The sequence below is a fragment of the Pantoea sp. PSNIH1 genome (assembly GCF_007680655.1).
Classification (GTDB): Bacteria; Pseudomonadota; Gammaproteobacteria; order Enterobacterales; family Enterobacteriaceae; genus Pantoea; species Pantoea eucrina.
Genome location: NZ_VEIP01000003.1, coordinates 343,465 through 401,135, shown reverse-complemented (window position 1 = coordinate 401,135; position 57,671 = coordinate 343,465). Strand labels below are relative to the sequence as shown.

At 57.0% G+C, this 57,671-nt stretch carries 50 protein-coding genes (2 of these 50 only partly in view); 6 read left to right on the top strand and 44 right to left on the bottom strand.

From position 1 onward, the window contains the following. From alaS to FS690_RS11315, 11 genes are all read right to left on the bottom strand, one after another. A protein-coding gene (alaS, locus tag FS690_RS11365) for an alanine--tRNA ligase (protein ID WP_108569615.1) crosses the window boundary here: on the bottom strand, window positions 1-2,515 show its 5' portion. The gene continues 113 nt to the left of window position 1, outside the view; only the first 2,515 of its 2,628 coding nucleotides appear in the window; its start codon is at window positions 2,513-2,515; its stop codon lies off the left edge, out of view. 135 nt (window positions 2,516-2,650) lie between these two features. Next, window positions 2,651-3,166 carry a regulatory protein RecX gene (locus tag FS690_RS11360; protein WP_255471486.1) on the bottom strand — a complete coding sequence of 172 codons (516 nt, stop codon included), beginning with the start codon at window positions 3,164-3,166 and terminating at the stop codon, window positions 2,651-2,653. 111 nt (window positions 3,167-3,277) lie between these two features. Then, on the bottom strand, window positions 3,278-4,348 hold the full coding sequence (gene recA / locus FS690_RS11355; protein WP_039379830.1) for a recombinase RecA: 1,071 nt from the start codon (window positions 4,346-4,348) through the stop codon (window positions 3,278-3,280). A gap of 93 nt (window positions 4,349-4,441) precedes the next feature. Beyond that, window positions 4,442-4,933, bottom strand: coding sequence for a nicotinamide-nucleotide amidase (gene pncC, locus FS690_RS11350; RefSeq protein ID WP_039379832.1), 492 nt, complete (start codon window positions 4,931-4,933; stop codon window positions 4,442-4,444). A gap of 352 nt (window positions 4,934-5,285) precedes the next feature. After that, the gene (locus FS690_RS11345) at window positions 5,286-5,621 is read right to left on the bottom strand and encodes a zinc ribbon domain-containing protein YjdM (RefSeq protein ID WP_039379834.1); all 336 of its coding nucleotides are present in this window, start codon (window positions 5,619-5,621) and stop codon (window positions 5,286-5,288) included. Between the two features lie 84 nt (window positions 5,622-5,705). After that, on the bottom strand, window positions 5,706-6,788 hold the full coding sequence (gene mltB / locus FS690_RS11340; protein WP_108569616.1) for a lytic murein transglycosylase B: 1,083 nt from the start codon (window positions 6,786-6,788) through the stop codon (window positions 5,706-5,708). A gap of 128 nt (window positions 6,789-6,916) precedes the next feature. Beyond that, a complete protein-coding gene (locus FS690_RS11335; RefSeq protein WP_039379838.1) occupies window positions 6,917-8,002 on the bottom strand; it encodes an alcohol dehydrogenase catalytic domain-containing protein in 1,086 nt (361 codons plus the stop codon). 66 nt (window positions 8,003-8,068) lie between these two features. Next, window positions 8,069-9,037 (bottom strand): ABC transporter permease, encoded by a 969-nt coding sequence (locus FS690_RS11330; RefSeq protein WP_255471488.1) that lies wholly within the window; start codon window positions 9,035-9,037, stop codon window positions 8,069-8,071. Between the two features lie 17 nt (window positions 9,038-9,054). Next, the gene (locus FS690_RS11325; protein ID WP_113655786.1) at window positions 9,055-10,539 is read right to left on the bottom strand and encodes a sugar ABC transporter ATP-binding protein; all 1,485 of its coding nucleotides are present in this window, start codon (window positions 10,537-10,539) and stop codon (window positions 9,055-9,057) included. Window positions 10,540-10,560: 21 nt separating this feature from the next. After that, the gene (locus tag FS690_RS11320; RefSeq protein ID WP_369826801.1) at window positions 10,561-11,427 is read right to left on the bottom strand and encodes an ABC transporter substrate-binding protein; all 867 of its coding nucleotides are present in this window, start codon (window positions 11,425-11,427) and stop codon (window positions 10,561-10,563) included. Between the two features lie 357 nt (window positions 11,428-11,784). Beyond that, entirely contained in the window at window positions 11,785-12,774 is a 990-nt protein-coding gene (locus FS690_RS11315) for a LacI family DNA-binding transcriptional regulator (RefSeq protein ID WP_039385624.1), read from the bottom strand. A gap of 352 nt (window positions 12,775-13,126) precedes the next feature. Between FS690_RS11315 and FS690_RS11310 the strand changes: the two genes are divergently transcribed. Beyond that, window positions 13,127-13,744 carry a Fic family protein gene (locus FS690_RS11310; protein WP_145339630.1) on the top strand — a complete coding sequence of 206 codons (618 nt, stop codon included), beginning with the start codon at window positions 13,127-13,129 and terminating at the stop codon, window positions 13,742-13,744. On the opposite strand, the gene FS690_RS18365 is transcribed toward FS690_RS11310, so the two are convergent. Then, window positions 13,741-13,911, bottom strand: a complete 171-nt coding sequence (locus FS690_RS18365; protein ID WP_186368987.1) for a hypothetical protein — start codon at window positions 13,909-13,911, stop codon at window positions 13,741-13,743. The two genes, FS690_RS11310 and FS690_RS18365, sit on opposite strands and share 4 nt — an antisense overlap. Before the next feature lie 522 nt (window positions 13,912-14,433). Here FS690_RS18365 and mutS point away from each other — a divergent pair. Beyond that, on the top strand, window positions 14,434-16,989 hold the full coding sequence (mutS, locus tag FS690_RS11305) for a DNA mismatch repair protein MutS (protein ID WP_145339629.1): 2,556 nt from the start codon (window positions 14,434-14,436) through the stop codon (window positions 16,987-16,989). Window positions 16,990-17,046: 57 nt separating this feature from the next. Here mutS and rpoS read toward each other — a convergent pair whose 3' ends face one another. From rpoS to cysJ, 16 genes are all read right to left on the bottom strand, one after another. Continuing rightward, the gene (gene rpoS / locus FS690_RS11300) at window positions 17,047-18,039 is read right to left on the bottom strand and encodes an RNA polymerase sigma factor RpoS (protein WP_039330767.1); all 993 of its coding nucleotides are present in this window, start codon (window positions 18,037-18,039) and stop codon (window positions 17,047-17,049) included. A 51-nt stretch (window positions 18,040-18,090) separates the two neighbouring features. After that, window positions 18,091-19,230 carry a murein hydrolase activator NlpD gene (gene nlpD, locus FS690_RS11295; protein ID WP_039379844.1) on the bottom strand — a complete coding sequence of 380 codons (1,140 nt, stop codon included), beginning with the start codon at window positions 19,228-19,230 and terminating at the stop codon, window positions 18,091-18,093. Window positions 19,231-19,396: 166 nt separating this feature from the next. After that, complete coding sequence (locus FS690_RS11290) at window positions 19,397-20,023, bottom strand: protein-L-isoaspartate(D-aspartate) O-methyltransferase (RefSeq protein WP_039379847.1); 627 nt, start codon at window positions 20,021-20,023, stop codon at window positions 19,397-19,399. Continuing rightward, on the bottom strand, window positions 20,020-20,778 hold the full coding sequence (gene surE, locus FS690_RS11285) for a 5'/3'-nucleotidase SurE (RefSeq protein ID WP_039385625.1): 759 nt from the start codon (window positions 20,776-20,778) through the stop codon (window positions 20,020-20,022). The genes FS690_RS11290 and surE overlap by 4 nt, the downstream gene beginning before the upstream one ends. Before the next feature lie 222 nt (window positions 20,779-21,000). Beyond that, window positions 21,001-22,044, bottom strand: a complete 1,044-nt coding sequence (gene truD / locus FS690_RS11280; protein WP_071668537.1) for a tRNA pseudouridine(13) synthase TruD — start codon at window positions 22,042-22,044, stop codon at window positions 21,001-21,003. After that, window positions 22,041-22,520, bottom strand: a complete 480-nt coding sequence (gene ispF / locus FS690_RS11275) for a 2-C-methyl-D-erythritol 2,4-cyclodiphosphate synthase (protein WP_039379851.1) — start codon at window positions 22,518-22,520, stop codon at window positions 22,041-22,043. The genes truD and ispF overlap by 4 nt, the downstream gene beginning before the upstream one ends. Continuing rightward, the gene (ispD, locus tag FS690_RS11270; protein ID WP_145339638.1) at window positions 22,520-23,236 is read right to left on the bottom strand and encodes a 2-C-methyl-D-erythritol 4-phosphate cytidylyltransferase; all 717 of its coding nucleotides are present in this window, start codon (window positions 23,234-23,236) and stop codon (window positions 22,520-22,522) included. Before ispD ends, ispF begins: the two co-directional genes overlap by 1 nt. Before the next feature lie 4 nt (window positions 23,237-23,240). Next, the gene (gene ftsB, locus FS690_RS11265) at window positions 23,241-23,558 is read right to left on the bottom strand and encodes a cell division protein FtsB (RefSeq protein ID WP_039379853.1); all 318 of its coding nucleotides are present in this window, start codon (window positions 23,556-23,558) and stop codon (window positions 23,241-23,243) included. Between the two features lie 169 nt (window positions 23,559-23,727). Beyond that, window positions 23,728-24,048 (bottom strand): DUF3561 family protein, encoded by a 321-nt coding sequence (locus FS690_RS11260; protein ID WP_039379856.1) that lies wholly within the window; start codon window positions 24,046-24,048, stop codon window positions 23,728-23,730. A 58-nt stretch (window positions 24,049-24,106) separates the two neighbouring features. After that, window positions 24,107-24,712, bottom strand: a complete 606-nt coding sequence (gene cysC / locus FS690_RS11255; protein WP_145339628.1) for an adenylyl-sulfate kinase — start codon at window positions 24,710-24,712, stop codon at window positions 24,107-24,109. Continuing rightward, complete coding sequence (cysN, locus tag FS690_RS11250) at window positions 24,712-26,139, bottom strand: sulfate adenylyltransferase subunit CysN (RefSeq protein WP_145339627.1); 1,428 nt, start codon at window positions 26,137-26,139, stop codon at window positions 24,712-24,714. Before cysN ends, cysC begins: the two co-directional genes overlap by 1 nt. A gap of 10 nt (window positions 26,140-26,149) precedes the next feature. Further along, window positions 26,150-27,058 (bottom strand): sulfate adenylyltransferase subunit CysD, encoded by a 909-nt coding sequence (gene cysD / locus FS690_RS11245; protein ID WP_039379862.1) that lies wholly within the window; start codon window positions 27,056-27,058, stop codon window positions 26,150-26,152. Window positions 27,059-27,067: 9 nt separating this feature from the next. Beyond that, on the bottom strand, window positions 27,068-28,483 hold the full coding sequence (cysG, locus tag FS690_RS11240; protein WP_108569625.1) for a siroheme synthase CysG: 1,416 nt from the start codon (window positions 28,481-28,483) through the stop codon (window positions 27,068-27,070). Between the two features lie 268 nt (window positions 28,484-28,751). Continuing rightward, window positions 28,752-29,486 (bottom strand): phosphoadenylyl-sulfate reductase, encoded by a 735-nt coding sequence (locus FS690_RS11235; protein WP_039379866.1) that lies wholly within the window; start codon window positions 29,484-29,486, stop codon window positions 28,752-28,754. Beyond that, window positions 29,483-31,207 carry an assimilatory sulfite reductase (NADPH) hemoprotein subunit gene (gene cysI / locus FS690_RS11230; RefSeq protein WP_039379868.1) on the bottom strand — a complete coding sequence of 575 codons (1,725 nt, stop codon included), beginning with the start codon at window positions 31,205-31,207 and terminating at the stop codon, window positions 29,483-29,485. Before cysI ends, FS690_RS11235 begins: the two co-directional genes overlap by 4 nt. Further along, a complete protein-coding gene (cysJ, locus tag FS690_RS11225) occupies window positions 31,207-33,012 on the bottom strand; it encodes an NADPH-dependent assimilatory sulfite reductase flavoprotein subunit (RefSeq protein ID WP_145339626.1) in 1,806 nt (601 codons plus the stop codon). Before cysJ ends, cysI begins: the two co-directional genes overlap by 1 nt. 293 nt (window positions 33,013-33,305) lie before the next feature. Between cysJ and queD the strand changes: the two genes are divergently transcribed. Both queD and FS690_RS11215 read left to right on the top strand, forming a co-directional pair. Next, the gene (gene queD, locus FS690_RS11220) at window positions 33,306-33,668 is read left to right on the top strand and encodes a 6-carboxytetrahydropterin synthase QueD (RefSeq protein WP_104085513.1); all 363 of its coding nucleotides are present in this window, start codon (window positions 33,306-33,308) and stop codon (window positions 33,666-33,668) included. A 249-nt stretch (window positions 33,669-33,917) separates the two neighbouring features. Then, window positions 33,918-34,517, top strand: a complete 600-nt coding sequence (locus FS690_RS11215) for an inorganic diphosphatase (RefSeq protein WP_108569627.1) — start codon at window positions 33,918-33,920, stop codon at window positions 34,515-34,517. 463 nt (window positions 34,518-34,980) lie between these two features. On the opposite strand, the gene queE is transcribed toward FS690_RS11215, so the two are convergent. The 6 genes from queE to rlmD all read right to left on the bottom strand — a co-directional run bounded on the left by queE (window position 34,981) and on the right by rlmD (window position 43,521). Next, window positions 34,981-35,652 carry a 7-carboxy-7-deazaguanine synthase QueE gene (gene queE, locus FS690_RS11210; RefSeq protein WP_039379876.1) on the bottom strand — a complete coding sequence of 224 codons (672 nt, stop codon included), beginning with the start codon at window positions 35,650-35,652 and terminating at the stop codon, window positions 34,981-34,983. Between the two features lie 148 nt (window positions 35,653-35,800). After that, complete coding sequence (eno, locus tag FS690_RS11205; RefSeq protein ID WP_065648317.1) at window positions 35,801-37,099, bottom strand: phosphopyruvate hydratase; 1,299 nt, start codon at window positions 37,097-37,099, stop codon at window positions 35,801-35,803. Window positions 37,100-37,175: 76 nt separating this feature from the next. Then, window positions 37,176-38,813, bottom strand: coding sequence for a glutamine hydrolyzing CTP synthase (gene pyrG / locus FS690_RS11200; protein ID WP_071668542.1), 1,638 nt, complete (start codon window positions 38,811-38,813; stop codon window positions 37,176-37,178). Window positions 38,814-39,064: 251 nt separating this feature from the next. After that, window positions 39,065-39,856 carry a nucleoside triphosphate pyrophosphohydrolase gene (gene mazG / locus FS690_RS11195; protein WP_145339625.1) on the bottom strand — a complete coding sequence of 264 codons (792 nt, stop codon included), beginning with the start codon at window positions 39,854-39,856 and terminating at the stop codon, window positions 39,065-39,067. Between the two features lie 81 nt (window positions 39,857-39,937). Continuing rightward, entirely contained in the window at window positions 39,938-42,172 is a 2,235-nt protein-coding gene (gene relA / locus FS690_RS11190; RefSeq protein ID WP_039379884.1) for a GTP diphosphokinase, read from the bottom strand. A 32-nt stretch (window positions 42,173-42,204) separates the two neighbouring features. Next, window positions 42,205-43,521, bottom strand: a complete 1,317-nt coding sequence (gene rlmD / locus FS690_RS11185) for a 23S rRNA (uracil(1939)-C(5))-methyltransferase RlmD (protein ID WP_039379887.1) — start codon at window positions 43,519-43,521, stop codon at window positions 42,205-42,207. Window positions 43,522-43,603: 82 nt separating this feature from the next. Here rlmD and barA point away from each other — a divergent pair, with 82 nt between their 5' ends. Then, window positions 43,604-46,333 (top strand): two-component sensor histidine kinase BarA, encoded by a 2,730-nt coding sequence (gene barA / locus FS690_RS11180; RefSeq protein WP_108569630.1) that lies wholly within the window; start codon window positions 43,604-43,606, stop codon window positions 46,331-46,333. A gap of 78 nt (window positions 46,334-46,411) precedes the next feature. Here barA and FS690_RS11175 read toward each other — a convergent pair whose 3' ends face one another. The 6 genes from FS690_RS11175 to FS690_RS11150 form a co-directional block, all read right to left on the bottom strand. Beyond that, entirely contained in the window at window positions 46,412-47,551 is a 1,140-nt protein-coding gene (locus FS690_RS11175; RefSeq protein WP_039379892.1) for a glycerate kinase, read from the bottom strand. Window positions 47,552-47,641: 90 nt separating this feature from the next. Then, window positions 47,642-48,526: a 2-hydroxy-3-oxopropionate reductase gene (garR, locus tag FS690_RS11170; RefSeq protein WP_071668545.1), complete on the bottom strand. Its 885-nt coding sequence runs from the start codon at window positions 48,524-48,526 to the stop codon at window positions 47,642-47,644. Window positions 48,527-48,544: 18 nt separating this feature from the next. Beyond that, the gene (garL, locus tag FS690_RS11165) at window positions 48,545-49,312 is read right to left on the bottom strand and encodes a 2-dehydro-3-deoxyglucarate aldolase (RefSeq protein WP_039379896.1); all 768 of its coding nucleotides are present in this window, start codon (window positions 49,310-49,312) and stop codon (window positions 48,545-48,547) included. Between the two features lie 52 nt (window positions 49,313-49,364). Continuing rightward, window positions 49,365-50,696, bottom strand: coding sequence for a glucarate dehydratase (gudD, locus tag FS690_RS11160; RefSeq protein ID WP_039379898.1), 1,332 nt, complete (start codon window positions 50,694-50,696; stop codon window positions 49,365-49,367). A gap of 10 nt (window positions 50,697-50,706) precedes the next feature. After that, window positions 50,707-52,053: an enolase C-terminal domain-like protein gene (locus tag FS690_RS11155; protein WP_039379900.1), complete on the bottom strand. Its 1,347-nt coding sequence runs from the start codon at window positions 52,051-52,053 to the stop codon at window positions 50,707-50,709. Then, window positions 52,050-53,405: an MFS transporter gene (locus FS690_RS11150; protein WP_039379902.1), complete on the bottom strand. Its 1,356-nt coding sequence runs from the start codon at window positions 53,403-53,405 to the stop codon at window positions 52,050-52,052. Before FS690_RS11150 ends, FS690_RS11155 begins: the two co-directional genes overlap by 4 nt. Before the next feature lie 508 nt (window positions 53,406-53,913). On the opposite strand from FS690_RS11150, the gene garD reads away from it, so the two are divergent. Further along, window positions 53,914-55,473: a galactarate dehydratase gene (garD, locus tag FS690_RS11145; protein ID WP_039379905.1), complete on the top strand. Its 1,560-nt coding sequence runs from the start codon at window positions 53,914-53,916 to the stop codon at window positions 55,471-55,473. 51 nt (window positions 55,474-55,524) lie between these two features. Here the strand turns inward: garD and FS690_RS11140 are convergent, their stop codons facing one another. The 4 genes from FS690_RS11140 to syd form a co-directional block, all read right to left on the bottom strand. After that, the gene (locus FS690_RS11140; RefSeq protein ID WP_108569631.1) at window positions 55,525-55,971 is read right to left on the bottom strand and encodes a flavodoxin; all 447 of its coding nucleotides are present in this window, start codon (window positions 55,969-55,971) and stop codon (window positions 55,525-55,527) included. Window positions 55,972-55,983: 12 nt separating this feature from the next. After that, window positions 55,984-56,763 carry a tRNA pseudouridine(65) synthase TruC gene (truC, locus tag FS690_RS11135; RefSeq protein WP_108569632.1) on the bottom strand — a complete coding sequence of 260 codons (780 nt, stop codon included), beginning with the start codon at window positions 56,761-56,763 and terminating at the stop codon, window positions 55,984-55,986. Further along, window positions 56,763-57,089 carry a YqcC family protein gene (locus FS690_RS11130; protein ID WP_039379911.1) on the bottom strand — a complete coding sequence of 109 codons (327 nt, stop codon included), beginning with the start codon at window positions 57,087-57,089 and terminating at the stop codon, window positions 56,763-56,765. The genes truC and FS690_RS11130 overlap by 1 nt, the downstream gene beginning before the upstream one ends. A gap of 578 nt (window positions 57,090-57,667) precedes the next feature. Then, window positions 57,668-57,671 carry the final stretch of a SecY-interacting protein gene (gene syd, locus FS690_RS11125; protein WP_104085491.1) on the bottom strand. It continues 554 nt past the right edge of the window, so the window shows 4 of its 558 coding nt (coding positions 555-558); the start codon falls outside the window, past its right edge; it ends in the stop codon at window positions 57,668-57,670.

Below are 57,671 nucleotides of genomic sequence, written 5' to 3'. Positions count from 1 at the left end.
CCTGAACGGCCAGCGCGCTAATCAGCTCACCTGCTTTCACGCGGTCGGTCAGATCTTTAGTTACGCCTGCAATCAGCGAAACCTTACCTTCTGCTACCGTTGCCAGTACGATCACGGCAGACCCAAGCTGGTTTTTAAGGTCATCCATAATCGTACGCAGCATTTTCGGTTCAGTGTTACTCAGCTCACTTACCAGCAGTTTAGCGCCCCTGATTTCAATGGCGCTGCTGCTCAGCGATGCGCTCTCCTGGGCTGCCTGCTGATCGCGTAGCTGCTGCAGCTCTTTCTCCAGCGCGCGTACGTTATCCACCAGACCGCGCACCTTCTCACTGAGGTTGCTACTGTTGGCCTTCACCACCTGAGCAATGTCAGCCAGCTGATCGCTCTGTGCATGCAGCTGAGCAATTGCCGCTTCACCGGTCAGCGCTTCGATACGACGAATACCGGCAGCCGTGCCCGACTCAGACTGAATGCGGAACAAGCCGATATCACCCGTGCGCGCAGCGTGCGTACCGCCACACAGCTCCACTGAATATTCGCCCATGCTGACCACGCGCACCCGCTGATCGTACTTCTCGCCAAACAGCGCCATCGCCCCACGCGCTTTAGCCTCTTCCAGATCCATGATATCGGTCTGAATCAGCAGGTTGCGGCGGATCTGTGCATTGACGATATCTTCAACTTCACGGATCTGCTGCGGCTTCATCGCTTCAGAATGCGAGAAGTCAAAACGCAGATATTTATCGTTATTCAGCGAGCCTTTCTGCCCGACGTGATCGCCCAGCACTTCACGCAGTGCTTCATGCATCAGGTGCGTTGCTGAGTGATTCAGGCGAATACGTGCCCGACGTGCTTCGTTTACCTGCGCCTGCAGCGCATCACCGATACGCAGCTGACCATGAGTGAGCTTACCGATATGTCCCAGTGCTTTGCCATACTTTTGCGTATCCTGCACGCTAAATTCAGCATTCTGCCCTGTCAGTACGCCAGTATCCCCCACCTGCCCGCCTGATTCACCGTAGAACGGCGTAGCGTTCAGGATCACGACGGCATCCTGTCCAGCGGTGATCTGTTCCACTGACTGACCATCAACAAACAGTGCTTCAATCGTGGCGTTCAGCGCCAGCTCTTCATAACCTTTAAATTCGGTTACGGCATCAACGCGAATAACGCTATTGTAGTCCGCGCCAAAGCCGCTGGCTTCGCGCGCACGCTGGCGCTGCTGCTCCATAGCGGCTTCAAATCCCGCCTCATCAATCTTCAGATTGCGCTCGCGACAAACGTCAGCGGTCAAATCCGCCGGGAAGCCAAAGGTGTCATAAAGACGGAAGACGGTTTCACCATCCAGCGTGTCGCCGCTCACTTTTGCCAGCTCATCATCCAGCAGCGCCAGACCACGCTCCAGCGTTTTAGCAAACTGCTCCTCTTCCGCTTTCAGCGCATTTTCTACCAGTTTCTGCTGACGCTTCAGATCTTCACCCGCAGCGCCCATGACCTCAATCAGCGGTGCCACCAGCTTATAGAAGAATGCTTCTTTCGCGCCCAGCATGTTGCCGTGGCGGACCGCACGACGAATGATGCGACGCAGCACATAGCCACGGTTCTCATTCGATGGCATGACGCCATCGGCAATCAGGAAGGCGCAGGAGCGGATATGATCTGCGATAACGCGCAGCGATTTGTTATTGAGGTCGCTTGCGCCAGTGACCTGAGCAACAGATTTGATCAGCTGCGCAAAGAGATCGATCTCATAGTTGGAGTTCACATGCTGCAGGACTGCCGCGATACGCTCCAGCCCCATGCCGGTATCCACCGACGGCTTAGGCAGCGGTTGCATGGTGCCGTCAGCCTGACGGTTGAACTGCATAAACACGATATTCCAGATCTCAATATAGCGATCGCCATCCTCTTCCGGGCTGCCCGGCGGGCCTCCCCAGATATGGTCGCCATGATCGTAGAAAATTTCAGTACAGGGACCGCACGGACCGGTGTCGCCCATCTGCCAGAAGTTATCAGATGCGTATGCGCTGCCCTTGTTGTCGCCAATACGAATAATGCGTTCGCGCGGCACACCGATCTGGTCAGCCCAGATATCAAAGGCTTCATCATCGGTTTCGTAAACGGTTACCCATAAACGCTCTTTTGGCAGGCTGAACCACTGCTCACCCGTCAGCAGTTCCCAGGCATAAGCAATCGCCTCCTGCTTGAAATAGTCGCCGAAACTGAAGTTGCCCAGCATTTCAAAGAAGGTGTGATGGCGTGCGGTATAACCCACATTTTCCAGATCGTTATGCTTGCCGCCTGCACGCACGCAGCGCTGCGAGGTAGTCGCACGCGTGTAATCACGCTTGTCCTGGCCAAGGAAAACGTCTTTGAACTGCACCATGCCGGCGTTGGTAAACAGCAGCGTTGGATCGTTATTCGGTACGAGGGAGCTGCTGGCTACAACCTGATGTCCCTTGCTATGAAAAAAGTCGAGAAACGCTTGACGGATCTCAGCAGTGCTCTTGCTCATAAAATTCCTGGAATCACGCTAACGAACGTTCCCTTTCGCTGACAAACCCTGTCTATCCGGTCCGTCGCTGACTGAGGAACAAAAAGTGGGAATAAGATAAAATTTCTGCAATAGGAAGTAAAATCACATTGCCTTTCAGTCGCCACTATTTCTGAAAACCGCCTGAATATCTTCCATCATAAAGCCTTTTGTCATCAGAAAACGCTGTACTTTGCTTTTTTCTGCCCAGGTTTGCGGCAGCGGCTCGCCAAACTTACGTCTGGCAAGCTCTGCAGCACACGCTGTCCAGTCTACGTCACTTTCTCCCAGCGCATGATTGATCTCGTCGCGTCCGATGCCTTTTTGCTGCAGCTCCATCCTGACGCGCTGCGGACCATATCCTTTGCGCGCCCGGCTCTGGATAAAACGCTCAGTAAATCGATTATCGTTCAGCCAGCCATTTTCCTGACACCAGTCGAGCACTTTTTCCAGCAGCTCATCCGGAATCGGGATATTTTCCTGCTGCTGCAGATAGGCCGCACGCTGGCCGGAGAGCTGCAGTTTGCGCTTCAGCTCGCTGCGGCTGTGATCGCGCTGTGAAAGCAGGCGCATAGCGCGGTCAAGTAAACGGGAGAAGTCAGGCACCGGTGCCTGTGATGATGTTGATGACATACACATTAGCCTTACTGTTGGTAACGGACAGGGTAAAGCATGGGGGGCAGAGAGCGGAAGGCGTGCAGAGGAGTAAAAAAGAAAACGGGAGCATTGCTGCTCCCGCTGATATTAAAAGTCTTCGTTAGTTTCGCCTGCTTTTTCAAGCTCAGCGTCAGAAGGCTCTTTAGTGTTTGCCTCTGCTGTCGCACCTGTCAGCAGCGCCTCACGCAGTTTGCTGTCAATCTCGTTCGCAATTGCCGGGTTCTCTTTCAGGAAGTTGGTCGCGTTTGCTTTACCCTGACCAATCTTATCGCCGTTGTAGCTGTACCACGCACCGGCTTTTTCCACCAGCTTGTGTTTCACGCCCAGGTCTACCAGCTCACCAAAGGTGTTGATCCCTTCGCCATACATGATCTGGAATTCTGCCTGCTTAAACGGTGCAGCGATTTTGTTCTTCACCACTTTCACGCGCGTTTCGCTACCTACCACTTCGTCGCCCTCTTTGATCGCACCGATACGGCGGATATCAAGACGAACGGAGGCGTAGAACTTCAGCGCGTTACCACCGGTGGTGGTTTCCGGGTTACCAAACATCACACCAATTTTCATACGGATCTGGTTGATGAAGATCAGCAGCGTATTGGACTGTTTCAGGTTACCTGCCAGCTTACGCATCGCCTGGCTCATCATTCGTGCCGCCAGACCCATGTGCGAGTCACCGATCTCACCTTCGATTTCCGCTTTAGGCGTCAGCGCCGCAACGGAGTCAACGATGATGACATCAACGGCACCTGAACGTGCCAGCGCGTCGCAGATTTCCAGCGCCTGCTCACCGGTATCCGGCTGTGAACAGAGCAGATTATCGATATCCACGCCCAGCTTTTTCGCATAGACCGGATCCAGCGCATGCTCAGCATCGATAAAGGCGCAGGTTTTACCTTTACGCTGTGCAGCCGCAATAACCTGCAGCGTCAGCGTGGTTTTACCAGAAGCTTCCGGTCCGTAGATCTCTACGATACGGCCCATCGGCAGACCACCCGCACCCAGTGCGATGTCCAGCGACAGGGAGCCGGTAGAAATAGTTTCTACATCCATCGAGCGGTCTTCACCCAGACGCATGATGGAGCCTTTACCAAATTGTTTTTCAATCTGGCCCAGTGCGGCAGCTAAAGCCTTCTGTTTGTTCTCGTCGATCGCCATTTACACTCCTAATCATGCCGGGTGAGCAAACACTGGCTGTGTCCGCTCGTTCTGTTGCCAATAATTATACTGTATAATCATACAGTATCAAGCCTAATTTATCAGAAATTGATCAAGCAGCGTCTGCAGCGCCCACGCCACCGACTGACGCCGCACCGCCTCGCGATCGCCTGCAAAAACACAGCGTTGCGCAAAGATACCTTCCGGTCCGGCAAGGGCAAACCAGACGGTGCCCACGGGTTTATCTGCGCTGCCGCCGCCGGGTCCTGCAATGCCGCTTACAGCGATCCCATAAGGTGCCTGCGCCGCCTGACACGCGCCTGCCACCATCTCACGTACCGTCTCTTCACTCACTGCGCCATAGCGCGCAAGCGTGCTCGCCTGCACGCCTGCCATCTGCTGCTTGGCACTATTACTATAGGTGACAAATCCGCGCTCAAACCAGGCAGAGCTGCCGCTGATATCTGTGAAAACTTTGGCAATCCAGCCGCCGGTACAGGATTCAGCCGTCGTCACGCTGGCGTGGCGCGCTATGAGCTTTTCGCCAATCTGACGGCTTAACTGCTGCAGCTGTTCATCATTCATCGCTTTCTCCTTTTGCGGCGCAACGTTAGCAGTAAATGGAGCGGCAGACGGCGCTTTTCAACCAGCAGCAGTGAAATTTGCGCCCCTGCTTCCGCTGCCTCCGGTCCGGTTTCATGCCATCCTGACCGGATGCGGGGAAGCGCACAGCAGCGTGCCGTTGCCGCGTGCCGGATCAGCCGGAGTCAGTACCGCTTAATCAAGCATAGTCGCGATCTGTGCCAGGCAGGCGCTGACGTTCAGCAGTGAGTGAGACCGGAGGTGTTCAGTACAGAGGGTGGCGCAGCAGGAACCGAAAGCGGGAGGTGTAAATACCTTCAGGGTAAAAAACAGGACGGCCTGCGCCGTCCGGCCATCAGCTCTTTTTCACAAACTCAGATTTGAGTTTCATCGGGCCAAAGCCCTCGATTTTGCAGTCAATATTGTGATCGCCTTCAACCAGACGAATACTTTTGACCCTGGTACCAATTTTCAGCACCGAAGAGCTGCCTTTTACCTTTAAATCTTTGACCACGGTGACGCTGTCGCCATCTGCCAGCGTATTGCCATTGGCATCGCGTACCAGCAGCGTATCGCTCGCTTCTGCCGCGCTGGCAGACCAGATATGGCCGCACGACGGGCAGTTAAGGTTGTCGCCATCCTGCCAGGTATAATCAGCCTGACACAGCGGACAGGCGGGTAAATGCTCCATAAGTGCTCCTGATAATCTGCATGCGGTGAAATGGCACCGCAAAGAGGGTGCCATATTATATCCTCACACTTTATAAGGACAGCATTAAAGCAGATTGCCCTGCCGCGCTTTGGCGACCTCCTCTCCCAGCTGCCATACGGCCATCGCGTAATGGGTGCTGTGGTTATAACGCGTAATCACATAGAAGTTAGGCAGGCCGTACCAGTACTGATAGCTGGTGCCCAGATCGAGTCGCAGCAGGCTGGCTTCGCTGTTGCCATTCAGTGAGCCCTGCGGGGTCAGACCGCTCGCCGCCAGCGTGGCAACCGGATAACGCGTTTTGAAGCCATTCTCCAGCGCGGGTGCCTGTCCGCTCGCCGGTACGGCGACTGTCTCACCGCTGCGCCAGCCGTGCGCTTTGAAATAGTTTGCGACGCTGCCAATCGCATCAACCGGATCCCAGAGATTGGTATGACCATCTCCGTTGAAATCCACCGCGTACTCTTTATAGGATGAGGGCATAAACTGGCCATAGCCCATTGCCCCGGCAAAGGATCCGCGTAGATCCAGCGGATCGTCCTGTTCGGTGCGCGCCATCAGCAGAAAGGTCTCCAGCTCGCTGCTGAAATAGGCGGCGCGGCGCGGATAGTTAAACGAGAGCGTCGCCAGCGCATCCAGCAGACGGGTTTTGCCCATCACCCGGCCCCAGCGCGTCTCAACGCCGATAATGCCGACGATAATTTCCGGCGGTACGCCATAAACCTGCTGCGCCCGCTGCAGAGCATCTTTATACTGATTCCAGAACGCTACGCCATTCTGTACGTTATCGGGCGTGATAAATTTTTTCCGGTAGCGCAGCCAGGCGCCGTTTGGCCCCGCTGGCGGCGTATAGCTCGGTGCCTGCTGATCCATCAGGCGCAGTACGTAATCAAGCCTCTTTGCCTGGCCGATAACCGCATGCAGCTGATCGCGATCAAAACCATGTTTCGCTACCATCCGATCGATAAATTGTTCTGCTGCCGGGTTGCCGGCAAAGTCACCAAACATCGGCTGAACCGCATGCGACGAATCCAGCAGGAAGCCGCCTTTAGGTGCCGGCACAACATCGCCTTGCTGATGAGGCGCAGGCTTGCTGCTGCAGGCAGCAAGCAGGAAAAACAACGGAATGAGGGCAACCTTAATACGCATTAGATATCCATAAGCGAGCAAAAAACCTGAACGCATATGGTAGTCGTTCAGCGCATTAACGGACAGAGTAATGTCGTAACTTTACGCGGTGTGTGCGCCCCTCAGGACGAGGTGGCGCACGTAACGGTTCAGGGTACCAGCAGCACTTTGATCGATTCGCGACCTGATGCCATCGCAAACCCCTGCTCCCACTCCGCCAGCGGAAAACTGTGCGTAACAATGCCTTCTGCGGTGAACCATTTTTTCTCAAAAAAGCTGATGACCGTTTCATAGCAGTGCGGGCCAAGATGTGAGCCGCGCACATCCAGCTCTTTGCGGTCGCCAATGATCGACCAGTCTACCGTTGCAGGCTTACCAAACACGCTGAACTCGACATAGCGGCCCATGCGCCGGATCATCTGCAGTCCCTGATTAACTGCCAGTGGGTTGCCGGTCGCCTCTATATAGATGTCGCAGCCGTAGCCGTCAGTGAGTTTGCGCACCTCCGCATCCACATCCTGCTCCAGCGGGTTGAAAACCAGATCGGCCCCCAGCTTTTTCGCCAGCGCCAGACGTTCCGGAATGGTATCCAGTACAATAAACAGCTTGGGGTTTTTGAGGCGGATAGCCTGAATCATGCCGGTGCCGAGCGGGCCAGCCCCTGCCAGCACCACCACATCATTGAATTCAATCGCCGCGCGGTTCACCGCGTGGACCGCACAGGCGAAGGGCTCAATCAGCGCGCACTCTTCGTGCGTCAGCGTATCAGGAATTTTATGCACCCGGCTGTTGGCTTTGAACAGCATATATTCGGTCATACCGCCATCAGAGTCCTGCGTCTGAAAGCCGTAGATGTCGTGCTTTTCGCACATCCAGTATTTGCCATCTTTGCAGAAGCGGCACTGATTACAGGGAATAATCTGTTCAGCGATGACGCGGTCGCCAGGCGACACGCCAAAATGCTCCAGCGCGCCCTCGCCATATCCGACGACCGTGCCATAAAACTCATGCCCCACCACTACTGGCGTTTTAACCCAGGCTTTTTCCGGATTACCATCTCCCCAGTACATTGGCGCCCCGTGCCAGCAGTGGACGTCAGACGCGCAGATACCACATGCCCCCACTTTTACCAGCAGCTCGCGTGCTTTTGGCTCAGGCAGCGGTAAGGTCTCCAGGCGATAATCGCGCGGGCCATAGTTCACCAGGCTTTTGATCTGTTGCGGCAGAATATTCATAGCGTATCCTTTTCGATAAATGTTAACGTCAACATTGAATGACAGAGAGATAGCCCGCAGGCTATCTTAACGGTGTGCTTTACGCTTAACGGAACTCAGCCAGATCGCGCCCAAAATGATCCCGCCTTTAATCACAATCTGCACATAGGGTGAAACCCCCATCAGATTCAGGCCATTATTGAGAATGCCGAGCATCATCGCGCCCACCAGCGTCCCAAGAATGGCACCTTTACCGCCAGCTATTGCCGCCCCGCCCAGCACGACAGCAGCGATCGCATCCAGCTCAAATCCGTTACCGGCGTTGGGCTGTCCGCTCATCAGACGCGAACTGAGCACAATACCGGCCACCGCCGCTGTGAGTCCGCTAATGATATATACCCAGAGCTTGGTGCGTGAAACACGGATACCGCTCAGGCGCGCGGCCTCTTCATTGCCGCCCAGAGCGTAGACGTGACGACCAAAAGGCTTCTGGTGCAGCAGGATCCACGCCAGCAAATAGACCACCATCATGATTAAAATGGGCACCTGAATACCCAGCAGGCTGGCACGGCCAAACATCATGAAGCTTTCCGGCAGGCCGGAGATGGGATATCCCCCGGTATACATCAGCGCCAGTCCCCGTGCGATCCCCATGCTGGCGAGCGTAACGATGATGGGCGGCATCCGCAGCCAGGCGATACAGCCGCCGTTCAGGGCACCAAAGCCCATACCGATCAGCAATCCGGCCAGCACCGCCAGCGGCATCGGAATTCCCGCTACCATCAGACCGGCGGCCACGGTGCCGGAGAGCGCCATCACCGATCCCACCGACAGGTCGATCCCGCCAGTTAAGATGGCACAGGTCATTCCCACGGCAATAATGGCGTTGATAGAGACCTGACGCGCCACGTTGCTGAGGTTGTTCGCGGTCAGAAAGCTATCGTTGAGAAAAATCATCACAATAAACAGCAGCACAAAACCGACAAACGGCAGGAAGGCGGGATGGTGCAGACAGCGGTCAAGCCGGCCACGCCTGCGCGACGTTTGTGACAGCATGGAATTAGAGAGAATACTCATGATGCGTTCCCCGTAGCGTGTAGCATGATGGTTTCAGCGTTGATTGCCGTATCGTGTAGCTCCTGCGCAATATGTCCGTTGCGAAACACCAGCACCCGGTGGCAGAGGCCAATAATCTCCGGCAGCTCAGAAGAGATGACGATGATGGCGATGCCCTTACGGGTCAGCTGCTGCATCAGCTGATAAATTTCCATTTTTGCGCCTACATCGATACCGCGTGTGGGTTCGTCAAAGATCAGCACTTTGCAGTCATTATTCAGCCAGCGCGCAATGACCACCTTTTGCTGATTGCCGCCGCTAAGCGTATTCACCTCCTGCTCCGCTGACGGCGTTTTCACGCCAACCCTGCGGATAAGATCGCTGACCACTTCACGCTCGCGCACATGGTGCAGAAATCCGCCGTGGGTGATTTGCCGGTTCAGCGTGATGTTATGCGCCACGCTAAACGGCAGTACCAGCCCTTCGGTTTTGCGGTTTTCCGGCAGCAGTCCGATCCCCTGCTCTAAGGCATCGGCGGGCGTACGCAGCCGCAGCGGCTCGCCATTCAGGCGCACCTCCTTTTGCCAGCACGCCTGTGCACCCAGCATCGCGCAGGCGGTTTCGGTGCGGCCCGATCCCACCAGCCCGGCAAAGCCGAGAATTTCTCCGGGCCAGAGCTGAAAAGCGTCTGCGGGTCCCTGGCGCTGGCGCTGCAGATTGACGTCCAGCAGCGGTAGCGTTGCCGCCGGCAGCGGCAGCTTATCGGGGAAATGCTGTGCCACCTGACGGCCCACCATCATTTTTACCAGCTGCTCGCTGCTGCAGTCGCTCACCGGGAGGGTGCCAACATAGCCTCCGTCGCGCAGTACCGTGATGGTGTCGCATACCGCAAAGATCTCCTCCAGATGATGCGAGATGAACAGCATGCCCACCCCCTGCTGTCGCAGGTCGCGCATCACCCGGAACAGATGCTCAGCTTCACCCGGCGTCAGCGTTGCCGTAGGTTCATCAAGGATCAGGATCCGCGCATCCAGCGCCAGCGCTTTGGCAATCTCAACAAACTGCTGCTGCGCCACGCTGAGGTGCGTTACCGCAATGTCCGGATCGAGTTCAACCCCCAGCCGCGCCAGCAGCGCCAGCGTACGACTGCGCATCGTCTGGCGATCCAGCCATCCCCAGCGGGTACGCTGTTCGCGATTCAGAAAAATATTCTCGACGGCATTAAGACCCGGTATCAGCGAGAACTCCTGAAAGACAATTCCCACGCCAGCTGTTATCGCCTGACGATAGCCAGCAAACTGCTGCGGCCGATCGTCGATAGCGATTTCGCCGCTGTCAGGCTGATAAATACCGCTCAGGATCTTCATCAGCGTGGATTTACCCGCCCCGTTTTCACCGAGCAGCGCATGGATTTCACCGGCGTGCAGCGTCAGGTTGATGTTGTTTAACGCGCGTACGCCCGGAAATGATTTACTGATTCCGCTGAGTTGCAGTAACGGCATGGCAGCGCCTCCCCGGAGTGATTACCAGCTAAAGCCGCTGGCGTTCTCTTTCGTGATCAGTTTTACGTCAAGCGGTACTGCAGCCGGCACCTGACTTCCCCAGTGCTTCGCCATCGCCACGCCCAGCCCCAGCCGTACCATGTCACGCGGGAACTGCGCAGAAGTTGCAATAAACGGCGATCCCGCTTTCTCAATCTCTTTCACCGCTTCCGGCTGACCATCGACGCTGACCAGTTTCACATCTGCGCCGTTCGCCTGAATCGCCGCCAGAGCCCCGAGCGCACCGGTATCGTTGACGCTAAAAATGCCGGCCAGATCCGGCGCTGCCTGCAGCATATTTTCGGTAACGCTTAGCGCAGTATCACGCTCCTGTTTGCCGTTCTGACGGTTAACGATTTTGATGCCGGGATATTTCTTCATTGCATCTTCAAACCCTTTAACGCGTTCGATGATCGGCACCACCGGAATACCATCAAGAATGGCGACCTTACCTTTACCGCCCAGCGCTTTCGCCAGAAACTCTCCGGCCTGCAGGCCGGCATCATAATTTTTGGAGCCAACAAAAGAGTCGATTGGGCCTTTAGCCTGAGCGTCAATCGCCACTACCACTACGCCCGCTTTTTTTGCCTCGTTTACCGCGTTTTCCACCCCGTTAGTGTCCGCCGGATTAATCAGCAGGATGTCGACTTTTTTCTGCAGCATATCTTCAATGTCGTTGATCTGCTTTGAGACATCGTGACGGGCATCTGCCTCAATCACCGTAGCCCCCATGCTGCCGGCTGCAGCCTTGAGCGCTTCCTGCATGGTGACAAAATAGGGGTTATTCATCTCCTGGAAGGACATGCCGATAGTCAGCGGCTTTGCTATCGCCAGTGCAGATGCCAGCATTAAAGGGGTAGTTACACAGAGCGCCAGCAGGGTGTTCAGTTTGCCTTTCATAATTTTCTCCGGGTCTTTTCAGTTAACTGCTTATCGTCGTTACGAAATAAAGCCGGTACAGGAACACTGCGCAACCACACCTGAAATGTTGACGTTAACATAAAGATAAAAACGTCCTGTATGCCAGGAATACGCTATCTGAGGATTGTTAAATTCATCGCCACAGACATGAGATCAAAATTTAAACACCTGAAATGACAACGTCAACATTCTCAGATGGACAAGTTTAAGATCCTTGCGGCATGTCACATCTTATTAACATCGCTTTCAGTGTTGTTACAGAAAAAACCCGGCAGGCGTCTGAAACTAAAGGTTTTTCAGGAAGCCATTAAGCATCACGCGGGTTTCGTAGGGACGGCCCTCAATAGCAGAGATGATATTTTCTGACACCACCCGCGCCCACTGGCCGGTATCATGAGCGACATAAGGAATAACCTGATTAAAATCTTCGGCGCAGGGTACTTCATCAACAGAGATAAAGCCGGTGTCGTGCATTCCCCACTTGTTGGCCAGATTAATAGCCGCCAGCGTAATCATGCCGTTTAATCCGACAATTGCATCGTAGCGTTCATGGGTGGTAGAGAACCATGACTGAATCATCGCCTTAGCATGTTCGTAGCGGTAGTCGGTATAAAGCGTGTGCAGAGTAACGCGCTCGTCAATCCCGCTTCGGATCCCGTCAATACGCTGCCGGGTAATGTGAGAGTGTTCGCTGCCGCCAATGACCAGCACATTGCGAAACGCTTTTTTCATTATCGCTTCTGCAACCAGCTCACCGGCACGGCTGTTGTTGATATAGACCGCCGGCAGCAACGTATCAAACTGACGATCCAGCTGGATAAGCTGGCTTGAGGAGTGGCGCACCACGTCGATATGGCTTTTATCGTAGCGGTCAGAATCCTCCACTACCGACAAAATAATCCCGGCCGCTTTATAGCTGACCAGCGTCTGCAGCGCGCGCGCCTCAATCTGCCGGTTGCCGTTCGTGGTAAAGAACATGACCGAATAGCCTTTGGCATCTGACAGGCGGCACACCTCTTTGATGATATGGGAATAAACAATATTAAAGGTATCGTCGGTAACCACGCCGATAATAGGGCTCTGGCTGGCTTTGATATTGCGGGCAAACGCGTTAGGCACATAGTTAAGCGTGCGTGCTGCGGCCAGGATCCGCTCGCGCGTTTCGGGTTTAACCTTATCAGGGGCAGTAAACACGCGTGAAACGGTAATATTGGTTACGCCGGCAATCTGCGCAATATCTTTAATGGTGGCCGCTTTGGTACTTTTTCGGGTCATAACATTCGCTATCGGCAGTGTCAGCAGGAGTAACGCGATGGTAGCAGCTTTCGTGAAATGTTGACGATGACATTTTGCGCCCTCAGCGCAGAAACAGTACCGGCTCATTCTGCAATTCTGAAGCCTGCCCGAAGAAACAGCCCTGCGTTCCTGATACTATGAGTCCATTAGAGAATATCAGCTCACACGCTAATAATGCATTGGCCTGATGACACTGATTAATCACAATTTTTTTCCAGCAGATTATAAAAGCTATATTTTAAGTGACTGATTTTACGTTTATTGTTTACACTCCTCATCCAGCGTTATAATCCCTCCTTTTTCCATTCCTTTGATAACACAGGGCATCTCCATGAGCCGATACCATGTATCCAGCAGGGAAGGCCAGTATGAGAAAGACTCTGGCGAACAGGTTCTGGCTAATAAACTGGGTATCTCTGCTTCCGATGAGATGGATGAAGCGGAACTTGTCCTGTTAGAACAACTCTACCGGTCCGTTTTTGAAGAACAGTTCCCGGAAGGACAACTCAGCGTAGCCCTGCTAAAAAACTGGCATCGCCGCTGGCTGGGTAATATTTACGAGTGGGCTGGACAAGAAAGAACGGTCAATATAAGCAAGGGCGGCTTTATGTTTGCCCCCTCAGCGCAGTTGCCAAAACTGCTGAACGAATTTGACAACAAGTATCTGGCTCAATATACGCCATGTAGCGGCATGGATGATGAACAGCTCATCACCGCTATCGCCATAACTCATGTCGAGCTGATACTTATCCATCCATTCAGAGAGGGAAACGGACGCTTGTCACGCCTGTTAGCCGACGTGATGGTCGTGCAGGGAGGATACAAACCGCTGGATTATCAAAGCTGGGAGCAAAACAAAACCCGGTATATATCGGCCATCCATGCTGGCATATCAATGGACTACGAACCGATGAAACACTGGGTCAGCGAGGCATTAAGAAGGGATTAAACCGCAAGACGCAAATGAGCAAATTTTTTGCGCGTCGCTTCAAGGGAAGCTTCGATCTTCTCAGAGGACTGTCCTGTCTCAACAGCCGTAGATGTTGCTACCGAGCGAACGATGTCAGCACGAGATGGCTTTACGTAGGTTGTCTGAGTTTTTTTGGTGTTGCTCATAGTTACTCCAGCAGAATCCGGGCGGACAGTCATCGAACAAATATTATACCAAAATTTCCAGGCGAATTCACGCAGGTCTCACGGAGAATACTGATGAGATGTTCGTCGGAAAATCGCGTCTTCATGGAGATGTCCCCATGTGACTGATGAAGACATTACTAACATTGCGGTGTGTTAATCAACGGGGAGCAGGCCGACCAGGCTTAGGTAACGATAGAAAAGAAATTAACACCAGTCTTCCTGCATGATACGTGTAAACCTCTATTTTCTTCGACATCAGCTTTATTGCTATCGCCAGATTTCATTGTTTCGAGCATCCTCGAAGAAACAGCCCTGCGCGCCGGTTTTCCTGCTATACAGACTCCGTTATCATAATCAACACGTACTCGTGAACACATTCAGGTTACTGCCCGCCCTTCAGTCAGCCTCTGGCAACCACGCTGAGCCCTAAGAGGGGCAGATAAAAGAGAATCAGAATCATGTATCGCGCTGCTTATGTTTAAACATGGACACCCTAATACTATGAGTACATTAGAGAATATCAGCGCTCACACGCCAATGATGCAGCAGTATCTGCGCCTGAAAGCCGATCACCCTGACATCCTGCTGTTCTACCGCATGGGCGATTTCTACGAGCTGTTCTTTGATGATGCAAAGCGCGCCTCGCAGCTGCTGGAGATCTCCCTGACCAAACGGGGTGCTTCAGCCGGTGAGCCCATTCCGATGGCCGGTGTGCCCTATCACGCCGTAGAGGGCTATCTGGCAAAGCTGGTTCAGCTGGGTGAGTCAGTGGCGATTTGCGAACAGATCGGCGATCCGGCGCTGAGCAAAGGCCCGGTTGAACGCAAGGTGGTACGGATTGTCACCCCTGGCACTATCAGCGATGAAGCGCTGCTGCAGGAGCGCCAGGATAACCTGCTGGCCGCTATCTTCCAGAGCCAGCGCGGCTTTGGCTACGCCACGCTGGATATCAGCTCCGGGCGTTTCCGCCTGAGCGAACCGGGCGACGCTGAAGCGATGGCAGCAGAACTCCAGCGCACGAATCCTGCGGAGCTGCTCTACCCTGAAGATCTGCAGGCGATGTCGCTCATTGACCAGCGCCGCGGGCTGCGGCGGCGTCCGCTGTGGGAATTTGAGATCGACACCGCGCGCCAGCAGCTGAATCTGCAGTTCGGCACGCGCGACCTGCGCGGATTTGGCGTGGAGCAGGCACATCTGGGGCTGCGCGCTGCGGGCTGTCTGCTGCAGTATGCCAAAGATACTCAGCGTACCACGCTGCCGCACATTCGCTCCCTGAGCATGGAGCGCCAGCAGGATAGCGTGATCATGGACGCGGCCACGCGCCGCAATCTTGAAATCACCCAGAATCTGGCCGGCGGGATCGATAACACGCTGGCAGCGGTTCTGGATAAAACCGTCACGCCGATGGGCAGCCGTATGCTGAAGCGCTGGCTGCATATGCCGCTGCGTGACCTTACGACAATTGTCCGGCGTCAGGATGCGATTGCAGAATTGCAGTCGCTGAGCGACGCGCTGCAGCCGGTCCTGCGTCAGGTAGGCGATCTGGAGCGCATACTGGCACGCCTGGCGCTGCGCACCGCGCGCCCGCGCGATCTGGCGCGCATGCGGCATGCGTTTCAGCAGCTGCCGGAAATCAATCAGCTGCTGGCCGGAGCAAAGGCGGAACGGCTGGTGAGCCTGCGCACGCAGACGGGCGAGTTTGCTGAGCTGCGTACGCTGCTGGAGCAGGCAATCATTGAATCACCGCCGGTACTGGTGCGTGACGGCGGCGTCATCGCGCCGGGCTATAACGCTGAACTCGATGAGTGGCGGGCGCTGGCTGACGGTGCCAGTGACTACCTTGACCGGCTGGAGATCCGCGAGCGGGAAAAACTGGGGCTGGATACGCTGAAAGTCGGCTTTAACGCGGTACATGGTTACTACATTCAGGTCAGCCGCGGTCAGAGTCACCTGGTGCCCATCCACTATGTGCGCCGCCAGACGCTGAAAAACGCCGAGCGCTATATCATTCCTGAGCTGAAAGAGTATGAAGATAAAGTTCTGACCTCCAAAGGCAAGGCGCTGGCGCTGGAAAAAGGCCTCTATGAGGAGCTGTTCGATCGCCTGCTGCCGCATCTTGAAGCGCTGCAGCTGAGCGCGGCCGCGCTGGCCGAGCTGGATGTACTCGCCAGCCTGGCAGAGCGCGCCTGGACGCTGAACTACTGCCGGCCGGTGCTGCAGGAGAAAGCGGGTATCCGCATTACCGCAGGCCGGCATCCGGTGGTGGAACAGGTACTGAAAGAGCCCTTTATTGCCAACCCGCTCTCGCTGTCGATGCAGCGGCGCATGCTGATCATCACCGGACCAAACATGGGCGGTAAAAGCACCTATATGCGTCAGACCGCGCTGATTGCGCTGATGGCGTGGATAGGCAGTTTCGTACCGGCTGAAGAGGTCGTGATTGGTCCTGTCGATCGCATCTTTACCCGCGTCGGTGCGGCAGACGACCTTGCCTCCGGCCGCTCAACGTTTATGGTTGAGATGACAGAAACCGCCAATATTCTGCACAATGCCACGGAAAATAGCCTGGTACTGATGGATGAGATAGGTCGCGGCACTTCAACCTATGATGGCCTGTCACTCGCCTGGGCTTGTGCCGAAAGCCTTGCCAGTCGCATCAAAGCGATGACGCTGTTTGCCACCCACTATTTCGAGCTGACCACGCTGCCGGAAAAACTGGAGGGTGTTGTGAATGTGCATCTGGATGCGGTTGAACATGGCGATACCATCGCTTTCATGCACAGCGTGCAGGAGGGTGCCGCCAGCAAGAGTTATGGCCTGGCGGTTGCGGCGCTGGCGGGCGTGCCAAAAGAGGTAATCAAGCGCGCGCGGCAGAAGCTGAAAGAGCTGGAGGCGCTTTCCGGCAGTCAGAACGCCTCGGCAGCCAGCGGTGCGCAGCTGCCTCTGCTGGTGGCAGAGACCTCGCCGGCGGTGGACGCGCTGGAAGCGCTGGATCCTGACAGCCTGACGCCAAAGCAGGCGCTGGAGTGGATCTACCGGCTGAAAAGCCTGGTCTGATCGCAGCAAAAAAAAACGGTGACCAGACAGGTCACCGTTTTTGCTGCTGATTATGGCTTATTCACGAAACAGTGCTTCGATATTAAGGCCCTGTGTCTGCAGGATTTCCCGCAGGCGACGCAGCCCTTCCACCTGAATCTGACGAACGCGCTCGCGGGTTAACCCGATTTCGCGACCCACATCTTCCAGGGTTGCCGCTTCATAGCCTAACAGGCCGAAACGACGCGCCAGCACTTCACGCTGCTTGGCATTGAGTTCAAACAACCACTTAACGATGCTCTGTTTCATGTCATCGTCCTGCGTGGTGTCTTCCGGGCCGTTGTCTTTCTCATCGGCCAGGATATCCAGCAGCGCTTTTTCGGAATCACCACCCAGCGGGGTGTCAACCGAGGTAATACGTTCATTGAGACGCAGCATACGGCTCACGTCATCAACCGGCTTGTCCAGCTGCTCGGCAATCTCTTCCGCACTCGGCTCGTGATCGAGCTTGTGTGAAAGTTCACGCGCGGTACGCAGGTAAACGTTCAGCTCTTTGACAATATGAATCGGCAGGCGAATTGTACGGGTTTGGTTCATGATAGCCCGTTCAATAGTCTGACGAATCCACCAGGTAGCGTACGTTGAGAAACGGAACCCGCGCTCCGGGTCAAATTTCTCTACGGCACGAATCAGGCCGAGGTTACCCTCTTCAATCAGGTCCAGCAGAGCCAGACCACGATTGCTGTAACGACGGGCAATCTTCACTACCAGGCGTAAGTTACTTTCGATCATGCGGCGGCGAGAAGGAATATCGCCTCGTAAAGCACGACGCGCAAAGAAGACTTCTTCTTCTGCCGTCAGCAACGGGGAATAACCGATCTCTCCGAGGTAGAGCTGCGTCGCATCCAATACTCGTTGCGTCGCACCCTGTGACAACAGCTCTTCTTCTGCTACTTCGCTATCACCAGGTTCGTTCTCAACAAGAGCTTTCTCATCGAAAACTTCAGCTCCGTTCTCCTCGAATTCCGCATCTTCATGTAACTCATTAACTTTCAGCGTATTCTGGTTCATAAGCGGCTCCTACCCGTGATCCAAGGGCAGAACACCAAAGGTTCTGCCGGATTATCGCTGCGGTAAATAACGCAACGGATTTACGGATTTCCCCTTGTAACGAATTTCAAAGTGCAATCTAACTGAACTGGTACCGGTGCTACCCATGGTAGCTATCTTTTGCCCCGCCTTAACTTCCTGTTGTTCCCGGACCAGCATTGTATCGTTGTGGGCGTAGGCACTCAGATAATCATCATTATGCTTAATGATGATCAAATTACCGTACCCGCGTAACGCGTTACCTGCGTACACCACCCTTCCCGATGCGGTAGCGACAACAGATTGTCCGCGAGACCCGGCGATATCGATACCTTTGTTTCCGCCTTCCGCAGCAGAGAAGTTATCGATGATCTTGCCATCAGTCGGCCAGCGCCAGCTCCCCACCGGGGTTGAGCTATTTGAGGTGCTGCTGACTGTAGGCGGTGCGGTAACCGGAGCTGTGGTCGTTGCCACATTAGTTGCTCCTTTCGACGGTAGCATTTTCCCACCTGTCGAACCTGAATCATCAGAATACGTAATAACAGGTTGCTGTGCAACAGCAGGGGATTTTATTTGCGTTTGCGCCGTTGTTCCGGTGGCTCCGCTCTGGCTGGCATCGGCTGCTGTAATCGCATTTCCACCGGTAATTGTCTGACCGTTACCGTTGCCTACCTGCAGGGTTTGCCCTGCGCTCAGGCCGTATGGCGCGGGAATATTGTTGCGCTGAGCCAGATCGCGGAAGTCATTGCCGGTGATCCAGGCAATATAAAACAGGGTATCGCCATGTTTGACGGTATAGGTTTCACCGCCGTAGCTGCCTTTCGGAATATTCCCGTAATTGCGGTTGTAAACAATGCGTCCGTTTTCAGTCGCTACATTATTACTGGCACTAATCATTCCACCCGCAGGAGCAGCAGAAGATGTATTACTGCTTAACATTCCGCCCTGTGGCATAGCGGGCACCGGCGAACTCTGCCCGGAAACCATACCACCCCCTTGTGGAGCGACCATACCGCCGCCCTGAGGGGTCAGCATACCGCCGCCATTATTACTGCCAACCTGACTGATAGGCGCCTGCGTATTATCGCCAGAGCTACAGCCAGCCAGCCAGAAACCTACCAGTGAGACTGCCGCCAGACGGCGTAATTGAAATGCGGTGCTTCCTGTGCTCATTGCTCCCCCGTGATGGCAATACTGGTCAGAACTCTCTCGCGGCCTGAACCGCATAAATCTCTACGCGAATAGGCTCAAACGCGCATCGGTATCGAAAAAGAGGATAGTAACAATATCACCTGCGCCATGCCACGCTGTGATTGTGAAGAAATACGTAAGATCGCCCTTACGCCAGGTCACCCTGCACCAGCGGAACAAAGCGTACCGGCTCGATAATCTCTTCCGTCAGCTCGCCCTTGTGGCGGCGCAGACGCTTAAGCACCTGATGGTCCTCCCCCACCGGCAGCACCATTCTGCCACCCTCACCCAGCTGTGCTATCAGCGCAGTCGGAATTTCGGGGGGCGCTGCGGTAACAATGATGGCATCAAACGGCCCGCGCGCGGGCCAGCCGAGCCAGCCATCACCGTGCCGGGTAGAGATATTATGCAGGTCGAGCTGCTTCAGACGGCGTTTAGCCTGCCACTGCAACCCTTTGATGCGCTCAACGGAACAGACGTGATTGACCAGATGCGCCAGAATAGCGGTCTGATAGCCGGAGCCGGTGCCGATTTCCAGTACGCGGGAGTGCGGGTTCAGCTCCAGCAGCGCGGTCATACGCGCTACCATATAGGGCTGGGAAATGGTCTGTCCGCTGCCGATAGGGAGTGCCATGTTGTCCCACGCCTTGTGCTCAAACGCTTCATCTACAAAGCGCTCACGTGGTACATCCGCAATCGCCTGCAGCAGACGCTCATCTGTAATGCCCTGCGCCCGCAGCTGGGCTAACAGCGTGTCGATGCGCCGGTTTATCATGCCAGTGAGACCTCTGCCTGCAGCAGCCAGTCATGCAGCACGCTCTGCGCGGCGTGTGCGGTGAGATCGACATGCAGCGCCGTCAGCGAAACATAGCCGGCGTCTACGGCGGCAAAATCGGTGTCGGGGCCGGCATCAAGCTGTTTGCCTGGCGGGCCTATCCAGTAGAGCGGCTGGCCGCGCGGATCTTCAGTGCAAATCACCTGATCTGCCGGATGGCGGCTGCCGCAGCGCGTGACGCGAAAACCTTTAATCTGCGCCAGTGGCAAATCGGGCACATTAATATTGAGGATGCGTCCGGTACGCAGCGGTGCCCGGGAGAGCGCACGCAGCAGCACGCAGGTTACGGCTGCCGCACTGTCATAGTGCGTATGACCATTCAGCGACACCGCCAGCGCCGGCAGGCCGAGATGGCGCCCCTCCATCGCAGCTGCAACGGTACCGGAATAGATCACATCATCGCCCAGATTGGGACCGGCATTGATGCCTGAGACCACAATGTCAGGACGCGGTTGCATCAGCTTATTCACGCCGAGAAAAACGCAGTCGGTGGGTGTCCCCATCTGTACAGCGATATCGCCGCTGGCATGCGTGAAGGTACGCAGCGGCGTTTCCAGCGTCAGTGAATTTGAGGCACCGCTGCGGTTGCGGTCGGGTGCCACCACCTGTACCTCAGCAAATTCCCGCAGCGCGTGCGCCAGCGTCTGAATGCCGGGCGCATGGATTCCATCGTCGTTACTCAGCAATATCCGCATCTGTTTCTGACCTTTGTTCATTCACCGGTCCCCGCCAGCCGGTGCCGGCTGTGCGAAAAATCGGGCGTAGTTACGCCAGCGGCCGGTGAGACAGGGATAGATGCATTCTAGCGATGAGGCGTGGGAAGTGGTAGACGTAAATCGTGACAGAGGCAGGGTTTGTCTCTGCAGTGGTCAGAACCCGGCCAGCGGCCGGGTGAATTAACGCGCCGGGCGTCAGCGCTACTCGTCGCCGAGCGGTGCCGCAGCGCCGTTGCTCAGCAGCTCGCGCACCAGGCTGGTGGCGAAGCTGCCGGCGGGCAGCCAGAACTGCAGGGCCAGCGTGGCGTCATCCTGCCACTGCCACTGCAGATTATCCGGCACCACCAGCATCGCGCGGCGGGCGGTATCAACCCGTTCACGCGTCAGCAGCGTCAGCAGTGCCGGCGACTGCGCCAGCTGCTGCTGCTCGAATGCGGCAACTTCTCCCTGCGTGCCCGCCTCACCGCGTCCCGCCAGCGGTGCCGTGATGCGCAGCTCATGCGCGGCCACGCGCTGCTGCAGCGCTGGCAGCTCATCGGCAGCGGCGACAAACCAGCTGCCGCGTCCGGCGAGCTGCAGCGCATCGCCTGCCTGCGCCAGCTGCAGTGAGCCGTCGCGCTGCAGACGCGCGCTGGTCACCTGATTAAACAGGTAGCTACGCGCGGCTGACAGCAGCAGGCCTTTCATATTCCGATCGCGCGGATGAAACTGCTCTTCTGCCCAGCGCTGCGCCTGCTGCAGGTTATTCCCGCCGCGGCCAAAGCGCTGCTCGCCAAAATAGTTGGGAACGCCCTGAGCCTGAATCTGCTGCAGGCGCGCGTCAACGTCGGCGCGATCAGACACGTCGCGGATCACCAGCCGAAAGGCATTTCCCGCCAGCGCGCCGGTACGCAGCTTACGCCTGTGCCGGATCACCTGCAGGATCTCAACCCCTTCAAGCTGAAAGCCGCTCATTACCGGCATTGCGTTACCCGGCAGGCGGAAACAGAGCGTCTGTTCAGTCACGGCGTGGCGATCTTTCATGCCGGCATAGCTCAGGTCGCGCGCCGGCACGCCCAGATATTTTGCCAGGGCTTCAGCAACAAAACGCGTGTTGCAGCCCGTTTTGCGGATGCGTACCAGCAGCTGCTCGCCGTCGCCGTCATAGGGATAACCGAGATCTTCGATCACCACAAAATCATCCGGACGCGCTTTAATTATGCCAGTGGCAGCAGGCACGCCGTGCAGATAGTGCAGCTCACTCATGCGTCAGCCTTTACCAGCAGAGCCACTGCCTCGCAGGCAATACCTTCACCGCGTCCGGTAAAGCCGAGCTTTTCGGTGGTGGTGGCCTTCACGTTAACCGCATCCATGTGGCAGCCCAGATCTTCGGCGATATTGACGCGCATCTGCGGCACGTGCGGCAGCATTTTAGGCGCCTGCGCGATAATCGTGACGTCAACGTTGCCAATGGCGTAGCCTTTCGCCTGAATACGACGCCACGCTTCGCGCAGCAAGCCGCGGCTGTCAGCTCCTTTAAACGCCGGATCCGTATCCGGAAAAAGCTTGCCAATATCGCCCATCGCCACCGCGCCCAGCAGGGCATCGGTCAGCGCATGCAGCGCAACGTCGCCGTCGGAGTGGGCAATAAAACCGTGCTCAAACGGGATACGCACCCCGCCAATCACCAGTGGACCTTCACCGCCAAAAGCGTGAACGTCGAAGCCGTGACCGATACGCATTATGCGTTCTCCTGTCGTTGAATCTGAGTAAGGTAAAAGGCCGCCAGCGCCAGATCTTCCGGCCGCGTGACCTTGATGTTGTCGCTGCGCCCGCTAATCAGCTGCGGATGATAGCCGCAATACTCCAGCGCTGACGCCTCATCCGTGATCGTAGCGCCTTCGCTGAGCGCCCGGCTCAGGCAGGCAGTCAGCAGCCTATGCGGGAAAAACTGTGGCGTCAGCGCGTGCCAGAGATCGTCACGCTCCACCGTATGTGCCACCGCCGTTTTGCCCGGCTCAGCGCGCTTCATGGTATCGCGTACCGGTGCTGCCAGAATGGCGCCGGCTCTGCTGTGCTCCCGCACGGCCAGCAGCCGTGCCAGGTCGTCAGCATGAAGGCACGGGCGCGCGGCGTCATGCACCAGTACCCATGCGCTCTCTCTGATGTGCTGTAAGCCTGCCAGCACCGACTCGGCCCGGGTTGCGCCGCCGGTAACCCGCACCACGCGCGGATCGTGCGCCAGCGGCAGCGAATCGAACCAGCCGTCGTCAGCGCTGACGGCGACAATCACCTGCTGCACTGCGGCGTTAGCCAGCAGGCGCGCCACGCTGTGTTCCAGCAGCGTCATGGTACCAATAGTGAGATATTGCTTGGGAAACGCCGCCTGCATGCGACTGCCGACACCGGCAGCCGGCACGACGGCAATCACATCCGCAGCGTGAGAGTGGTGAGTCATGTTGTTATCGTTGCTGATTTTGCGCAGACTGCTGCGCATTTCGTTTGTTCTGGTCTGCCACCAGGCGATAGAAAGTCTCGCCGGGTTTAATCATGCCCAGCTCGCTGCGTGCGCGCTCCTCAATCGCCTCTGAACCGCCATTGAGATCGTCAATTTCGGCAAACAGCTGATCGTTTCGCGCTTTGAGTTTGGCGTTATTCGCCTGTTGTGACACCACGTCTTCGCTGACGCGTGTGTAATCATGGATACCGTTCTTGCCCAGCCACAGGGAATATTGCAACCATCCCAGTAGCGCGAGCAGCAGTAACGTCAGTTTTCCCATCCCCGCCCCCTGAAAAACGGCCCAATCATCCCATAACTTGAGCCCGGACTCCACTGCGGCAGCGAAAATGGCGCGTAAGCAGATTTATCCGGATTATTTATAGCAGGCGGTCACGAAAAACAGCAGGCAAACTTTTGTAACCAGCGGATGCGTTTGCACATCTCTGCGCTTACCAGCCGGACAGATAGGAGAACACCAGCCAGAAGAGGCAGATGACCAGCAGACCGGTCGCCAGGGCGCACCAGAAGAGGTGCCCACGCATCATCAGGCTCAGCACGATGCCGGCCAGCACCGATACCGGCAGCAGCGCAAGGAAAAAAGGCCAGGTATAGAGAAAAAAGAATAGCGTATTGGAGCCGTAGAGCAGAAAGGGAATGGCCAGCGCGCACCAGTAGGCAAAAAAGCCAATAACGCCGCCGGGTAATGAGGAGCGCGGCTCTTCGGGCAAGCTGTCGTCTTTGCGTGCGAGCATGGGAGTGACGTTCTGCATAGAGATCCTGTTGACGCTAAAATGCGGCAAACCCGGAGAAGGCGTTTGCCGCGTCGGTTCAGGATCTGATGATATCGCGGCGGCGCAGCAGGTCTAACAATTGGGCCGCGAGTTTTGTAACCAATTGTTCGCCATCCAGCGTGATATCAGCGGCTTCGGGCGCCTCATACGCGCTGTCAATACCGGTGAAATTACGCAGTTCACCGGCGCGCGCTTTTTTATATAATCCTTTCGGATCGCGCGCTTCACACACCGCCAGCGGTGTATCGACAAAGACCTCAATAAACTCACCTTTGCCCAGCAGATCGCGCACCATCTGCCGCTCAGCCCGGTGCGGCGAGATGAAGGCGGTGAGCACCACCAGTCCGGCATCGACCATCAGCCGGGCCACCTCACCCACGCGCCGGATATTCTCCCGGCGATCGTCATCGCTGAAGCCGAGATCGCGGCACAGACCGTGGCGCACGTTGTCACCGTCCAGCAGGTAAGTGCTGACGCCAAGCTGATGCAGCGCCTGCTCCAGCGCACCTGCCACGGTGGATTTACCCGAGCCGGAGAGCCCGGTAAACCACAGCACTACGCCCTGATGACCATGCTGCTGCTCACGCGCCGCCCGGGTGACCGGATGGTCGTGCCACACCACGTTTTCATCATGCTGCGCCATTACGCACCGCCCAGCAGATCGCGCGCGTTCCAGTGCGGGAAGTGACGACGCACCAGCGCATTCAGCTCCAGCTCAAAGGCGCTAAAGTTACCCGCTGTAGCAGGTGCTGCGCTCTGCGGCTGGTTAATCATACCGGCGCCCACGGTGACGTTGCTCAGCCGGTCAATGAAGATCATGCCGCCAGTTACCGGGTTTTGCTGGTAAGGATCCAGCACCATCGGCTCATCAAAGGTGATTTCTACCAGTCCGATACCGTTCAGCGGCAGGCTGTCAACGGTGTGCGTTGCCAGGGTATTGATCTCCACCTGATGCAGGATTTTTTCCACCCGGCCGCGCGCTTTTTTGCCCGCAATTTTGATTTCATAGCTTTGACCCGGCTGCAGCGGCTGCTCCGCCATCCAGACCACGTCAACCGTAGCGGACTGTACCGCCTGCAGTTCAGCATCGGCAGCAACCAGCAGGTCGCCGCGGCTGATATCGATCTCATCGTTCAGCACCAGCGTAATCGCTTCACCCGCCGCCGCTTCCGGCAGATCACCATCAAAGGTCACGATACGTGCGATAGTCGACTCCACGCCAGAAGGCAGGACTTTTACCCGATCTCCCGGCCGTACGGTGCCTGACGCCAGCGTTCCGGCATAGCCGCGGAAATCGAGATTAGGACGGTTAACATACTGCACCGGGAAACGCATGGGCTGGTGATCGACAACGCGCTTCAGCTCAACCGTTTCCAGTACGTCCAGCAACGTCGGACCGCTGTACCACGGCATAGTCGTGCTCGGGGTAGCGACATTGTCCCCTTCCAGCGCGGACATCGGTACAAAACGAATATCCAGATCGCCCGGCAGCTGGGCCGCGAAGTCGAGGTAATCCTGTTTGATCTGCTCAAATGTCTCCTGGCGATACTCCACCAGATCCATTTTGTTGATCGCCACTACCAGATGTTTGATGCCCAGCAGCGTTGAGATAAAGCTGTGGCGCCGGGTCTGATCCAGCACGCCTTTGCGCGCGTCGATCAGCAGAATAGCCAGATCGCAGGTTGAGGCGCCGGTGGCCATATTGCGGGTGTACTGCTCGTGCCCCGGGGTATCCGCGATAATAAACTTGCGCTTTTCCGTCGAGAAGTAGCGATAGGCGACATCGATAGTGATGCCCTGCTCGCGCTCCGCCTGCAGGCCATCCACCAGCAGCGCCAGATCGAGTTTTTCACCCTGGGTACCATGACGTTTGCTGTCGTTATGCAGAGAGGAGAGCTGATCTTCATAAATCTGTCGCGTATCGTGCAGCAGGCGGCCAATCAGGGTGCTCTTGCCGTCATCTACGCTGCCGCAGGTCAGGAAACGCAGCAGGCTCTTATGTTGTTGCGCCGTCAGCCAGGCTTCTACGCCACCCTGCTCGGCAATCTGTTGTGCAATAACGGTATTCATCTGCGTCTCCTTAGAAATAACCCTGGCGTTTTTTCAGTTCCATCGATCCCGCCTGGTCGCGGTCAATCATGCGTCCCTGGCGTTCGCTGGTGGTGGAGACCAGCATCTCTTCGATAATCTCCGGCAGCGTCTGCGCTTCAGACTCTACGGCGCCGGTCAGCGGCCAGCAGCCCAGCGTACGGAAACGCACCATGCGCTCGGTGATCTCTTCACCTGGCTGCAGGTTGATACGATCGTCATCGATCATCATCAGCATGCCGTCGCGCTCCAGTACCGGGCGCGGCGCGGCCAGGTAGAGCGGTACGATTTCGATGTTTTCCAGGAAGATGTATTGCCAGATATCGAGTTCGGTCCAGTTAGAGAGCGGAAATACGCGAATGCTTTCGCCCTTGTTGATCTGGCCGTTGTAGTTATGCCACAGCTCAGGACGCTGATTTTTGGGATCCCAGCGATGAAAGCGATCGCGGAAAGAGTAGATGCGCTCTTTCGCGCGCGATTTCTCTTCATCACGGCGCGCGCCACCAAAGGCGGCATCAAAACCGTATTTGTTGAGCGCCTGCTTCAGCCCTTCCGTCTTCATAATATCGGTATGTTTGGCGCTGCCGTGAACAAACGGGTTGATCCCCATTGCCACGCCTTCCGGATTACGGTGCACCAGCAGCTCGGCACCCATGTTTTTCACCGTACGGTCGCGAAACTCATACATTTCGCGGAATTTCCAGCCGGTATCCACGTGCAGCAGAGGAAACGGCAGGGTTCCCGGGAAGAATGCTTTACGCGCCAGATGAAGCATTACCGAGGAGTCTTTGCCGATGGAGTACATCATCACCGGATTGCTGAACTCGGCCGCCACCTCGCGGATGATATGGATACTCTCTGCTTCCAGCTGACGCAGATGAGTAAGACGATTTTGGTCCATAGTTTTTCCTCAAGCCAAATTGACAACGGCGGACTCGCGAGCCCCCTGCTGTGCAGAATGTTGAAACCAGGCTAATTGCCCGTGCAAGTTCACCACTTCGCCAATCACTAACAGCGCAGGCGTCGGCGCGGCGGCTGCCAGCACCTCAAGTTGATTCAGGGTTCCGGTCAGCACCTGCTGATCCTGACGCGTGCCGCGGCCAATCACCGCCACGGGCGTCAGCGGATCGCGGCCGTGGTCAATCAGACCGGCGGCAATTTCCGCTGCTTTTACGGTGCCCATATAGATAGCCAGCGTCTGGCGCGCACGCGCGAGGGATGGCCAGTCGATGCCATCGCCGTCAGCGCGGCAGTGGCCGGTAATAAACATCACGCTCTGCGCATAATCGCGGTGCGTCAGCGGAATACCGGCATAGGCGGTCGCGCCTGCGGCGGCAGTAATACCCGGCACCACCTGGAACGGAATGCCTGCCGCTTTCGCCGCCTGCAGCTCTTCGCCGCCGCGGCCAAAGATAAAGGGATCGCCGCCTTTCAGACGCACGACGCGCTTGCCCTGCAGCGCCAGTGATACCAGCAGCTGGTTCGTCTCTTCCTGCGGCACCGAATGGGCGCCGGCGCGTTTTCCGACGCAGATGCGGTCGGCATCGCGCCGCACCAGATCCAGCACCTCATCGCTGACCAGATGGTCATACAGCACCACATCAGCCAGCTGCATCACCTGCAGACCGCGCAGCGTCAGCAGACCGCTGTCGCCAGGACCCGCGCCGACCAGCGCAATTTCGCCCTGGTTATCGCTGATATGTTCCAGTTCGCGATCGAGCGTCTGGCGCGCGGCGCTGACGTTACCGGCCGCCATCTGGCTGGCAAACAGGCCATTAAAGGCGCGCTCCCAGAAGCGGCGGCGATCGGACATTTTGCGATAGCGCTGTTTGACTTTGTCGCGCCACTCTCCTGCCAGCGCGGCCATCTGACCCAGGTTTGCCGGCAGCAGCGCTTCGATTTTCTCCCGCAGCAGCCGCGCCAGTACCGGCGCGGTGCCGCTGGATGAGATCGCCACCACCAGCGGTGAGCGGTCAACAATAGAAGGGAAGATAAAGCTGCATTTAGGCTGGTCATCCACCACGTTAACCAGCTTGTGCCGCGCGCTGGCGGCGTCAAACACCTGTGAATTAAGTGCGTTATCGTCGGTGGCAGCAATAACCAGAAATACGCCGTCAAGCTGAGCCGGCTCAAAACTGCGGGCTATCCACTCTACGGCCTGTTCTGCCTCCAGCGCCTGCAGTTCATGCCCCAGCTCGCGGGCGGCCACCAGGATGCGCGCGCCAGCCCGGCGCAGCAGTTCAATTTTACGGGCAGCGATTTCACCACCGCCGACAACCAGCACCGGACGCTGTCTGAGATCGGCAAAGAGGGGCAGATAATCCACGATAACCTTGCTAGTTTTACAATAAGTTATCGCGACTATACGTCGCGCTATTCCGCCAGATGAAATTACGATTTCGCATGAGTAGTTACCAAATGGAATATAGCGCTGGCAAAGCTGATGCGTTTTTCTGCTTAAGAATTGATTTTATAACGCTTTTTCCAGGCAGCACGATTTCGGCTGTAACCAGCCGGGCATGACTTTAGGAATTAACAGAGGTGCGTGAGAGGGAAACAAAAAACAGGGCGAAAATTCGCCCTGTGGATGGTGGTTAGCCTTCGTGCAAACCGCACTCGCGCTTGAGGCCGAAGAAGCGCGTCTCTTCTTCTGCCATGCCCGGTTCCCATTTTCGCGTGGTATGGGTATCACCCACCGAAAGGTAGCCCTCATCCCACAGCGGGTGGTAGCTCAGGCCGTGCTGTTTCAGGTACTGATGCACCTGCCGGTTATCCCAGTCGATAATGGGCAGGATCTTAAAGACACCGCGCTGTACCGCCAGCACCGGCAGGCTGGCACGGCTGCCTGACTGATCGCGCCGCAGTCCGGCAAACCAGGTCTGAGCACCCAGCGTGCTCAGCGCCCGGTTCATCGGTTCCACTTTATTGAGCTGGTTATACTGCTCAATGCCGTCCACCCCCTGCTCCCACAGTTTGCCGTAGCGCGCTTCCTGCCATGCGGGCGAGGTTTCCGCGCGGAAAATCTGCAGGTTAAGGTTGAGCTTTGCCGTTAACTCATCGATAAAGCGATAGGTTTCCGGGAACAGATAGCCGGTGTCAGTAAGGATCACCGGAATATCCGGCCGCTGCTGCGTCACCATATGCAGCAGCACCGCCGCCTGGATCCCAAAACTGGATGAGAGCACAAAGGCTCCCGGCAGCTGTTCCAGCGCCCAGCTGACGCGCGCTTCAGCAGAGAGTTTCTCCAGCTGCACGTTGCTTTCAGCCAGCGCCATAATACGGTCAACTTTGCTGCCGCTGTTGAGTACGGCGAGATCGGGCAGGGTCATACAGCCTCCGCGTCCCAGAAGTCACGAGCCGGATCCGTCACCGCTTTAACGATACCGGTGCGGATCGTGAAGTCACCAAAACCTTCACCGGCCTCGCGCTCGTTTGCCCAGCGCGCCACCAGTTCATCAATCGTGGCCAGAATTTCGCTCTCGGTGATATTTTCGCGATACATACGCGGAATGCGCGTACCCACGCGGTTCCCGCCGAGATGCAGGTTGTAGCGACCCGGCGCTTTGCCAACCAGCCCCAGCTCCGCCAGCAGCGCACGACCGCAGCCGTTCGGGCAGCCGGTTACGCGCAGAACGATATGCTCTTCGCCCACGCCGTGACGATGCATGATCTCTTCGACTTTGGTAACAAATGATGGCAGGAAACGCTCCGCTTCTGCCATCGCCAGCGGACAGGTCGGAAACGCTACGCAGGCCATCGAGTTTTCACGCTGCGGCGTTACGCTTTCCATCAGGCCGTGCTCGCGGGCGATCGCTTCAATCTGCGCTTTCTGCGCCTCCGGCACGCCAGCCACAATCAGGTTCTGGTTGGCGGTGAGGCGGAAATCACCCTGGTGTACTCTGGCGATTTCAGCGATGCCGCTTTTCAGCGGACGGCCCGGGTAATCAAGCAGGCGACCATTTTCGATAAACAGCGTCAGGTGCCACTTGTTGTCGATGCCTTTAACCCAGCCGATACGATCGCCGCGGGTGGTGAATTCATACGGACGCGCCGGCGCGAAAGTCAGACCGGCACGCTTTTCCACTTCCGCTTTAAACGTCTCAACGCCCACGCGCTCAAGGGTATATTTAGTTTTAGCATTTTTGCGATCGGTGCGATTACCCCAGTCGCGCTGCGTGGTCACTACCGCGGCGGCCACATCGAGGATCTTCTCCACCGGCAGGAAACCGAACTCACTGGCGGTACGGGCGTAGGTCGCTTTATTGCCATGCTCAATAGAGAGGCCTCCCCCTACCAGCACATTGAAACCTATCAGCTTGCCGTGCTCTGCAATCGCAATGAAGTTGAGATCGTTAGCATGCAGATCGACATCATTGTGCGGCGGCACCACCACGGTGGTTTTAAACTTACGCGGCAGATAGGTTTCGCCAAGAATCGGCTCTTTATCTGTGGTCGCAACTTTTTCCTTATCCCACCAGATCTCCGCATAAGCGCGGGTCTGCGGCAGCAGGTGCTCAGAGAGCTTTTTCGCCCACTCATAAGCTTCCTGATGCAGCTCAGACTCAACCGGATTTGAGGTGCAGAGTACGTTGCGGTTAACGTCATTGGCGGTCGCCAGCGCATCGAGTCCCACTTCATGCAGCATCTGATGCGTGGGTTTCACGTTCTTTTTCAGAATACCGTGAAACTGAAACGTCTGCCGGTTCGTCAGGCGGATGCTGCCATAGAGCGTTTTTTCAGCCGCAAACTTATCAATCGCCAGCCACTGCGTCGGGGTAATGATGCCGCCCGGCAGACGGCAGCGCAGCATCATGGCGTGACGCGGCTCCAGCTTCTGCTCAGCTCGCTCGGCGCGAATATCGCGATCGTCCTGCTGATACATGCCGTGAAAGCGGATCAGCAGGAAGTTATCGCCGGTGAACCCACCGGTCAGGCCATCGTCGAGATCGTCTAAGATGGTGCCACGCAGATAGTTGCTCTCTTTTTTCAGACGCTCGGCGTCAGAAAGTTTACCTTCAACCACCAGCGGTCCAGGGTGTTTTTCGCTCATTAGTAAACGTCTCGCTGATAACGGCGCTCAATGCGCAGCTCACTTAAAAATTCATCAGCCGTTTCACGATCCATGCCGCCGTGTTCGACCACCACATCCAGTAATGCCTGCTCCACATCTTTCGCCATGCGATTCGCATCGCCACAAACGTAAAGGTGAGCGCCCTCTTCGATCCAGCGCCAGACCTCTGCGCCTTTCGCCCGGATTTTATCCTGTACATAGACTTTCTCAGCCTGATCGCGTGACCAGGCGAGATCGATATTCGTCAGCAGCCCCTGCTTAACATACTTCTGCCACTCTACCTGATAGAGAAAATCTTCGGTGAAGTGCGGGTTGCCGAAAAACAGCCAGTTTTTACCTTCGGCGCCGTCATTGTCACGCTGCTGCATAAAGGCGCGGAACGGCGCAATGCCGGTGCCCGGACCAATCATAATTACCGGTGCATCCGGATTGGCCGGCAGGCGGAAGTTATCATTGTGCTCGATAAAGACGCGAATGGCGCCCTCTTCTTCCAGACGGTCGGCAAGCCAGGTGGAGGCACCACCGCCGCGCTGACGGCCATCGATTTCATAGCGCACCGCACCCACCGTAATATGCACCTCGTTTTCGCTCTCCGCCTGGGAGGAGGCGATAGAGTAAAGACGCGGCGTCAGCGGGCGCAGTAAGCCCGTCAGCTGCTCGGCATTCAGTTCGGTGGGCGCCTGGCGCACCATATCCACAATCGGGAAGCTCTGGGCATAGCTCTGCAGCTTCTGCTTATCTTCCGTCAGCGCCAGCAGCGCCTCATTGCGCGACAGCGCAGCGTAGCGCTCCACTATCTGCGGCGTGTTGACCGTGAGTTCAAACTGCGTCTGCAGCGCTTCAGCCAGCGGCAGCGTTTTGCCCTGCACCGTTACCTGCTCATCGCCTTTCAGCCACACCAGCTGCAGCAGCTCCTGCACCAGCTCTGCATCATTCTCATACCAGACGCCCAGCGCGTCACCCGGCTGGTAACGCAGGCCGGAATCACCGAGATCGATCTCAATATGGCGCACATCTTTATCAGAGAGGCGGCCGGTGATTTTCTGATTCAGCGCAAAGCTGGCGGTCAGCGGCAGCTCTTTCGTATAAGGACTGCTATCAACCAGGTTGACGCTGCCGGCGCTGCTGGCCGCAATCTGCGCCGCAGGGGCGACCGGCACGCGCGCCTTCAGCAGATCGGTCAGCTGCAGGCGCCAGGCGCTGGCCAGCTCGCTATATTCAACGTCCGCATCGACACGATCCAGCAGGCGCTCTGCGCCCAGCTCGGCCAGACGGCTATCGAAATCTTTGCCCGCCTGGCTGAAAAATTCGTAAGAGGTGTCGCCAAGACCAAACACGGCAAACGCCGCGCCATCCATTTTCGGTGCCTTCTTCGACAGCAGGAATTTATGCAGCGCCACCGCCTCTTCCGGTGGTTCGCCTTCGCCCTGGGTCGAGGTGACGATAACCAGCAGCTTTTCCTGGCCGATCTGCTTGAACTTATAGTCGCCGGCATTAACCAGATTCACGTTCAGTTTCGCTGCCAGCAGATCATCACGCAGCTGTTCTGCCAGGCGACGCGCGTTGCCGGTTTGCGAGGCTGAAATCAGCGTGACGCCCGGGGTTTCCGCTGGCGGAGCTGCAGGTGTCGCCACCGCGCCAGGGGTCTGGTTGACCATGCCCCAGAAGTAGCCCGAAAGCCAGGCAAGCTGAGTCGTATTAAATTCCGTGGTCGCCGCCTGTAAGCGCGCAAGTTGCTCCGGAGAGAGCGGCAGCATGGAGCCTGGGGGTGCCTGAGTCGTCATCGCGTTAAAAATTCCAGTGTCAGAAGTCCGGACCGAGAAGCGGTGGAAGAGGAGGTAGGTTACCGAGCTGTATATTAACGATTAAATAAGGGTTCGACATAATAAATAACCAAAACGACTAAGCGGTTTTTCGGGTATCGCTAACCGCCAAAAGTGGTAAATTATCCCTTTGTAAAATATGGTTTTTATCTTCAGACGCGGTACAGGATCGCGTTAAATGCGCTTTTACACCCCCACGGGTGCGAAAAATCTGCTTTTGAGGTAGACTTCAGCGGTTTTTTCGTTTGAGAGTGATTATGTCTACCACGCTGTTTAAAGAGTTCCAGTTTGAAGCGGCTCACCGCTTACCTCACGTGCCTGAAGGGCACAAATGCGGTCGTCTGCACGGCCACTCCTTTCTGGTGCGACTGGAAATAACCGGTGAAGTGGATGCGTATACCGGCTGGGTTATGGATTTTGCTGAACTGAAAGCGATTTTCAGTCCGCTTTATGAGCGGCTGGATCATCACTACCTGAACGATATTCCGGGTCTGGAGAATCCCACCAGTGAAGTGCTGGCGAAGTGGATCTGGGATGAGCTTAAGCCGGTGCTGCCGGTGCTGAGCGCGGTCATGATCAAAGAGACCTGTACGGCAGGCTGCGTTTACCGCGGCTGACCAGAGCGGCCTCTTCCACGCTGCAGGTGCGCTGGCTGCCCTTCTCCACCCCCGGTTGCTTACTCATGTAAGCGCCTGAGGATGAACGCGGTTGCCGCCTTCCTGCAACGTGGAACCACAGGTGCCGCTCTCTGAACCGCTGTGATACCTGTATTAATCTTCGAACAGCCGATTACTGCTGATTCATCTCTTTGTAACGATCCCCCTCTACGTTGTTGTCTCCTCTGTTAAAGATCAAGAGAATCAACAATGAACCTTGTGAAACACCTTTCTCTGCTTGCTGTTTTTATCTCTGCCTCTGCTGCCGTTCAGGCGCAAAACGTACTTGATTTTCCCCAGCCGGAGAGTATGCCGGCGGAGTTTTATGCGGTGACAGAAATTCCGGCAGGCGGGACGATCAAATATGAAACCGATGCTAAAACCGGGTTTATCGTGGCTGACCGTTTTCAGTCTATGCCGGTCGCCTATCCCGCCAACTACGGTTCGCTGACTCAGTCACTGAGTGGCGATAACGATCCGCTGGATGTGATTTTTTACGCCCGGGCGCCGTTACAGCCCGGCACCCTGATTAAGCTGCGCGCGATTGGCGTGCTAAAGATGATTGATGGCGGTGAGGTGGATGACAAGATTGTCGCCGTGCCCGCCAGCAAAATTGATCCAACCTATGATGATATTAAAGAGATAAGCGATCTGCCGCGAATCGAACAGCAGCGGCTGGAAGCCTTTTTCCGGGTGTATAAACAGTTACCGGATGGCCGTAAGAAGGTCAAGCTCAACGGTTTTGAAGATGCCGCTAAGGCCAGAGCAGAGATTAAGCAGGCATTCGACGCATATAAAGCGAAGCAGTAGCTGACGCGGGCGCCATCAATGGCGCCCCTGCGGTAATATGCGATTCCAACACGGGCGCCATGAATGGCGCCCCTACGGTTATATTCGATTTCCATCCGGGCGCCATGAATGGCGCCCCTACGATTATATTCGATTTCCATCCGGGCGCCATTAATGGCGCCCCTACGGTAATATTTGATTTCCCACCCGGGCGCCATGAATGGCGCACACTTGCCGGTATTTGCGTAGGGGACGCATTCATGCGTCCCTGGCCGATATGCAATTCCAACACGGGCGCCATCAATGGCGCCCCTACGGCAATATTCGATTTCAACACGGGCGCCATGAATGGCGCACCTGCCGGTATGTGCGTAGGGGACGCATTAATGCGTCCCTGGCCGATGTGCGATTTCTATCCGGGCGCCATAAATGGCGCCCCTGTGGATATGTGCGTAGGGGGCGCATTGATGCGCCCTGCTGTGAATCAGGCGATATTCAGATACTTGTGCGTCTGCATAGAGAGCCGCCAGTTACGGGCGATGCAGGTTTCAATACAGAGCCGGGTTGCGGCATCGCCGCGGCTGATCGGCTGCAGCGCCACAATACGCGGTTTATCGTCATGCAGCTCCGCCAGCAGCTCATCGAGCGCCTCAACGTCACGCTCGCGCGCCACCGGATGCTTGATCTCATCCGCGCGCGTCAGCGCCTGCAGCAGCACATCGTAGCCTCCGCGCATATTCACCTTAGGTGAGACTGTAACCCAGGTTGCCGCAGAACAGTGCACCTCATGAGTGCCGCTGGTCTCGATCTGACACTGGAACCCGTGCGCTTCCAGACCCTCTGTTAGCGGACGCAGGTCAAAAATTGCCGGTTCGCCGCCGGTGATCACTACGTGGCGCGCGCTCCAGCCCTGCCGGGCGATGGTCTCAATCAGCGTGGCGGCGTCTGCACTTCCCCAGGCATCGCTCTCCACAGTTTTTACCAGAATATCACCCAGTGAGGTCTCCCGATCCGCGCGCTTCTCCCAGGTATGTTTGGTATCACACCAGCTGCATCCCACCGGACATCCCTGTAAGCGGATAAAGATAGCCGGCACGCCGGTATAAAACCCTTCGCCCTGCAGCGTCTGGAACATTTCGTTAATCGGGTAGAACATTTTTCACTCACGTCTCTCATTCGGGGCGCAGATTATGGCAGATTTTTACTGCGGCTTCACAGCCGCTTTGTGCCCTGAAAAACAAAAAGCCCCGCACTGGGCGGGGCTTCAGGCAAACCGTGCTGCACAGAGCAGCACCGGCGGGCGATTACGCCTGGCCTTTCACTTCTTTCAGACCGTTGAACGGCGCTTTCTCACCCAGCGCTTCTTCGATACGGATCAGCTGGTTGTATTTAGCTACGCGGTCAGAACGGCTCATAGAACCGGTTTTGATCTGGCCAGCTGCAGTACCTACCGCCAGGTCAGCGATAGTTGCATCTTCTGTCTCGCCTGAACGGTGAGAAATAACGGCCGTGTAGCCCGCATCTTTCGCCATCTTGATTGCAGCCAGCGTTTCGGTCAGAGAGCCGATCTGGTTGAATTTGATCAGGATAGAGTTCGCGATGCCTTTATCAATACCTTCCTTCAGGATTTTGGTATTGGTGACAAACAGATCGTCGCCCACCAGCTGGATTTTGTCGCCCAGCACTTTGGTCTGGTAAGCAAAGCCGTTCCAGTCAGACTCATCCAGACCATCTTCAATAGAGACGATTGGGTACTGTTTGGTCAGATCTTCCAGAAAGTGAGTGAACTCTTCGGAAGAGAACGCTTTGTTGCCTTCGCCAGCCAGAACATATTTGCCATCTTTATAGAATTCAGATGCGGCACAGTCCATCGCCAGGGTGATATCTTTACCCAGCTCATAGCCCGCTGCTTTTACCGCTTCAGCGATAACTGCCAGCGCTTCAGCGTTAGAGCCGAGGTTTGGCGCATAGCCACCTTCATCACCGACTGCAGTGCTCATGCCTTTGGCTTTCAGAACTTTAGCCAGGTTGTGGAATACTTCAGAACCCATACGGATGGCTTCTTTGATATTTTTCGCGCCCACAGGCTGGATCATGAACTCCTGGATATCTACGTTGTTATCCGCGTGCTCACCGCCGTTGATGATGTTCATCATTGGCAGCGGCATAGAGTATTTGCCTGGGGTGCCGTTCAGCTCAGCAATGTGTGCGTAGAGCGGCAGGCCTTTTGATGCTGCAGCAGCTTTCGCTGCGGCCAGAGAAACAGCCAGAATGGCGTTTGCACCGAAGTTGGATTTGTTATCAGTACCGTCCAGCTCGATCATGATCTTATCGATGTTCGCCTGGTCTTTGGCATCTTTGCCTTTTACCGCGTCAGCGATTGGGCCGTTAACCGCAGCAACCGCTTTGGTTACGCCTTTGCCCAGGAAGCGAGACTTATCACCGTCGCGCAGCTCCAGTGCTTCACGTGAACCGGTAGAAGCGCCTGATGGAGCCGCCGCCAGACCAACGAAACCGCCTTCCAGATGCACTTCTGCTTCTACAGTCGGGTTGCCACGGGAGTCGATGATTTCGCGACCAATGACTTTAACGATTTTGGACATTCGATTTTCCTCAGTACAAGTTAGTCAATCCTAAGACAAACAACGCGCGAAAAGTTCGCGCGTTGTTCGTAAACTCTTACTTCGCTAAACGCTTCTGGTGCTCCTGCGCGGCTTTCACAAAACCGGCAAACAGCGGATGACCATCACGCGGTGTCGATGTGAACTCCGGATGGAACTGGCAGGCCACAAACCACGGATGGTTCGGGATTTCAATAATCTCAACCAGTTGATCGTCGCCGGAACGGCCCGCAATATGCAGACCCGCCGCTTCAATCGGCTTCAGCAGCAGATTGTTGACTTCATAACGGTGACGGTGGCGCTCGGTAATCACATCAGAACCGTAGAGCTGGCGCACTTTACTTTCCGGCGTCAGCTGACACTGCTGGCTACCCAGACGCATGGTGCCGCCCAGATCGCTCTGCTCAGTACGCTGCTCAACGTTGCCATGCTCATCACGCCATTCAGTGATCAGCGCGACAACCGGGTATTTACAGTCTGGCACAAATTCGGTGGAGTTGGCGCCTTCCATCCCGGCCACATTGCGCGCGAACTCCATCAGCGCAATCTGCATGCCGAGGCAGATGCCAAGGTACGGGATGTTATTTTCACGCGCGTACTGCGCCGTCATCAGCTTGCCTTCCACGCCGCGGTAGCCGAAACCGCCGGGGATAAGAATTGCATCGAGATCTTTGAGGATCTCCACGCCGCGCGTCTCGACATCCTGCGAATCGATCAGCTTGATGTTGACGGTTACGCGGTTTTTCAGACCACCGTGCTTAAGGGCTTCAATCACTGACTTGTAGGCGTCCGGCAGCTCAACATACTTGCCGACCATACCGATAGTCACTTCCCCGCCCGGATTCGCTTCTTCATAGATAACCTGCTCCCACTCGGCAAGGTTAGCTTCCGGCGCGTTCAGACTGAAACGCTTACAGATATAGTCATCCAGACCCTGCGACTTCAGCAGGCCCGGGATTTTGTAGATGGAATCGACATCTTTCAGCGAGATAACCGCTTTTTCCGGCACGTTGCAGAACAGCGCGATTTTCGCCCGCTCGTTAGCAGGTACCGCGCGATCGGAGCGGCAGATCAGCACATCTGGCTGAATACCAATCGACAGCAGCTCTTTAACCGAGTGCTGAGTAGGCTTGGTTTTCACTTCACCCGCTGCCGCCATATATGGCACCAGCGTCAGATGCATATACATGGTGTGTTCACGGCCCACGTCTACCGCCATCTGGCGAATCGCTTCCAGGAACGGCAGGGATTCAATATCGCCTACGGTGCCACCAATCTCAACCAGCACGACATCATGACCTTCGCCACCTTCGATGATGCGCTCTTTGATGGCATTGGTAATGTGGGGGATCACCTGGATCGTGGCGCCCAGATAGTCGCCGCGACGCTCTTTGCGCAGCACTTCTGAGTAGATACGACCGGTCGTAAAGTTGTTACGACGCGACATCTTGGTACGAATGAAGCGCTCGTAGTGACCTAAATCCAGATCGGTTTCGGCCCCGTCATCGGTGACAAACACTTCACCATGCTGTGTCGGGCTCATGGTACCCGGATCAACGTTGATATACGGATCGAGTTTCATGATGGTCACATTCAGACCACGTGCTTCGAGGATAGCTGCGAGGGAGGCTGCGGCAATGCCTTTGCCCAGAGAGGAAACGACCCCGCCGGTCACAAAAATATAATTCGTTGTCATGCTGAACCTGAGAGTTTAGGTTTAAAGACGATGGAATAACCAGGACGGGAAAGCAGTATACCCGAAGTCGTCCCCAGCCACAATTGATGAATCACACCATCCTCCCGCGCCGTGCAGCGGCTAACATAGCGGATAGCCAGCCAGAAAATGTTGACGCATGTCACAAAGTTGCTGGATGGCTGAATCGAGTAAGCGCAAGCGGCTGAATTATGCACACTGCTGGAATAAACAGCAGTATGACGCTTAACAGGTTAGTGATTGTTCTCACTCAGTTTTACCTGCTGCCACGCCGCTTCCATCTGCTCCAGCGTCGCCGCAGGCATACTCAATCCCTGCGCGGTAATAATCTGCTCTACGTGGCGAAAGCGGCGTTCAAATTTGTCGTTGGCTTTCTGCAGCGCAATTTCCGCTTTGCTGCCGAGGTGGCGTGACAGATTTACCGTCGCAAACAGCAGATCGCCAATCTCCTCCTCCAGCTTGTCGCTGTCGACAGTGGCCTGCTGCGCTTCATGCATGACTTCGTCAATCTCCTCATGCACCTTATCCAGCACCGGTCCGAGGCTGTCCCAGTCAAAGCCCACGCTGCTGCAGCGCTTCTGGATTTTATGCGCCCGCATCAGCGCCGGCAGCGCGCGCGGAATATCATCCAGCGCCGAGTGCTGCGCTTTCGCCGCGCGTTCATCCTGTTTGATCGCTTCCCAGTTCTGCAACACCTCTGCGGCGCTCTCAGCCTCGGCGCTGCCAAAGATATGCGGATGACGGCGTTCAAGCTTGTCGCTGATTGCGTCGCAGATATCGTCGAAGTTAAAACGCCCCTCTTCCTCTGCCATGCGGGCATAAAACACAATCTGAAACAGCAGATCGCCCAGCTCATCGCGCAGATCGGTAAAGTCTTCCCGCTGAATAGCGTCAAGCACTTCGTATGTCTCTTCCAGCGTATAGGGAGCAATCGTGGCAAAGGTCTGCTGGCGATCCCACGGGCAGCCGCGCGCCGGATCGCGCAGGGTTTGCATCAGGCTAAGCAGACGGTTCAGGGCAGTCATGAAAAATCCTCAAACAACGGTATAAAAAGGGCCGCCGTAAAAGGCGACCCTGAAGAGCAGCGGGCCAGTGCCGGCTGCGCGTTAATTCAAACGACGCGCGTCGATAATATCTGGCACCTGATTAAGCCGCGCCAGCACGCGCCCCAGCACCTGCTGGTTGTAGATCTCAATATCCATATCAATGGTCGCCAGCTGTTTTCTGGTATCGCTGCGGCTGGAGACGCCCAGTACATTGACCTTTTCATTCGCCAGTATGGTCGTGATATCACGCAGCAGGCCGCTGCGGTCGTTGGCGGTAACGCGCACCACCAGCGAATAGCCGCTGGAGTAGCTCTCCCCCCAGACGGCATCAACGATACGCTCTGGCGCATGAGAGATCAGTTCACTGAGCTGATCGCAGTCGGCGCGGTGAATCGAGATGCCGCGACCCTGAGTAATAAAGCCGGTGATATCGTCGCCGGGAATAGGCTGGCAGCAGCGGGCAATGTGATGCATCAGGTTTCCCACCCCCTCCACCACCACGCGACCGCTCTCTTTACGGGCGTTTGAGGCGTGATGCGACTTCTGCGTCAGCTGACGCAGCGCTTCACGATCTTCCTCTTCAGCGCTCGGTTTATTGAGCTTTGCCTGCAGGAAGTTAATCATCTGATTGAGACGAATATCGCCGCCGCCAATCATTGCGAGCAGCTCATCCTGCGAGCCAACGTTGTAGCGCGGCAGCAAAATCTTCTCCGCCTCGCGCATGCTGATATCGAGCTGGCTCAGCTCGTTATCGAGGATCTGGCGGCCCGCCACGATATTTTTATCGCGATCCTGCTTACGGAACCAGGCGTGTACCTTGGAGCGCCCGCGGCTGGTCGTGATGTAGCCCAGATTCGGGTTGAGCCAGTCGCGGCTTGGATTGGGCTGCTTCTGGGTGATGATCTCGATCTGATCGCCCATCTGCAGCTGATAGGTAAAAGGCACAATGCGGCCGCTGATCTTCGCCCCGATACAGCGATGGCCAATATCGCTGTGAATGTGATAGGCAAAGTCGAGCGGCGTGGAGCCGGCGGGCAGATCCACCACATCGCCTTTTGGCGTAAAGACGTAAACGCGATCGTCGAAGACCTGACTGCGAACCTCCTCCAGCATTTCACCGGAATCCGCCATCTCTTCCTGCCAGGTAATCAGCTTGCGCAGCCAGGCGATACGCTCTTCGTGTCCGGCAGCCCCGCGCGAGTTGCTGACGCCCGGGCCCTCTTTATATTTCCAGTGCGCCGCCACGCCAAGTTCGGCATCTTCATGCATCTGACGGGTGCGGATCTGAATCTCAACGGTTTTGCCCTGCGGCCCCAGCACCACGGTATGAATGGACTGATAGCCATTGGGCTTAGGGTTTGCGACATAATCGTCAAATTCGCTCGGCAGATGCCGGTAGAGGGTGTGCACCGTACCGAGTGCGCCATAACAGTCCTGCAAACGCTCTGCCACGATGCGTACCGCGCGCACGTCGAACAGCTCATCAAACGCCAGCGACTTTTTCTGCATCTTGCGCCAGATGCTGTAGATATGTTTCGGCCGCCCGTAGACTTCTGCCCGCACGCCCTCTTTCTGCATCTCCTGACGCAGGTTGGTCACAAAGTTATCGATATATTGTTCACGATCGATGCGCCGCTCATGCAGCAGCTTCGCGATGCGTTTATATTCATCCGGATGCAGATAGCGGAAGCAGTAATCTTCGAGCTCCCACTTCAGCTGGCCGATACCGAGCCGGTTAGCCAGCGGCGCATAGATGTTCGTGCTCTCTTTTGCCGCCAGCACGCGTTCATCTTCTGGCGCATCTTTCATCTCACGCAGATGCGCAATCCGCTCGGCCAGCTTGATGACCACGCAGCGGAAATCTTCCACCATCGCGAGCAGCATACGGCGGACATTGTCCACCTGGGCTGAAGCCATAGAGTCATTATGAATCGCTTTCAGCTGGCGAATGGCATCCATGTCGCGTACGCCGTGCACCAGGGAGACAATCCCTTTGCCAAACGCCTGCTCCAGCTTCTCCTCACTGACCACCTCTGCGTTGGCCAGCGGAAACAGCAGCGCTGCGCACAGGCTATCGCAATCCATACTGAGCATAGTGAGGATTTCCACCATCTCAATACCGCGCCACAGCAGCAGAGTCTGATCGGGGTGCTCGCGCGTTTCGGCTTCACAGTAGCGCCAGGTCTCTGCCAGCCGCTCACAGGATTGGGGATTGCTAATCGTCAGGCTGGCAATCCACTGATCGAGGGCAAACTCCCCTGCCGTATTTAAATGCGCACTTCTGACCGCAACCATATCCTCTCCTGCCACAGCGACATAACTGTCGCTTATGTTTTGCTGAACAACACCATGGATTCGAGATGACTGGTATGTGGGAACATATCCAGCATCGCGACCCTTTCCAGATGGTAGCCCGCGGACAGCAGTACCTGACTGTCGCGCGCAAGTGTCACCGGGTTACAGGAAACATAGACCACGCGTTCTGGCGCAAGTTTAACAATATGCGACATCACGCCCGCCGCCCCGGCTCGCGCCGGATCCAGTAACACCTTATTAAATCCCTGCGCCGCCCACGGCTGACGCGAAACATCCTCTTCCAGATTATGCTGGAAAAAGCGTACATTACTTAGATTGTTAAGCGCGGCATTATACTCTGCCTGCTTAACTAATGCTGCAACCCCCTCCACACCTACAACATTTTGTACAGATTTCCCTGCCGGCAGGGTGAAATTCCCCATGCCGCAGAAAAGATCCAGCAGGCTGTCATCGGGTTGCAGATCGAGCCACGCCAGCGCTGTTGCCACCATCTGCTGATTAACGCGATCGTTAACCTGAATAAAGTCCTGTGGACTAAAGGTTAGCGTTAAATCCTGCGAGCGGTAGTAAGGCATGCTGCTGTTAATCGCCTGCAGCTCATCGCTGCCGTCAGCCAGATACAGCATCAGCGAGTGCTGATGCGAAAAGCGTTCCAGGTCTGCGCGATCGCGCGCAGAAAGCGCGTCGAGATGACGCAGCACCATCAGCGGGCCGTTGTCTGCCAGCACCAGCTCTGCATGCCCCAGCCGCCTTACCCCCTGCAGCGCGCTCAGGCAGTGGTGCAGCGGCTGCAGCAACGCTTCAAGTTCGGGCACCAAAACAGGGCACTGCTGCAGGGGCACCAGCGCATGACTGGCCGCCTGGCGAAATCCCATCACCAGCCGCTGCTGCTTCGGCTGCCACTGCAGTCCGAGCCGGGCGCGCCGGCGATAGCCCCAGCTATTGCCGCGGATAATCTCCTCAACGGCCACCGGAGAAGCGGCGTCGCGGCTCAGCAGACGGCTCAGCGCGTGCGCCTTGCTGCTCTCCTGCAGTGCAACGGCAGCGTGCTGCTGCTGGCAGCCACCGCAGACGCCAAAATGGCGGCAGCGCGGTATTTCCCGCTGCGGACTGGGCTGTGCGATCTTTATCGCTTTACCGCGGGCAAACTGCCGTTTATCTTCCAGCAGCGTAACCTCTGCCTGTTCGCCCGGCAGCGCACCGCTGATAAACAGGGTTTTCCCCTGATAGCGTGCCACGCCCTGGCCGAACGGATCGAGCTCATCGACCGTGACGGCGATCCGCTGCTTTGTCGTCGGCCGCTGTTTTGCGGCGTAAAATTGCGCCATAGTAATCGTATTCTCTTTTAATCAGGTTGTGCCGCCCGCCACGACGCGTGCACAGGAACACGGCAATCGCCAGGGCATCGTGATGACCAAATACAGCCTGCGGGCGCGGATGATGATTTTAATACTGGCGCCAACGCTGCTGATTGGTCTGCTGCTCAGCACCTTTTTTGTCGTCCACCGCTATAACGAACTGCAGCGCCAGGTTTTTGACGCCGGCGCAAATATTATCGAACCTCTGGCGGTATCCAGTGAGTATGGGATGAGCTGGCACGATCGCGCTGCGATCCACGAGCTGGTCAGCCTGCTGCACCGGCGCCATTCCGATATTGTCCGTGCCATTACGGTTTTCGACAACCAGAATCGCGTTTACGCCACATCCAACAGTAAGCAGAACCTGGCGCTGCTGCAAAAAGAGGATATGACGCAGCTGCGCGAGGGCGTAACGCATGAACGCCAGGGTAACCTGCTGGTGCTGCGCACGCCGATTATATCTGAACGCTACTCCGCTGATGAGCAGCCGGATGAACAGACCAAACCCGACGGTAATCCCCTGGGCTATGTCGCCATTGAGCTGGATCTGCAGTCGGTACGGCTGGCGCAGTATAAAGAGGTATTTGTCGCAACGCTGCTGCTGCTGTTCTGCCTCTGCCTCGCCATGCTGTTCGCCTATCGTCTGATGCGCGATGTGACCGGCCCGATACGCAATATGGTAGCCACCGTGGATCGCATCCGGCGCGGCCAGCTCGACAGCCGGGTGGAAGGCTATATGCTGGGCGAGCTCAGCATGCTTAAAAACGGTATCAACGCGATGGCGATGTCGCTGACCGCCTACCATGAAGAGATGCAGCAAAATATTGACCAGGCCACCTGGGATCTGCGCGAAACGCTGGAGCAGCTGGAGATTCAGAACGTCGAGCTGGATCTGGCGAAGAAACGCGCTCAGGAGGCGGCCCGCATTAAATCTGAGTTTCTGGCAAATATGTCTCACGAGCTGCGTACGCCGCTCAACGGCGTGATCGGCTTCAGCCGCCAGATGCTGAAAACCAGCCTGAGCACCAGCCAGCGCGACTATATGAGTACGATTGAGCGCTCCGCCAATAATCTGCTGAGTATTATCAACGATGTGCTGGATTTCTCGCGTCTGGAATCGGGCAAGCTGGTGCTGGAATCTATTCCTTTTCCGCTGCGCGCCACGCTGGATGAGACGCTGGTGCTGCTGGCGCCCTCCGCGCATGAGAAAGGGCTGGAGATCACCGTCTGCCTGCAAAACAGCGTGCCTGACAACGTTATCGGCGATCCGCTGCGGCTGCAGCAGATCCTGATCAACCTGATAGGTAACGCCATCAAGTTTACCGAGCAGGGGCATATCGACCTGCGCGTTGAGCTGCAGCATCTCAGCGCCACGCAGGCGGAACTGGAGATCCAGGTGCATGACACCGGTATCGGCATTCCGGAAATGCAGCAGCCGCAGCTGTTTCAGGCGTTTCGCCAGGCGGATGCCAGCATTACCCGCCGACACGGCGGCACGGGACTTGGGCTGGTGATCACCCAGAAGCTGGTGCAGGAGATGGGCGGCGAAATCGCTTTTCACAGCCAGCCCGATCGGGGGTCGGTTTTCCGGGTGCGCGTCCGGCTCAATCTTAACCCGAATGCCCCTACTATTCCGCGCGTGCTGGATGACCTGCACGCCACAACGCTGGCCTATGTCGAGCCCCATCCGGCAGTGGCGCGCGTGGTGCAGGAGATGCTCAGTATCACCCCGCTCAGGGTAGAATATTATCCCAGCCTGGCTGCGCTGCCGGAACGCCACTATCCTCTGCTGCTGGTGGGAATGCCGGTCGCTAAGCCGCACCCGGCAACGCTGACCGATACGGAGATCCAGCAGCTGTGCGATCGCGCGGATGCCGTACTGCTGGCGCTGCCGAGTGAGATGATGCTGTTTGCCGACGATCTGCGTGCGCGGGGCATTGCCGGCTGTATCGCAAAACCGGTTTCGCTGACGCGCTTTATCCCGCTGCTGCTGGATATCGGCAGCCGTCAGCACCGCCTGATCTCCCCGCTGCCGCGCCAGCCGCTGACGGTGATGGCGGTGGATGACAACCCGGCTAACCTCCGGCTTATCGGCGCGCTGCTGGAGGAGCAGGTTGAAAATATCATTCTGTGTGACAACGCAGAGCAGGCCATACACGCCGCACAGCAGCAGCGGCTGGATGTGATCCTGATGGATATACAGATGCCCGATATCGACGGTATTCAGGCCAGCGAGATTATCCGGCGCCTGCCGCTGCACGCCAGCACGCCAATCGTTGCGGTAACGGCGCACGCACTGGATGGCGAGCGCGAGCAGCTGATTGCCGCCGGCATGAATGACTATCTGGCAAAACCGATTGATGAAACCCGCCTGGCTCAGCTGCTGCAGCGCTATCTGCCGGTTGCGCCCGCCTCTCAGCCGCCCGCGGTGGGAGTTGCCGTCTCGCTTGACTGGTCACTGGCGCTGCGTCAGGCGGCCGGCAAACCGGCCCTGGCGCGCGATCTGCTACAGATGCTGCTCGATTTCCTGCCCGAGGTGGAGGCGCGCGTGGCGCACTGTATGGCTGAAGGTGACGTAAACGGGCTGCGTGAAATTATTCACAAGCTGCACGGAAGCGCCAGTTACAGCGGTGTCCCGCGCCTGAAACAGCTCTGCCAGCAGCTGGAAGGCAGCCTGCACCAGGCGAGTGATATTGCCGCGCTGGAGCCGGAACTGCTGGAGCTGAGTGATGAGATGGCCAACGTTGCGCGCGAGGCGCGTAAGCGGCTGGCGCTGGCGTAAAATGGCGTGTCAGAACGATCTTTATGGCGACGCCCATACCGGCCTTAGCCGCCGGGCCGCCGCGCATCGCGGTCCGGCCTACAGCCCTTTGCCTATCCTGATGGCTGCCGCAACGTTACGCGCCGTCAGGCGCACATTCTGTTCCGCACTGGCCAGCGCCTCTTCCAGAGAACAGATGCTGAACAGTACGCTGTAGACCGCATCAAGGCCGTGAGCGTGTACAACCCCCACGTCAGAGGTCAGGCTACCGGCAATACCAATCACCGGCTTATTAAACTGTTTGGCAACCCGCGCCACGCCGATTGGCACCTTGCCATTCACAGACTGACTGTCGATGCGCCCTTCCCCCGTGATCACCAGATCGGCATCTTTGACCTGCTCCGCCAGCCCGAGCGCCTCCGTCACAATCTCAATGCCGCTGCGCAGCTCAGCCTGACAGAATGCGTGCAGCGCCGCACCCATACCGCCCGCCGCGCCGCCGCCCGCAATATGCAGCACGTCGATATCCAGATCGCGCTGAATAAGCGAAGCGTAGTGGGCCAGCGCCCGATCCAGCTGCGCGATTTGTGCCGGAGTGGCGCCCTTCTGCGGGCCAAACACCGCCGAAGCGCCTTTTTCCCCGGTCAGCGGATTGGTGACATCGCAGGCGACCTCAAAGCGGCACGCTTTGATTCGCGCATCCACTCCGCTGATATCGATCTGCGCCAGCTGCGCCAGCGCCGCGCCGCCAGGCGCCAGATCGCGGCCGGCGCTGTCCAGCAGCCGGGCGCCCAGCGCCTGTATCATTCCGGCACCGCCATCGTTGGTGGCGCTGCCGCCTATGCCAATGATGATGTGCTCTACGCCGCGATCGAGCGCGTTTTTGATCAGCTCACCGGTGCCCCACGACGTGGTGATCAGCGCATTGCGCTGCGCCACCGGCACAAGTTCCAGGCCGCTGGCGGCAGCCATCTCAATAAACGCGGTGCGCTCATCCCCCGACAGGCCATAAAACGCCGCCACCGGCTCGCCCAGCGGGCCGGTTGCGGTTAGCCGGACAAGCGTACCGCTGGTGGCGGCCACCATGGCCTCAACGGTGCCCTCACCGCCGTCGGCAACCGGGATTTTGACATACTCGGCGGCCGGGAAAACCTCGCGGAAACCCGCTTCAATTGCGGCAGCCACATTCAGGGCAGACAGACTCTCTTTATATGAATCGGGTGCGATGACAATTTTCATAGGCAATCCAGGCGCGATGGGTAACGTAACGGTATGCTGCTTTGCTCACGCAGCCTGTTCTCCGGCCTCCGCAGACGCCGGAGAGCGGCTTTACCGGGCGATCTCAACCTGCGCTAACTTCTCATAATAGCAAGCCAGCGCGCTGTGGTCGGCGGAGCCCTGACCGCTGGTTTTCAGCGCCTGCATCATCTCCATCACCGCGGCCGTCAGCGGCAGATGCGCGCCAATGCCGTGTGACGTATCCAGCGCATTGGCTAAATCCTTGATATGCAGGTCGATACGGAAACCGGGTTTGAAGTTGCGATCCAGCACCATGGGTGCTTTGGCATCAAGCACGGTGCTGCCCGCCAGGCCGCCGCGGATCGCCTGATAAACCAGCTCCGGATTCACGCCCGCCTTGGTTGCCAGCGAGAGCGCTTCAGACATCGCTGCAATGTTCAGCGCCACAATCACCTGATTTGCCAGCTTGGTCACGTTACCGGCGCCGATATCACCGGTATGCACCACCGAGCCTGCCATCGCTTTCATAATCTCAAAGCATTGGTCGAAGATCGCTTTATCGCCACCCACCATCACCGACAGTGTGCCCTCGATCGCTTTTGGCTCACCGCCGCTGACCGGCGCATCAAGCATACGGATCCCTTTTTCTGCCAGCGCGTCGTGGATCTCACGACTGGCCAGCGGGGCAATAGAACTCATATCAATCACAATCAGGCCAGGTTTTGCACCTTCAATGATGCCGCCCGCGCCCAGGCAGACTTCCTGCACCTGCGGCGAGTTAGGTACCATGGTGATCACCACATCAACCTGTTCTGCTACCTCTTTGGGCGTTTTTGCTATCGTCGCGCCCAGTTCGGCCAGTTCTGCCTCATTGCCTGCGTTGTGATCGCGCACCACCAGCGTGTAACCCGCTTTGACCAGGTTTTTACTCATCGGTTTGCCCATAATACCGAGGCCGATAAATCCAATTTTCATTGCCTTCCCCTTTCTGCGTTACAGTTTAAATTTGTTGCACAGCGCCTGCGTGGCGTTGCGGAAAACCCCGAGATCGCTGCCGACGGCAACAAAGGTGGCGCCCCATTCCAGATAGCGCCGCGCGTCCGCTTCTACCGGTGCCAGAATGCCGCACGGCTTGCCTGCGGCTTTGGCGCGTTCAAACAGGTACTGAATAACTTTCAGCACCTCAGGATGCGCAGGCTGGCCCAGGTATCCCAGCGCGGCTGAGAGATCGCCCGGACCGACAAAAATCCCGTCCACGCCGTCAACGGCGGCGATCGCATCGATGTTATCTACCGCCTGCTGCGTTTCGATCTGCACCATCAGCGTGATGTTGTCGTTAATCGTGGCGTTATAGTCCGGCAGCGTGCCGTACATATTGCTGCGGTGCGAAACTGACACGCCGCGGATGCCCGCTGGCGGGTAGCGGGTTGAGGCAACGGCGCGGCGCGCCTCCTCTTCCGTCTCCACAAAGGGGATCAGGAAGTTATAGAAGCCGATATCGAGCAGGCGTTTAATGATCACCGGCTCATTGCACGGCGGACGCACGACCGCAGCGCTGCTGCTGCCTTTCAGCGCCATCAGCTGCGGTACAAACGTGGTGATGTCGTTGGGCGCATGTTCGCCGTCCAGCACCAGCCAGTCGAAGCCTGCCAGCCCCAGCACTTCAGTAGTCAGCGGACTGGCAAGGGCGCACCAGCTGCCTATCAGGGTCTCTCCTGCCAGCAGGCGGCGGCGAAATGTATTTGGCCAGGCATTACTCATTCTGTTTACTCCTGTATATGACGGCAGGCCCCCTTTCAGGGAGCCTGAAGCGTTAGCGCACCAGGCAGGGACGCTTATTATCAAAAGTCCAGTCCGGTACCAGGAACTGCATCGCCTGAGCGTCGTCACGCGCGCCCAGCCCATGTTTCTGATACAGCGCGTTTGCCTGCATCACCTGGTCCATATCCAGCTCCACGCCAAGCCCCGGCTTCTGCGGTACCTGCACCATGCCGCCTTTAATGACAAACGGCTCTTTGGTCAGGCGCTGATTACCCTCCTGCCAGATCCAGTGGGTGTCGATAGCGGTAATCGCGCCCGGCGCGGCGGCGGCAACGTGGGTAAACATCGCCAGCGAAATATCAAAATGGTTATTGGAGTGCGAACCCCAGGTGAGGCCAAAGTCGTGGCACATCTGCGCCACGCGCACGGAACCCTGCATGGTCCAGAAGTGCGGATCGGCCAGCGGAATATCCACCGACTGCAGCGATAGCGTGTGGCCCATCTGCCGCCAGTCGGTGGCGATCATATTGGTTGCGGTCGGCAGCCCGGTGGCGCGGCGGAACTCCGCCATTACCTCGCGGCCGGAGTAGCCCTGCTCCGCGCCACAGGGATCTTCTGCATAGGCGAGCACGCCCTTCAGCTGTTTGCCCAGCAGGATGGCCTCATTCAGCGACCAGGCGCCGTTGGGATCGAGCGTGATGCGCGCCTCCGGAAAGCGTCTGGCGAGTGCGGTAACCGCCTCAGCCTCTTCGCCGCCGCGCAGCACGCCGCCTTTGAGTTTGAAATCGTTGAAGCCATATTTCTCATACGCGGCCTCTGCCAGTCGCACGACCGCATCTGGCGTAAGCGCCTCTTCATGGCGCAGGCGATACCAGTCGCACGGATCGCGCTCCTGGCTCTGGTAGGCGAGCGAGGTCTTGCGGCGATCGCCAATATAGAAGAGGTAGCCAAGCATCTCCACGCGGTCGCGCTGCTGGCCATCGCCCAGCAGCGACGCGACGTTTACGCCCAGATGCTGCCCGAGTAAATCGAGCAGCGCCGCTTCGATACCGGTTACCACATGGATAGTCGTGCGCAGGTCAAACGTCTGGCTGCCGCGCCCGCCAGCATCGCGGTCAGCAAAGGTGCTCCGCACCAGGTTGAGAATATTTTTATATTCGCCGACGGTTTTTTCGATCACCAGCGCGGCGGCATCCTCCAGCGTCTGACGGATCTTTTCTCCGCCCGGTATCTCGCCCACGCCGGTATGCCCGGCGTTATCTTTAATGATCACAATATTGCGGGTAAAAAATGGCGCGTGCGCCCCGCTCAGGTTGAGCAGCATGCTGTCGTGTCCGGCAACCGGAATAACCTGCATAGCGACGATTTTAGGGGTCTGACTCATTTCCTGCTCCTTATGTAGGACGGCGCCCAAATGCCGGACGCTTGCGATCAAATGACCAGCCGGGTACCAGATACTGCATCGCGGTGGCGTCGTTGCGCGCGCCGGCCGGCAGTGACTTATAGAGTTCGTGCGCCTGCTGCAGGCGGTCCCGATCCAGCTCAATACCCAGCCCCGGTTTATCCGGCACGGCAATTTTGCCGTTGCGGATCTGCAGCGGCTCGCGCGTCAGGCGCTGATCGCCCTCCTGCCAGATCCAGTGCGTGTCAATCGCGGTTGGCTTGCCCGGGGCGGCGGCGCCCACGTGGGTGAACATCGCCAGCGAGATATCGAAATGGTTATTGGAGTGGCAGCCCCATGTGAGTCCCCATTCGTCGCAGAGCTGCGCCACGCGCACTGCGCCGCTCAGGGTCCAGAAGTGAGGATCGGCCAGCGGAATATCGACCGCGTTGAGCATCACGGCGTGGTTCATTTCACGCCAGTTGGTTGCGATCATATTGGTGGCAACCGGCAGCCCGGTGGCGCGGCGAAACTCCGCCATCACTTCACGGCCGGAGTAACCCTGTTCCGCGCCGCAGGGATCTTCTGCATAGCTCAGCACATCCTGCAGGCCTTTACAGAGTCCGATCGCCTCATCCAGATGCCAGGCGCCATTAGGGTCGACGGTAATGCGCGCCTCCGGGAAGCGCTGCTTCAGCGCCACCGCCGAGGCGATCTCCTCTTCACCCGGCAGCACGCCGCCTTTGAGTTTGAAATCTTTGAAACCATATTTATCCTGCGCCGCCTCTGCCAGACGCACCACCGCCTCCGGCGTCAGCGCCTCCTCATGCCGCAGCCGGTACCAGTCGTGGCTGGCGGCATCACCGCTGCGATACGGCAGATCGGTTTTATGACGATCGCCGATATAAAACAGATAGCCGAGCACGGTGACCTCATCGCGCTGCTGGCCCGGTCCGAGCAGCTCTGCCACCGGTACGCCCAGATGCTGCCCCAGCAGATCCAGCAGCGCCGCCTCCAGCGCGGCTACTGCGTTTACGCGCAGTTCGAAGGTCCAGGCGCCATTGCCAAAAGTGTCAAAATCCGCTGACTGATTGCCCTTATGCACCTGCTGCACCAGCCGGTTCATACGCGCAATCTGCTGCCCTTTGACCTGGGGTACTGCCGCCAGCAGCGTCTGATAAATTGTATCGCCGCCCGGCGCCTCGCCCAGTCCGGTATGGCCGGCGCTGTCGGTCAGCACCACAATATTGCGCGTGAAGCAGGCGTTATGCGCGCCGCCAATGTTAAGCAGCATACTGTCGTAACCGGCAACCGGGATCACCTGCATGTCAGTGATGACAGGCGTACTTTGCGTACTCATTTCGGCTCCTTATACGGTTTCAGCTCAACGCGTTTAATGTCACCGGTAATAAACAGAAAACTAAAGGCGGCGACAAAAGCGTGGATCCCGACATATACCAGCGCGCCCTCAAACGATCCGCTGGTGGCGATGATGTAACCAATCGCGATAGGCGTAACGATACCGGAGAAGTTGCCGAACATATTGAACAGACCACCGCTCAGGCCACTGATCTCTTTCGGTGCCGTGTCGGCCATCACCGCCCAGCCCAGCGCACCAATGCCTTTTCCGAAGAACGCCAGCGCCATGAACAGCACCACAACCCATTCGGTTTCGGTGTAGTTACACATCACCATGCTGATGGAGAGCAGCATGCCGATAACGATTGGCGTTTTACGGGCAATATTGAGTGAGCCGGTTTTGCGCATCAAATAGTCGGAGATCACGCCGCCCAGCACGCCGCCGAGGAAGCCGCAAATCGCCGGAACGGAGGCGATAAAGCCCGCTTTCAGAATCGACATGCCGCGTGCCTGTACCAGATAGACCGGAAACCAGGTAATAAAGAAGTAGGTCAGCGCGTTGACGCAATACTGGCCAAGATAGATGCCCCACATCATGCGGGTAGAGAGCAGCTGTTTGATCTGATCCCACTTTTCACCGCGGCTGACTTTGCGATCGGCTTTTTTCGCATCCATATTGATCAGCGCGCCGCCCTGCTCCATGTACTCCAGCTCCGCCTTATTCACGCCGGGGTGGTTGTTGGGATCGTGCATCACTTTGAGCCAGATAAAGCTCAGGATGATGCCCAGCCCGCCCATAAACCAGAACACGTGCGCCCAGCCAACTTCAGAGACCAGCCAGCCCATGATGGGCGCGAAGATCACCGTGGCGAAGTATTGTGCAGAGTTAAAGATGGCGACCGCCGTTCCGCGCTCCTGTGCCGGGAACCAGGCCGCGACAATACGGCTGTTACCAGGGAAGGAAGGCGCTTCAGCCAGACCGACCAAAAAGCGCAGCAGGAACAGTGAAATCACAATGCCAAAGCCGCTGAAGAGATCAACAAAGCCCTGCAGCAGAGTAAACAGCGACCAGAGGAAAATACTCCAGAAGTAGACACGCTTGGATCCAAAGCGATCCAGCAGCCATCCACCCGGGATCTGTCCGATCACATAGGCCCATGAGAAGGCGGAAAAGATATAGCCCAGCCCGACAGAGTCGAGACCGATATCTTTGGACATCGCCGATCCGGCAATGGAAATGGTGGCGCGGTCGCCGTAGTTGAATGAGGTGACGATAAATAACATCACCACGATCCAGTAGCGGGCATTGGTACGTTTCTGCACCGCCTCTGCCGTCTGGCTGTAACTATTCATGATGCACTCCTGAAATATAGCGAACGCTACATTCACTCTGACTGCATACACATCGCGTTGGGTATCAGAATGATGTCGGGTTAAACACGGCGATTGTTGTTATGGCGAACGTTGATGCGTCGTGACAGGTAACCAAACCTCTAAGAACGGAAATCAGTATAAAAACAGCCAGCGGCTGAAACACTGGAAGAAAGCCCGACAATTCAGTCAAAACAAAAAAGAATTTGTGGCATATGCACATCCTGCTGCGTGATGGCTCACGAAACGCCGATCGCAGCGCCATAATTGTACAAAAAACAGACAGCCAAAGAGCGCTTTGTGAGCACCTTCACTTGCTTTTGGTTAAAACCACCAAAGTGCGGAGAGAAAGGGGCTAAAAGCCGGACAGTTGCACAATGCGCTGGCGGGCGCGTGCTGCTTATACTGGAGCTGGCTGACTTTGATGACGTGACCAGAACCACTATTTATCGCACTGCTATGCACAGTGCGGCTACCCGGAAGGTGAGCAATGAACCGACCCGTTACAGAAAAACCACTCTATATAAAAGTTCATGAAGCGGATAACGTTGCGATTGTCGTCAACGACCAGGGCCTGCCCGCGGGTACACGCTTTGCCGACGGGCTGCAGCTGACGGAGCATGTGCCCCAGGGGCACAAAGTTGCGCTGGAGGATATCGCTCAGGATGCACCGATTCTGCGCTATGGCGAAGTGATCGGCACGGCGCTGCGCTCTATTGCGCGCGGCAGCTGGATAGATGAGTCGCTGGTAGCCCTGCCCGAGGCGCCGCCGCTCAGCAGCCTGCCGCTGGCAACCAACGTACCGCCTGAACTGCCGCCGCTGGAAGGCTATACCTTTGATGGTTATCGCAATGCAGACGGCAGCGTGGGAACCCGCAACCTGCTTGGCATTACCACCAGCGTCCACTGTGTGGCGGGCGTCGTGGACTATGTTGTGCAGCTTATTGAACGCGATCTGCTGCCGCGCTATCCCAACGTGGATGGCGTGGTCGCGCTGAATCATCTGTATGGCTGCGGCGTGGCGATCAACGCCCCGGCTGCCGTCGTGCCGATCCGCACCATTCATAATCTTGCGCTGAATCCCAATTTTGGTGGCGAGGTAATGATTGTCAGCCTCGGCTGTGAAAAGCTCCAGCCGGAGCGGCTGCTGACCGGTACGCCTGATGTACAGGCGATCTCGCTGGATGATAACGATATTGTGCGTCTGCAGGATGAGCGTCACGTCGGCTTTGGCGCCATGGTGGATGAGATCCTGCAGGTCGCTGAACGTCATCTGAAAAAGCTTAATCTGCGCCGCCGGGAACCCTGCCCGGCGTCTGAACTGGTAGTAGGCACCCAGTGCGGCGGCAGTGACGCCTTTTCCGGCGTAACGGCTAACCCGGCGGTGGGCTTCGCCTCCGATCTGCTGGTGCGCTGCGGCGCCACAGTCATGTTTTCTGAAGTGACGGAGGTGCGCGACGCTATTCATCTGCTGACGCCGCGCGTGGTTAATGAAGCGGTGGGTAAACGGCTGCTGGAAGAGATGGCGTGGTATGACGACTATCTGCATCAGGGACAGACCGATCGCAGCGCTAACCCCTCACCCGGCAATAAAAAAGGCGGACTGGCAAACGTGGTGGAGAAAGCGCTGGGATCGATTGCAAAATCGGGGCGCAGCCCGATTGCTGAAGTGCTGTCGCCGGGACAGCGCCCTACGCAGCGCGGACTGATTTACGCCGCTACCCCTGCCAGTGACTTTGTCTGCGGTACGCAGCAGATGGCTTCCGGCATTACGCTGCAGGTGTTTACCACCGGGCGCGGCACGCCCTATGGCCTCGCGGCTATTCCGGTGATTAAGATGGCGACGCGCAGCGCGCTGGCCCGGCGCTGGCATGATCTGATGGATATCAACGCCGGCACTATCGCCACCGGTGAAGAGAGTATTGAGCAGGTAGGCTGGCGTCTGTTTGAGCTGATTCTGGAGATCGCCAGCGGTCGTCAGCAGACCTGGTCCGATCGCTGGGGGATCCGCAACCAGCTGGCGGTATTTAATCCGGCACCGGTAACCTGATACCGGGCTGCACCGTTAATACCGGGCCGCCATACAGGGCGGCCCGGGTCACTACAGCTGCTTACCCCAGCTCTCCACCCACGGCGTCGTCACGCTTTCAGGCTCCGGATGCTCAACGGCATCCACCATCAGCACATCACCAATACGCTGCGCCTGCTGCGCCTGGAGCGTGGCATCAAAGGTTTTTCCTGCGCCGCAGAAGTGCTGATAGCTGCTGTCACCCAGCGCAATCACACCATAGCGCAGCGCTGGCTGATAGCCGAGCTCATCATGGATTTGCGCATGGAGACGGGCAATATTATCCGGCAGATCGCCCTGCCCGGTGGTTGAGGTTACAATCAGCACGACGTCGCTGCTGTACGCCTGCCACTCCGCCAGCGTCGGATTCTCAAAGACCTCTACTTCATGTCCCTGCGCCTGCAGCACCGGCTGCGCCTCTTCGGCCACCAGCAGTGCATTGCCGTAAACCGTGCCTGTAAAAATGCCAATTTTTGCCATCTTGCTGCTCCTTTACGCTGTTGGCTTATCCTGAACTGCCTCAGCGTCAAACTCAACCCTGGGAACGTCCGGTAACCGATTCTGCCAGCCGAACTGCTGCAGCATCTGCTGCCATATCGGATCCAGTCCGGCGCGGATCACCAGCGGCTCTCCGGTAAAGGGATGCGTCAGCGAGAGTGCGCTGGCGTGCAGCATTAAACGATCGAGCCCGAAATGCGCCGCTGCGCCACGATTCTGGCGCAGATCGCCGTGGGCGCTGTCGCCAATAATCGGGTGGCGCAGGTGCGCCATATGGCGGCGCAGCTGATGCTTACGCCCGGTGCGCGGCGACATCTCCACCAGGGTGTAGCGGGCGCTGCTGTATTTACCGATTGCCACCGGCATTTCTGTCTGCGCCAGCGCCTGATAATCCGTGACCGCAGGCTGCGGTGCACGCGGTTCAGCAGAAAATTTATCCGCAATTTTATCCAGCTCTTCCAGCAGCGGATAGTCGAGCGTAGCCGCGCCATCCAGCCAGCCGCGCAGTACGGCGTGATAGGTTTTTTGTATCTGATGCTGCTCAAACTGCTGCGCCAGTAAACGGCCCGCCTCGCTCGATAAGCCCATCAGCAGTACGCCAGAGGTCGGGCGATCGAGCCGGTGCGCGGTAAAGACGTGCTGACCAATCTGATCGCGCACCGTCTGCATCACCACCACTTTCTCTTTGCGATCGAGCCAGCTGCGGTGCACCAGCCAGCCGGCAGGCTTGTTTACTGCTACCAGCCACTCATCCTGATAGATAATCTCCAGCATCAGCGTGCTGGCTCCGCAAACAGCGCGTCAAGCTCACGCAGCGCGATTAGCAGAGCGGTATAGCCGGGAGTGACCGGAGTCAGAGCAACTTCGTAATAGGGCGCGACGGCGAAACCGGCAGGCATTGGCGCGCCGGAGGCGATCAGGGCTGACATACGCGGGATCAATACCCACTGCAGCCACTCCAGCGGAGCCATAGTATCAAGGCAGAAAGGCTGGTCGCTGTTAAACGCGGCCGCGTCAGGAGCGCTCTGCTGCCAGTAATCGTGTTCGCGCATGACTGCTTCGACCTGCTGCAGTCGCTGCGTAATAGTGTGCGTCGACATAGGTTGCCTCCGTGAAATAATGGGCGGCAAGCATATCACTCGTCACCGGTGGCGTAAAAAGCGCATAAAAAAAGGGAGCACTGTTAATAACAGTGCTCCCGGTTCGTTGTGCAGCATTCCCGCCACCGCAGTGCTCCCTGCTCATCCGTGACAACTCTTCCTGCGCTTTCCATTGCCTGTCTTCATGACAGCATCCTTAGCATCCTGGCTCGCCCTGCTCCGCACGGCTCACATTCTCCATCCTGGAGGTGTCCCTTACTCATTCCTGAGTGTCCTGCTCCGTCCTGAAGCCTTCCCTGTGACGTAAACTCCGTTACGTTCCCGCCTCCTGGCTGACATTCTCCTGAACGTCGCTCTGTCCATAGCGTCCTGCTAACGGTGGGTATTCTCTCAAAAATCGCCACAATAACAAGTAAGCATGAGTCATTAATCGATCAAGTATTGTCTCAATTTTCAGACTGATACCATAACTCTATGATTCACAATATCTTTACATTTAGCTTTTCTGAAAGGTTCACTCACAAAATGTCGATCTCGCACAGATTTTGTAAGAGATCTCTTACATAGCGCTTCGGTTATCAC

Coding starts and splice junctions, on each gene's coding strand:
- cysJ (WP_145339626.1), bottom strand. CDS start 33,012: ATGACGACTCAGGCACCCCCAGGCTCCATGCTGCCGCTCTCTCCGGAG.
- FS690_RS11290 (WP_039379847.1), bottom strand. CDS start 20,023: ATGATAAACCGGCGCATCGACACGCTGTTAGCCCAGCTGCGGGCGCAG.
- FS690_RS11235 (WP_039379866.1), bottom strand. CDS start 29,486: ATGACCCTGCCCGATCTCGCCGTACTCAACAGCGGCAGCAAAGTTGAC.
- queE (WP_039379876.1), bottom strand. CDS start 35,652: ATGTTCTACCCGATTAACGAAATGTTCCAGACGCTGCAGGGCGAAGGG.
- FS690_RS11130 (WP_039379911.1), bottom strand. CDS start 57,089: ATGTCGACGCACACTATTACGCAGCGACTGCAGCAGGTCGAAGCAGTC.
- pncC (WP_039379832.1), bottom strand. CDS start 4,933: ATGAATGATGAACAGCTGCAGCAGTTAAGCCGTCAGATTGGCGAAAAG.
- FS690_RS11335 (WP_039379838.1), bottom strand. CDS start 8,002: ATGAATATTCTGCCGCAACAGATCAAAAGCCTGGTGAACTATGGCCCG.
- rpoS (WP_039330767.1), bottom strand. CDS start 18,039: ATGAACCAGAATACGCTGAAAGTTAATGAGTTACATGAAGATGCGGAA.
- relA (WP_039379884.1), bottom strand. CDS start 42,172: ATGGTTGCGGTCAGAAGTGCGCATTTAAATACGGCAGGGGAGTTTGCC.
- eno (WP_065648317.1), bottom strand. CDS start 37,099: ATGTCCAAAATCGTTAAAGTCATTGGTCGCGAAATCATCGACTCCCGT.
- mltB (WP_108569616.1), bottom strand. CDS start 6,788: ATGCGTATTAAGGTTGCCCTCATTCCGTTGTTTTTCCTGCTTGCTGCC.
- ispF (WP_039379851.1), bottom strand. CDS start 22,520: ATGCGTATCGGTCACGGCTTCGACGTTCACGCTTTTGGCGGTGAAGGT.
- FS690_RS18365 (WP_186368987.1), bottom strand. CDS start 13,911: ATGAGCAACACCAAAAAAACTCAGACAACCTACGTAAAGCCATCTCGT.
- FS690_RS11140 (WP_108569631.1), bottom strand. CDS start 55,971: ATGGCAAAAATTGGCATTTTTACAGGCACGGTTTACGGCAATGCACTG.
- FS690_RS11155 (WP_039379900.1), bottom strand. CDS start 52,053: ATGAGTACGCAAAGTACGCCTGTCATCACTGACATGCAGGTGATCCCG.
- FS690_RS11315 (WP_039385624.1), bottom strand. CDS start 12,774: ATGACCCGAAAAAGTACCAAAGCGGCCACCATTAAAGATATTGCGCAG.
- cysN (WP_145339627.1), bottom strand. CDS start 26,139: ATGAATACCGTTATTGCACAACAGATTGCCGAGCAGGGTGGCGTAGAA.
- truD (WP_071668537.1), bottom strand. CDS start 22,044: ATGAGTGAGCTGCACTATCTGCACGGCGTGCCTGCTGCCACTGGCATA.
- FS690_RS11360 (WP_255471486.1), bottom strand. CDS start 3,166: ATGTCATCAACATCATCACAGGCACCGGTGCCTGACTTCTCCCGTTTA.
- truC (WP_108569632.1), bottom strand. CDS start 56,763: ATGCTGGAGATTATCTATCAGGATGAGTGGCTGGTAGCAGTAAACAAG.
- FS690_RS11215 (WP_108569627.1), top strand. CDS start 33,918: ATGAACCTTGTGAAACACCTTTCTCTGCTTGCTGTTTTTATCTCTGCC.
- FS690_RS11345 (WP_039379834.1), bottom strand. CDS start 5,621: ATGGAGCATTTACCCGCCTGTCCGCTGTGTCAGGCTGATTATACCTGG.
- mutS (WP_145339629.1), top strand. CDS start 14,434: ATGAGTACATTAGAGAATATCAGCGCTCACACGCCAATGATGCAGCAG.
- recA (WP_039379830.1), bottom strand. CDS start 4,348: ATGGCGATCGACGAGAACAAACAGAAGGCTTTAGCTGCCGCACTGGGC.
- FS690_RS11320 (WP_369826801.1), bottom strand. CDS start 11,427: ATGCTGGCATCTGCACTGGCGATAGCAAAGCCGCTGACTATCGGCATG.
- surE (WP_039385625.1), bottom strand. CDS start 20,778: ATGCGGATATTGCTGAGTAACGACGATGGAATCCATGCGCCCGGCATT.
- cysC (WP_145339628.1), bottom strand. CDS start 24,712: ATGGCGCAGCATGATGAAAACGTGGTGTGGCACGACCATCCGGTCACC.
- cysI (WP_039379868.1), bottom strand. CDS start 31,207: ATGAGCGAAAAACACCCTGGACCGCTGGTGGTTGAAGGTAAACTTTCT.
- ftsB (WP_039379853.1), bottom strand. CDS start 23,558: ATGGGAAAACTGACGTTACTGCTGCTCGCGCTACTGGGATGGTTGCAA.
- ispD (WP_145339638.1), bottom strand. CDS start 23,236: ATGACTCACCACTCTCACGCTGCGGATGTGATTGCCGTCGTGCCGGCT.
- mazG (WP_145339625.1), bottom strand. CDS start 39,856: ATGACTGCCCTGAACCGTCTGCTTAGCCTGATGCAAACCCTGCGCGAT.
- garR (WP_071668545.1), bottom strand. CDS start 48,526: ATGAAAATTGGATTTATCGGCCTCGGTATTATGGGCAAACCGATGAGT.
- cysD (WP_039379862.1), bottom strand. CDS start 27,058: ATGGACCAAAATCGTCTTACTCATCTGCGTCAGCTGGAAGCAGAGAGT.
- nlpD (WP_039379844.1), bottom strand. CDS start 19,230: ATGAGCACAGGAAGCACCGCATTTCAATTACGCCGTCTGGCGGCAGTC.
- FS690_RS11150 (WP_039379902.1), bottom strand. CDS start 53,405: ATGAATAGTTACAGCCAGACGGCAGAGGCGGTGCAGAAACGTACCAAT.
- FS690_RS11310 (WP_145339630.1), top strand. CDS start 13,127: ATGAGCCGATACCATGTATCCAGCAGGGAAGGCCAGTATGAGAAAGAC.
- gudD (WP_039379898.1), bottom strand. CDS start 50,696: ATGAGTCAGACCCCTAAAATCGTCGCTATGCAGGTTATTCCGGTTGCC.
- garL (WP_039379896.1), bottom strand. CDS start 49,312: ATGAGTAATGCCTGGCCAAATACATTTCGCCGCCGCCTGCTGGCAGGA.
- FS690_RS11330 (WP_255471488.1), bottom strand. CDS start 9,037: ATGCTGTCACAAACGTCGCGCAGGCGTGGCCGGCTTGACCGCTGTCTG.
- pyrG (WP_071668542.1), bottom strand. CDS start 38,813: ATGACAACGAATTATATTTTTGTGACCGGCGGGGTCGTTTCCTCTCTG.
- FS690_RS11260 (WP_039379856.1), bottom strand. CDS start 24,048: ATGCAGAACGTCACTCCCATGCTCGCACGCAAAGACGACAGCTTGCCC.
- FS690_RS11175 (WP_039379892.1), bottom strand. CDS start 47,551: ATGAAAATTGTCATCGCACCCGATTCATATAAAGAGAGTCTGTCTGCC.
- garD (WP_039379905.1), top strand. CDS start 53,914: ATGAACCGACCCGTTACAGAAAAACCACTCTATATAAAAGTTCATGAA.
- FS690_RS11325 (WP_113655786.1), bottom strand. CDS start 10,539: ATGCCGTTACTGCAACTCAGCGGAATCAGTAAATCATTTCCGGGCGTA.
- barA (WP_108569630.1), top strand. CDS start 43,604: ATGACCAAATACAGCCTGCGGGCGCGGATGATGATTTTAATACTGGCG.
- rlmD (WP_039379887.1), bottom strand. CDS start 43,521: ATGGCGCAATTTTACGCCGCAAAACAGCGGCCGACGACAAAGCAGCGG.